Below are 54,298 nucleotides of genomic sequence, written 5' to 3'. Positions count from 1 at the left end.
CGTTGATCAGCGGCAGCGACTCGTTCGGGTCGTACTCGATGCCTACCGGCTGGTCCGGCGACACGTTGCCCGCGCTCTGTGCGAGGTTCACGAAGCGGATCAGCTCGCCCCAGGTGAGCTGGTTGTCAAGGTCCAGGGTGACCTTGAGGTTCCGGTCAGTCTTCTCGAAGTCATCAGCCACCCGTCGATCCTCGCAGCAGTAGGTCATCAGACCAAGCCAACGGAGCGGCGACCGCTCGTAACTCACCGGCTAGCTTTCAGCGGGGTGTGGTGACCTCGATTGACGTTAGGGGACCGGCACTGCCTTCCACTCCGGGTGGCCCTCCCAGCGCACCCAAAGCTCATTCGGCTTCGGCCCTCCATACATGGGGATGAGGAAGATCTCGGTCGAGGCGTTCGGTGCAATCTCCTCGACCTTCGCTGCACATCTGACGACGCATTTGATGCGCGACTGGTCGATCTCCACTTCGCGGGCAGTGTCCGTGCCGATGTTACGGAGAACGTAGGTATTCTTCGACCGTTGCTCGACCCACCAGGCCACGTACGGGGGGGCAGCGCCTTCCATGTTGCCGCCCTCGGTCCACGAGTCTGGCCGCTTGTCTGGAGGTGAAACGCCTGCATCGGCGGCGGCCTCGGCAAGCTCAACCTGGCGTTCAGCGGCGGCGGCCTGCCGAACCGCTGCCTTCGCTGAAATCTCGGATGCCTGCGCGGAGGTCTTCGCGTACTTGAGGGCGAATAGGGCAATGGCCCCGGATCCTAAGGAGACGAGGAACGCCGCCCAGGCCGGGGCATCCCCCCAGTCGACGCCGGACTGTGCGCTGAGGGTCCACACCAAGGAGATCAGGGTTAGAACCCCGCTGGCTGCGAGCCAAAGGGTTAGTCGGCGGGCGATCCAGTCCATGAGCGCGGTCACCTTGCTATCTTGACGGGCCGTGTCCAGGGCGAGCCGCCCCACCCGGCCTCGGGCAGCCATCTCCAAGGGCGCTGAGGCGACCACCACGAAGCGTGACCGGTGGTGTGGACAGCCAACGTGCGTCGGGTGTAGCGCGGCCCTACTTCTTCCGCTTGGCGAGTTCCTCCAGCGCTTCCGCTCGCCGGTGCTGCCACTCCATGAAGCGCTGTTGGGCCCTCTGCTCGGTCATGACCGGTTCTAGGATGTGACCACCGAAGAGAGCGCGACCGGTGATCTTCGCGTTCACTTCTTCCAAGGCGTCTGCAATCTTGACGCGAAGTTCGATCAACTCGACCTCAAGCTCGAAGAGGTGAAGCATCCGGTCTTCGAAGAGAAGAATACCTCCGGCCGGATAGAACACTCGGATGCCTACCGCCTTCGATGGCGTTCCCTGGTCCGGCGGAGTTTTCAGAACGTTGCGATCCGTGATGTACCAGTCGGAAAAGCACTCGGCTCCACCCGCAAGATGGCGATCGAAGTACTCGTCATAGTGTTCGTAAGCGTCGCGCACTGCCTTTACGTCGAGGATGTGGCAGTCGTCCTCCACGTTGAGCATGTCTCGCAGCTTCTTGCCTCGGTCGTCGGCGAACTGTTGGCTCTGCTGCTTGGTCATGCTGCTGTGGTACGGCTTCTTCACAATGCTCGGCTTCAACAGGCGAGCGATGCAGATGGCGGCGAAGAGAGTGTTCTGAAGTGCTCCCCATACCTTCGGGTCTCGCGGGTCCTTGGTGTCCCGGCCACGCATCACCGCGAGGTAGATGCTATTGATTGCCAACTCGGCCTGTCGGTCGAGTTCCTCCAGGTAGTAGCTGTCGGTCGCCGCCTGGCGGGCTTCGTCGCTGGTGAACCCGACGCTTGCCAAGGGTATGCGCTTCTCCTCAGTCACCCTGGCAGTATGTCCACGCTGGACTTTCGCGGCAACCCGTTACTGACGCTCTTTGTATGAAAATAGCTGGCTGCCGTCAGAGGTGGGACGCGGACCGCTGCGCTAGAAGGTGTTGAGCATGGTTGACCAGGAGGATTGCAGCACGTACCCCCGAATGCAGCAGTTCTGTGGGGGCCGTTACCCGGTACGTGCCGACGCCTGGCTCGTGCGACCCGACCATCTCCAAGTCAAAGAAGGGGAGCATCCAACTGTCGCCATGCGCTACGGCGCTGCACATCTTCCACATGATGTAGACGAGGTTGGTCTCGCCGTCGACAAGCTCGGTGACCCGGCCTGCTTCGTTCAGGTAGTCCTCGTAGAACGGCTTCCCCTTCAGTCTCGCCCGATTGATGCCGGCTGCGTCGACAAGACCGAAGACCCGATCCCTCCGGCGCTGGATCGTTCCGCCGTCTGGGCGATGGGCTTCCTTGATTAGGGATTCGGCCTGCTTGATGCTTGCCAGTTCATACCAGAGGCGGCGTCGAATGCGCTCTTGGCGGTTGCCCGGAGCCAGCATCCAGATGGCCGCAGAGGCGTTCTCCAGCGCGCCGCGCGTCAGGGTGAACGGGGCGTAGGTGTGGAGGCCGATCTTCCCGTCGTCCGTTCCGGTGAGCGCCATCCTCATCGAGTGCAGGTGGTCTACGGCCACCCCAATGGAGTAGATGACGGCGTGGCTGATCTGGTGGGGGTCCGTCCGCGCGTTATCCGTTGCCAGCGAGCTACCCGGCTCAGCCGGGGGCGAGTCCTGTTCCGCCCACCGCTCGGCGACCCGCAGTTGCTCCAAGAGATCGTGGATCAACTCCCGCTCTTCGTTCGTCACAGCCGGCCACCGTACGCCGCGTCTGCCGGTGTGTGCCAGTCGATTACAGGGCCTACTCCTCTGCGTCTTTCCGTAAAATGAGGGATTGCCGTCGGTCGCGGCCAAACCTTCGCGGAGGCGGGATGAAGTCCGGGATCTCTTCTACTTCCTCGCGGATCAAGAGTCCGTCGTACTTGGCGCGCTCCTCTTCGCTCGCGTTCCCCCATGCCCTCATGCAGCCGTCTACCAAGACTTCTTCGCCGCTGCCAAGGGTCAAAACGATGTAGAACACCGAGGCGATCACGCCATGCTCGCTGAGAACCTGGTCCAGGAAGTAGCTCATCCCTACCCGCTCGTGGACGAGGATCGCTTCTTCCCCGGGATCAAGCCGTTTCGGTAGATGGTCGCCCCATGCGGATGCACCGGGCTGCGGCTCAAACGTGAAGCCGTTGTCGGGTGCAAGCTGGCCGCTGTAGTGACAACGGGAGACCGTTACTGCCGTGCGGCCCGTGTTTCTGACGAAGACGGCATTCACCGGTAGCTTCTTCAGCTTCTCCGGCTCGGGTCGCTTACGTCGCTTCCCCTTGCTGGGCTTCTGCCCGGGAGCCTGGTTGAGCCGCGTGAGGGTTGACTCTCCGCCGACGAACTTAGCCCTCAGGATGCCAAGATCGTCCACCTCACCGATGGCAAGCTTCGCAGAGATCTTCGAACCAGTTCGTCGCCAAGAGATCACCTGCCAGGTCAGCGCTGCTATGGCAACGAGGACGCCAAGCGCTGCGACCGCCACAGTGATCTTCTGGGCATCAGTCATGCCCGCATGGTAGGGCGGAAGGTCAATGGGGGTTAGGTGTTCATCCTGACGGAAACCTGACTGAACAGCCGTGCCCTTCGTTTAGGTGAATGGCTCTTGAATCAAACTTCCAGAATGTGCGGCAAAATGATCCCCGGAACGTTTTTACGGACCGGAAGGGGCGCTATGGGCGCTCGGGGAAAGCTGCCGGAGTTCCCGGTGTCGCTCGACGTTTCGATGTCGGAGGCGCAGCGGTTCCGATTGAAGAGCCTTGCCGCTCGGCGTTCGGATTCCTTGGCGGGAACCGTGCGCTGGCTGGTGGACAAGGAATGGGAAAGCCGAACGACTAGCGAAGGGGTGGACAATGCCGCACGAGAGGGCTGACGAAGAGGGCCGCGTGAAAGCGCTGGCCCTGTTCCATCGAACGATCAGCGAGGTGGAGGACGCCATCTTGCAGGCGAAGGCCCGGCAGGCGTACCGGATGAAGGAAGACCCCGCCGAGGAACAGATCGTCGACACGGAGGAACTGGCGAAGCGAATCCCGGCGATGCGTCAGGTGACCGGTCAGTGAATCCCTACCAGTCGGCCACCGACCACCTGAGTTCTCTCGTCGATCGGACGGGCGAAAGCGAGTTCGGTGGTGTGGGCACCGACCCGCAGCCGTACCCGCACCAGCCGACCGCCTCGGAGAGGCTCCGGGCGATCTACCAGACCGACCCGACCGACCACCTGGCGCACGTCGACACGGACCAGCAGGCGCCTTCACCACACGGGAGCTACTGATGAACCTCAACGTCACACGGCTCGCTGACATGCGGGCGGAGATCGACCAGGCGGAACTCAACGCGGTCGACCGCGACGTGCTGGAGCGGGCCTACGCCGCCGCTCGGAAGGAGTGGCGGGTCCGGAGGAAGAAGCAGTACCGGGCCGGGATCGAGGCCCGTGACGAGGCTGACGAGGAGCTCGTCTACCGGGCGAAGAAGGTGGGACCGAAGGAGCTTCGGCAGCTCAAGACGGACCTGGAGGAGGGACGGCTCACCCCGCAGGAAGCCGAGGGCAGGATGCGGAACTTCGTCGCGGAACACGAACGCCTGTCCAACCTGCACCGGTCGCTGATCGAGGACGACAACCAGCTCGCTGACCTCCACGCCAAGCCGCTGCACAAGTTTCAGGAAGAGGCCGAGGCGGACCTGACGGGAAGGTTCCCCGTCATGGCGAACTCCGGACGCACGCTGGGCGACTACGTGCGCCAGGTGCAGGAGCAGGGGAACTGACGACCGGGGGAGGGTCGGGCTACTGCGCCTGGCCCTCCCTTCGCGTACGGGAGGTGTGGTGTGGGCAAGCGGGAACTTTCGCGGAAGCCGTCCCAGATCCGTAATCGGCTGAGGCGAGGCACGGACCGGGCGCGGGACCTCACGATGCTCGTAGAGATCGGGTACAAGCCTGTCTCTGAGTGGGATAACGAGGAACTGGCGAGAGGCCGACCGCGAAACAGTCAAGGTTCGTTTTCTGGCCCGTCGCCCTCGTGGGTATCCGAGGCCGTCCAAGCTGAGGCGTTGAAGAGGCTCAAGGAGACGACGTTCTCCGCGCTCATGGCGCACTCGGAAGCCCTGATGAAGGTTCTCGTCGAGCTGGCGACGGACCCCGAGACTCCGGCCAGCGTCCGGGCTGACGTCGGCAAGTTCGTCTATGACCAGTTGCTCGGCAAGGCCAAGCAGCGTATGAAGTTCGACGCCGAGCTGTCCCCCCGCGAAAAGCAAGCAACGGCTATCGCTGCGGCCATCGTCCTAGACGACGGGCTGCCGCAGGACAAGCCGATCGTTCTGGAGGGCCAGTTCACCGAGGAGGAGCCGTGAGGAACCTCCAGGCGGTAACGGACACGTACAACGGGCTCAACGCGCTCTGCTTCGGGGGTCGGTTGCGGCCGTGTCTGATCCGCCTCGCGCCCTCGATCGTCAATGAGCACGGGCAACGGCTCGCGGGTGCATGGAACCAGGAGGACTGGTCGATCGGCATCGACTCGGCGCTCCTGGACTACCCGCGTCTGCTGGTCGGAACGCTCCTGCACGAGATGACGCATCAGGAGTGTTGGCAGCAGGACCGGATTGCCGGTCACGGTCCCTTCTTCGTCGCAGCAGCCTCACGGGTCGCTGCCCTGCTCGACATCCCTGCGCCCACGTCGAACACGGCCAGCACCTGGCCTTACCCCGTACCCCGGCAACTGTTGAAGGAGTTCTGAGATGACTGCCGAACCTGGCAAGGTGATCGAGTTGGGTCACCATCTGGACGGCACCGGCCAGCCGCCCCGCGTGGGCTTGCAGTTCTACTACCCCAATGGCCAGATCATGGCCCGCTTCGGGCAACTGCCGGACGGTACCGGCCGTGTGGGCATGGAGATCTGCGACGAGACGGGCGCAGTGAAGGTAATCGCGGGAGAGATGGCCGATGGCCAGTACGGCCTGGCTGCCGTTAACCCGCAGACCGGCGAGACTGTAGACCTGGCTCAGTTGGCCTTCGGCATGAAAGGTGCGGAGCAGGGCAGCTCCATCCAGGTAGTTGGGCGGTCGGACAACAACTACGACTACGTCACCGATCCCACCTACCCCGGCCCCACGGTCAGCAACGTCCTCATTGGGCCAGCCAAGCGGGCGCTGGTCCACCTCTCAGGGAACATCGGGTACTGGTCTCCCGGCACGGACAGCCGGACGGGCAAGATGTCCTTCCGCGTGATCGATGACGTGACGGGTCAGGAAACCTACCCGCCAATGGACGGCACGGCGTTGATCTATGACTCCAACGGCAGTAGCGGGACCATCTTTCAGGCCGGGACCTCGATCCTCGTCCCCTCCTGGGCCTTCCCCGTGGCGAACCGGACCTACACCTTCGAGGCTCGGTACCAGGTCCGATCCTTCAACAGCACGAAGATGTACTTCCAGAACCGAGCGATGGTCGTCCAGCCGTTCTGACCCACGCGGGTGTGGCCGGTACTTCCGACACGCCACCCCAACGCCTCTGCGGACAACTGAATGCCCTTAGCCAGCGCCTCCCGCCGTCACGGTCGGGGGGTGTTGGTCAGTGAACGGACGTCGGCTGTACCGGTCGACGCCCATCAGACGTCCACCGGGGTCCGGACGGTGGCGACATGAATACTCTTCGCATCGATTTGCACCACCAGGACGCGCGTACCGTTTAGGGGTACACCGACCCACCCCTCAGTCCAGTTCGACCGTCTGCGTGGACCTGAGGGCCGTTGGTGGGCACTGTTGCGGGTGGTGTGTCTGGGGTGTGAGGTAGGCTCGTGGCATCGACCTCTCTGGGGAGGGCCGGCCTCGCGGCCGGGGGCATCGCGCCATGCGTTGTCGAGGTCGGGGGGTGGAAGGGTTCTGGCTTTCAGGAGGACCTTCGAAGATCAAGTTCCGGGGGGAGCTTCGTTCAGCACGCGGACGCGAGGTGTGGATCTGGCGGTCCGGCGACCGCTGCTGCTCACTAGGCGATCTTGAGGCATCGTCGCCGGCGGGTGACTACAGAGCGTTGCGAAGAGCGCGAGGGTGATGATCACCCGTGCGCGGGTGAGCTTCTTCCTCCTACTAGATGTAGCGGCCTACAAACTAAATAGACTCAACATCTAGTAAGTACGCGGATGTAGTTCGACTTGACGGCATCGAGATCTACCCCTACTGTGAGCAACGAGAACGAGAAGAGCCCCGGCCAGATGCCGAGGTTCGACATCCGTCCGGGGCTCGTGCAACTTGCTAGGGCTGCACTTGAACCATACAACTGGAGTGGCGAGGCCGGGGCTCTGCCCCCGGTCACGTTCCTGTTAACGGATGACTCGGCCTCGCGCGCATCCGCTGCTGAGACGGCGGGCGCAGGAGGGCAAGTCGATGCAGTTCCAGATCTTGCGGGCGCAGGGCGCCCAGCCTTACTTCTGGCGGGTCATCGCCGACAACAACCGCGAGCTGGCGAAGTCGGAGACGCTGCACAACAAGGCCGACGCAATCAGCGCGGCGCAGAAGCTCAAGACCTCGGCGTTGAGCCTGCGGTTCGAGGTGTTCCTCTCCAACTCCGGCAGCCAGCCGTGGTCGTGGCGCGTGTGGAGCACCAACAACCGGATCTTGGTCGCGGCGTCGGAGACCTACACCAACTACACCGGCGCTCAGCATGCGGCGGATGTCGTGAAGTGGGGTGCGGGTTCGGCCCAGATCGTCGACCTGACGACGGCTGGCTCCCACATCTGACAGTGGCGGAGTTGCCCCTGGCGTGAGATTTCCTCGCGCTAGGGGCTCTCTGCTTTCTGGCACTCGTGCCTCTAGTCCTGAGTGTCCTCATCAGTCGGGCGGGGCTGCCGGTGCTCCTTAATCCACAGCTCGACGTCCTCGGCCAACCACACCTTCATGCCGCGAAGCTCCTGGTACGGCTTCGGGAAGGTGGGGTACCGGGCAAGCTGCTGGAAGCGCTGCCGCGAGACACCGAGGCGCTGAGCGATCTCGTAGGGCCCCATGAGCTGCCCCGGCCCTCGGTCCATACGTCGAACGTATGCAGACCAGCCCTATCCTTTTGGCTATAGCCGGTTGACTAGACCATCGGTTACGCGCGACGGTGGACACATGACGCGACACGTCCCATACGGGGAGTATTTAACCGCCGTAGCTCTGACCCTGGCGCGCAGGCATCGGCCGACCTGGAACCACCTGCTCAAGCGGGTGACCTGTCGGTGCGGACGGGACCTCCCCTGCTACGCGAAGTACCGCGTCCCGATCAATCGGGGGCACTGGCCGGAGGGATCATGATGGTTCCCGTGCACCGCGAGGCGCCCTTCCCGGTGTTGCTCGCCTGGGCTTGTCTGGACCGCCACCACCACAAGCGCTGCTCTCGATGCGCCGAGGCCGACCTCTGCCCGGCGGTGGGGGAGGCCCGCGCCCGGATCAAGGAGTGGCGTAAGGCCCGCGCTCTGCTGGGGTGGACCCGATGACCACACCCCGAGCCGGTGACCTGGTGCAGGTGACCCGCGCGGCTAGCGTGCAGTTCATCAACCCGATCATGTTTCGAGTCATCCGCGTGCTCGACTGGATCACCTACGACGGGTGGATCTGGCTCGACGGCTACCAGCTCGACGCCAAAGGCGAGGCAGTGGCCCGGCGGTCGATCTTCGTGCAGCCGGCGGGGTTGGTGGTCCAACGACGAACCGCCCCCGTGCCGGTCGGGCAACAGAGGCGGTCCAGGTCGCCGCAGAGGCGTTAACCCACCGGTGCGGGTGTCGTCGGGTGTGGGTCGCCACCGGACCGCCTCAGAACGCCTCGGATCGTGGAGCTGTGCCACCGGTCGCCACCGTGCGCGGTCGGTACCCGATCGGCGTTGAGCTGCTCAGCGATGGCCCGGAGGGTGTGGCCGCTGGACCTCAATCGACGGATGCGCCGGATGACGGGCTTCGGGACGAGGATCGGCCGACCGAGCTTCACGCCGGACTCCTTGGCCTCCGCGAGGGCTTCCACCGTGCGCTGGCTGATGATCTCGCGCTCCCACTCGGCAACGCTCATGACGATGTTGGCGACCAGGCGGCCGTTCACGGTAGACGTGTCGATGCCGAGATCCAGCGCGACGACCGACCATCGCTGCTTCTTCGCCACCCGTAGAACCTGGGCGAAGTCGGCCACCGACCGCGATAGCCGGTTGAGCTTGGCGACGACCAGGCCATCAGCCTTCCCGGCCGCGAGCTGATCCAGAGCCCACGTCAGGCCAGCCCGGCGGGTGTGGGCACCCGTAGCGCCATCGTCGGCAGGCGCCCACACCAACCGCCAGTCGTTCGCATCGGCTGCACGCTCGATGATCGTGCGCTGTGCCTCGATCCCGTACGCCGGATCGTCCGGGCGCTTGCGGTTCTTCTTGGAGCGCCGGACGTAAGCGAGCATCGTGCGGGTCACCGCATGTCACCCCCGACCGGTGGGTCACAGTCCGGGCCACACGTGCACACCTCGCCGGTGTCCCGGTTGCACGGCTCGCAGTCGAGGTCGCAGGGGGAGGGGAGCCGGGGGAAGTCCCCGGCTCCGTCCACGCAGGTCACTTCTTGGCGGCTTCCTGAGCGGCCTTGTGGTTGGCCCGGCAGGCCGACCGACCGGCGAGGGTGCGGTCGTGACCGCAGTCGGAGTGATCCAGGCGGCCCTTGTCGTTGACCTTCGGGGCGAACTCCGGCTTAGCCGCGGTGGCCTTCGCCTTACCGATGGTCATGGGCTTCGCGGGGGTGGTCGGCTCCGTCACGGTGTCCTCCTCGGTTGGTGCGCCCCGGTGGCGCAGCAGCAACGTAAGAGGGGCCGCTGACCAGTCCTAACCCCTTCCCATCTGGTCTGAGACTTGGCCTTCAACTGGCGGGAATGACGGACCGCGAGGTCAGCGTTACAGTCGATCGGTAGATGATCACGAGGGGAGTACTGAGTGGAGCTTCACAAGCTGTTCGACGCGGTGCTGGCAGCGGAGAGTCGGGACCAGTGGTCGAAAATTCCGATCTGGGGCTCGGACGGGGGACCGGTGGGCTTGGTGGGCTGGCGGGAGCAGGTCGCCGCCGAGCGCGGCCGGTGGCACCCTCGCTTCCACACGTACCACTTCGTGAACAAGGACCAGGTCGAGCTTGCCCTGGCGTGGGGGTACGAGCTCAACGATGACGACGACCGCGAGAGCACCCCGGAATGGGCTGAAAGGTTCCCGCTCAACAAGCAGGTCCACCCCTTCTACGCGGACATCTTGTGGAACGGTGCGCCGGTCTATCGCACGCTGCTCTGGGGTGTGGATCAGCGGCGGGGGTACGTGCCGAACCCTGACCCGATCTTCCGTGACCGTGAGCCGGGCGAGGACGCGGAGCTTGAGCGTTACGAGGTGTCCTCGACGCTGGCTCAGTTCGCGGAGCTCTTAAAGAACCTGGCCGGTCCCGCATCCTTCGACACCGACTACTACTGCCGTCAGGCGGGCTTCACCTTCGTCGACCGGGGTTGGTTCTAGCGTTAACGGTGCCGGGCCGGGGTGGATCGATGGTCGTACCCTGGCCCGGTGCTCGCTGAGGAAGCCCCAAAGGTCACGGACTGGATGCAGGCATGGGGCAGCCTCGCCGGCCTGGTGATGTCAACGGCTGCCGTGATCTTCACGGGTCTGCTGTTCCGTCACGAGATCCGCGTCCGGCGTGAGGAGAAGCAGGACGCCGAGGCATCGCAGGCTCGGCTTGTCGTGGCAACGCTGACCGGGATGGCTAAGTCGTTCGGTTCACGCGGCGGTCACGACATGATGGGTTACCGGATCATGAATTTGAGCAGCGCACCCATCCTCGACGTGACGATCCGACACGTCTGGGAGAACAACCCGATGGGGCCGCCGCACCGGATACCTGTTCTCGTGGGCGAAGAGGAGGGGCAGCTACCCGTGTGGCGGGAGCTGGGGAAACCCTTCAAGAAGATCGTTGAAGAGGGCTCGTACGTCGAGATCCTGTTCACCGACGCCAACGGGCACAAGTGGAAGAGGGTGGATCTCAATTCTCCGGTGCGTGTTGTACCTCGGCAGTACACCGAGCCGTCCTTGGCGCGAGTGATGGCGACACTGGCTGTAGGCGTAGGGGTAGCAGCGGCCCTCGCAGCCGCAATCACTGATCTCGTCCGGTAGTCAGACCAGCCGCGTTACGGTCATAGCGCCGGAACCACCTTCTCGCCCTTGAGCGTCCGAACCACGAACGCCTTCCGCATGTAGCCCCACCCCTCGGTGAAGCCGGTCACGTCGTACCGCGTCCCGTCAGCGTCGGTCCAGTGGTCTCCAATCTCAATCGCCATGTCGTGTGGCCCGATGAGGTGATAGTCGGCCTTGCGGACCACACCTCCGGCGAGCGTCACGTCGGGTCGCTGGTCGTAGTTGAGCAGGGACAGCTTGAACCGCTGAGAGGCCCGTGGCGTGCCGTCGGTATACGATGCCGCCCCGGACGCCGTTACGGTCTTCACACGCGGAATGAGAGCCGCTTCCGTGGGGTCGTACGCAACCAGCGCGGCGGTCATCCGCCGTTGGGCCTCCAGCTCGCTCATGCCCGCTCGACCTCCACCGTGAACGACCGTCCGCGCGTGTCGTCGGTCGGGTCCGGGATGAAGGAGTTACCGACCCTCAGCGCCTGGTCGTACAGCTGGCTCAACCGCCGAGACGATCCACTCTCGGTCACGTCCACCAGCCCGGCGTACTTGGCTGCCTTCTCCTTCCAGACTGTTGCGGCAGCCATCTCGATGCCCAGGTCATCGATCATCAGTCCGAGTAGATCACTTGTGTAAGTCTCGTCATCCTCGGACAGATCAGTCATCCGACGAAGGCGAGCCACCTCGTCAATGCTTGCCATACTTGCATTATCACACAGTTGTATAATGCGCCATCTCTTGGGGATCTGCGTTAGTCAATTAAATGAAAGCAGAACTCGGGTCATGGAATCCGTGACGTCTTCACACCAGCCACGTCACGGTTACGCGCTGGGAGAACACCTTCGCGCGGTGGAGTTCGAACCGCCGACGCCAGGCGTCCTCGTCCTCGCCCCGTCGCCTCGGGGGTGCGCTGGTGAACAACCTTCCCGTCTCGGGGTTGATCGGGTGTGGGCCGATGTCGATGCGTTCGATGACCGAGGCGAGGATGGTCCGTCTCCACACGTCGTCACGCTCGGCCCACACCTTCCGCAGTTCGGTACCGGACGGCAGGCGGGTGTGGACCCGAGCAGCGGTCGCCTTGTCCAGTGCGGCCCGGTTGACCTCTAGGCGGTCGGCAAGTCGTGCCCGGCGTCGGCGGTACTCGGCTTCATCGATCAGGTTGTCGTCGCGCTCATCTCCGAGGCGCGTCAAGGCGTCCTCGTCGCGGCGGATGGCCTTCCGCAAGTCACGCTCGGTGTCGTCAACACCTTCCCGGTCGCGGGCCATCGCTGCCCGTAGGTCGGGGGAGTCGAGCCGGGTGAAGACCTGCTCCGCGATGTACTGCTCTAACGGCCTCATGACGATCCGAGCGCGTCCGCAGTTTTTGGTTCCGATCCGACCGGGGTTGCATTCGTAGGTTGGTCCCTCGGTGCGCTTGGCGCTGGTCGACAGCATCCGCCCGCCACAGTGGCAGTAGACCAGTCCCGACAGCATGTACTTGCGCTGATTGGTCTCGCTCTTCTTGCGCGATGGATCGGCCAGGATCTCGCGCACCCGCTCCCAGTCCTCGCGATTCACGATCGGCTTCCAAGGTGTGGGGTAGAACTGGCCGTTGTACTCGCGCAGGCCAGCGATGGCGGGGTTCGTCAGGGCACGCAGGAGCGTCCGGCGCTGCATCGCGTAGTCCTTGCCAATTCCATAGACCGTCTCACCGGCCAGCAACCGGCGAACAGCATCCCTGACCCGTGGCGCGTCGCTGGTGTGGTGCCGGAACCTGACGTACCGAAGCTTGCCCTTGACGATCTCTCGGTCACCGTCGATGCCGAACGGCAGGTTTCCCCCGTGGAACTCGCCGGCCTCGGCCCTCCGTCGTACGTCCCGCTCGGTGCGCTCAGCAATGTCCTCGGCTTCACCAGCGTCCTGAGCGGCCAGGGTGCGCGCGATGCGTCGGCCTTGAGCGGTGGTCAGGTCGAAGCTTGGCGATCGGATGTACTTGAACTCGATGCCGTGGCCCACAGCCAGATCAATCAAGTCCTCGTGCTCGCGGGGTCGACGGGTAAGGCGACCGGTGGTGTAGGCCGCGATGACCTCAAACTGACCGGCCTTGGCGTCAGCCATCATCCGCTCGTAGTCAGGGCGGCGCTTCTTCGATCGGGTCGACGCGCTGATGTCGTTGTCTACGTACTCAGCGACGTACACCAGATTCTCTCGCTCGGCTAACGCATCAAGATCTTCGTCTTGTCGAGTGATGCCTAGCTCTCGGCCCTCTCGGTCATCGCTGATCCGGCGGTACTTCGCCGCACGTCGGGGCGTCATGGAGCCGATCGTACAATGGGTGCATGTTTTCCGGCAGTTCGAGGTGGCCCGCGCGCTCGGGCTCCCGCTGGCCGGCACCCTGCGTCCCGAGCCCGCACTCTGTCGGGGTCTGGAACGCGGCGAGGCCCCGGCCGCCGCCGGGCGCGGCCCGCTCGCCGGGCTCTGCCGTCGGCTCGTCACCGAACTCACCGGCCTGCCGATGCCGGGTGCGGCATGACCGGGCCCGACGAGCTGGCCGCCCGGGTCCGGCAGCGGATCGCCGACGAGGCCACCCCGGTCACCCCGGCGGCGATCGTCTCCGCCGTACGTGCCGAGCCGACCGCGGCCGTCCTCGGCGACACCGCCGTGCTGCGGATCGCCGACCGGGTCCATGACGACCTGGTGGGCGCCGGTCCGCTCGCCCCGCTGCTCGCCGATCCGGAGGTCACCGACGTGCTGGTCAACGGCGTCCGGGTCTGGGTGGACCGGGGATCGGGTCTGCGTCAGGTGGCGCTGCCGCTGGGCTCGGTCGACGACGTACGCCGGTTGGCGCAGCGGCTCACCGCCAGCGCGGGTCGTCGCCTCGACGACGGCTCCCCGTACGCCGACGCGCGACTGGCCGACGGCACCCGGCTGCACGCCGTACTGCCCCCGGTGGCGACCGACGGTCCCTATCTCTCCCTGCGCACCTTCCGGCAGCGCCCGTTCACCCTCGACGAACTGGTCCAGCAGGGCACCGTGCCACGTCCGGTGGCCCCGGTGCTCGCCGCAGTGGTCGCCGCCCGGCTGGCGTACCTGGTCACCGGGGGTACCGGCTCGGGCAAGACGACCCTGCTCAACACGCTGCTGGGGCTGGTTCCCGCGACGGAGCGGATCGTGCTGGTGGAGGACGCCGCCGAGCTGCACCCGGTGCACCCGCACGTGGTCGGCCTCCAGGCCCGGACCGCCAACGTGGAGGGTTCCGGCGCGGTCGGGCTGAGCGAGCTGGTCCGGCAGGCGCTGCGGATGCGCCCCGACCGGCTGGTGGTGGGCGAGTGCCGGGGCGCGGAGGTGGTCGACCTGCTGGCCGCGCTCAACACCGGGCACGACGGCGGGGCGGGCACGTTGCACGCCAACACGCCGGCCGACGTGCCGGCCCGGTTGGAGGCGCTCGGGCTGCTGGGCGGGCTGCCCCGGGCGGCCCTGCACGCCCAGGTCACGGCGGCGCTCCAGGTGCTGGTCCAGGTCCGTCGGGGCCCGACCGGCCGGATACTGGAGTCGATCTGCCTGCTCCTGCCGGAAGGGCCTGAGCGGCTGGTCACCGTCGTACCGGCCTGGGTCCGGGGCCATGGTCTCGGGCTGGCCGGCCGACCGCTCGCCACCCTGCTGCGGGATCGGGGGGTGGCGGTGCCGCCGATCCTCTGCGAGCCCTGGCCCGGCTCGGCGGGGCCGGCATGAGCCCCACGCTCTGGGTGGCGACCGTCCTGCTGGCCGGGGCGGCCGTGGTGGTCGCCTGGCCGGTGCGCAGCAGCCGGCGTCGCCGCCGCGCCCTGCTCGGGCCGGCACCGAGATCCGCCGGGCCGGCGGACACCACCCCACCCGGCTCCCGCCTGCCGTGGCCCGGCCCACTCGCAGTGGACGGGCCCGCCGTGGCCGGGTCGGGCCGGTCCACCGCCTCGACGCTGGCCCGGCTCACCGCCTCGACGCTGGGCCGGTCCGGTGCCGGTCCGGCCCTGCCCGGATCAGCCGAGGCACCGGGCGACGCGCCGGCCGCGCCGGCCGCTCCGATCCTGGGCCTGTTCCTGCCAGGGCACGTCCGGCGTGGGCCGCATCCCGTGCGGCTCGGGCGGCCGGGCAGGTCGACGGTAGGTCGTCCGGGGGCGATCCGGTTCGGCGGGGCGCTGCGCCGGCTCCGGCCGGTGTGGTCCGGGGCCGGACGGCCGCGTCGGGTCATGTTCCTGGTCGGGTTGGTCGGCGCCGGTACGGGCGTGCTCACCGCGGGTCCGGTCGCCGCCGTCCTCCTGGCCGGTTACGGGGTGCTCGGCGCGCGCGGACTGCTCCGGCGGCGGGCGCAGGCGCGGGCCGGCCGTGAGCGTCGCCTCCGGCTGGATCGGCTCGCCGCGCTCGCGGCCGACCTGCGGGCCGGCCTGCCCGTTCCGGCGTTGGCCGGCACCGGCGGGTCGGACCGGCTGGACGAGCTTGCCCGGGCCGCCGTCCGGCTGGCCGACCGGACCGGCGCGCCACTGGCCGAACTCCTCGACCGCGTGGAGGCCGACGCCCGGGCGCACGACCGGGGGCTGGCCAGTGCCGCCGCCCAGGCGGCCGGTGCCCGCGCCACCGCCCTGCTGCTGGCCGCGCTTCCGCTCGGCGGGATCGGCCTGGGCTACGGCATCGGCGCCGACCCGTTGGCGGTGCTCCTGCACACCCCCGTGGGCGGCGCGTGCGCCGTCGCCGCGATGGGCCTACAGGCAGGTGGGCTGCTCTGGGCCGAGCGGCTCGGCCGCACACCGGACGGAAGCGCCTGATGTCCCGGGCGGAGCTTTCCGCCGGCTGCCTGGCCGCCGCAGCGCTGCTCCTCGCGGTGCGCGGTGTCCGGCCGGGCCGGCGGCTGTCCGTCCTCACCGAGCGCCGGCCGGCCCCGGCCCGTCGCCGGCCGGCCTGGTGGCCCGATCCGGTGCGACTCGGTGCCGCCCTGGCCGGCCTGGCGGTCCTGCTGCTCGTCGGCGGCTGGTCGGGTGGCCTGGTCGGCGTGCTCACCGCCCTGGTGGCGGACCGGCTGCTGCGCCGGATCGAACCCCGGGCCGCCCGGGACCGCCGGCTACGGGAGGCCGCCGACCTTCCGCTCGCCGCCGACCTGCTGGCGGCGGCCCTGCGGGCCGGCGCGCCGGTCGACCGTTCCGTGCTCGCGGTGGCCGACGCGTTGGGCGGCCCGCTGGCCGACCGGCTCGCCCGGATCGGACGCACGCTGCTGCTCGGCGGTGAGCCGGAGGAGGCGTGGGCGTACCTCGGCCCGGTACCCGGGGCGGACCGGATGGTCACCGCCGCACTGCGCTCCTCCCGCAGTGGCGCCGCGCTCGCCGGGGCGCTCACCCGGGTCGCCGACGACCTGCGGGCGGACCGGTCCACCGCCGCGGAGGCCGCCGCCCGGCGGGCCGGTGTGCTGATCGTGCTGCCGCTGGGCCTGTGCTTCCTGCCGGCCTTCATTCTCGCCGGCCTGGTGCCGGTGATCGTCGCCGTCCTCGGTGACGTGCTGTGACAACCGTCGAGAAGGGAACGACAGATGCGCAAACTCCTCACCCGGCTGCGCGGGGACGCGGGGATGAACACCGCCGAGTACGCCGTGGGCACCCTCGCCGCCGTGGCCTTCGCCGGCATCCTGCTCAAGGTGCTCACCTCGGGCAACGTGCAGTCCGCGTTGACGGCCGTGATCGACCGGGCGTTGAAGTGAGACCGCGCCGGCCGGCCGGCCGGGATCGGGGCTCGTTCACCGCCGAACTGGCGGCCGGCCTGCCGGCGCTGCTCCTGCTCCTGCTCGCCGGCCTCACCGCGGTCGACGCGGTCACCACGAAGGCGGCCTGTCTGGACGCGGCCCGGGAGGCGGCGCTCACCGCCTCCCGGGGCGGGGACGGCGTCACCGCCGGTGCCCGGATCGCGCCGGAGTCGGCGGTCGTCTCGATCTCGGTCACCGAGGACCGGGTCACCGCGACGGTGCGGGCACCGGTCCGCACCCTCGGCGCGAGGCTGCCCCGGATCACGGTCGAGGCCACCACGGTCGCCGCCGTCGAACCCGGCGCACCGGAGCCCCCGCCATGAGTCGTGCCGGTGTCCCGGCCGGTCGCCACCCCCCGACCGGGTCGGCGGTCGAACCGTCGCCCGACCGGGGCGGCGCCACCGTGCTGCTGCTCGCCGTCGGGATGGTCTTCGTGCTGGTCGGGGTGTTCGGGGCGGCGATCGGTGCCGCCCGGGTCGCCCGGCACCAGGCCAGGGTCGGCGCCGACTTCGGTGCCCTGGCCGCAGCGGGTCAGGTGCTGCGCGGTACCGAGGTGGCCTGCGCGACGGCCGGCGAGTTCGCCCAGGCCAACGGCGGCCGACTCACCGGGTGCCGGGTCGACGGTCTCGACGTGGTGGTGACGGTCGAGGTGGCCGTCACCCCGTTGCCGGGGCTACGGCGGGCCGCCACCGTCACTGCCCGCGCCGGGCCGGTTCGTGGTGCACCGGTACGTGGTGAAGCCCGGTGACCGCCCCGGGGCGTACGACGGTGAACCGTGCGCCCCGGGGCCGGCCGGCCGGTCAGCGGCCCTGGAGGGCGTCCAGGCCGATCGCCATGGCGATCACCAGTCGCCGGTCGATCTGCGGGTTCTGCACCTCGACGACGTACCGGTCGCGCAGGCCCCACTTCTTGATCACCGAGAAGACCGGCTGGCCCCCGGCGACGAAGTCGAAGTGGTACGGCAGCCAGGAGAGCGAGTCGACGAACCGGCGCAGCAGCGCCACCGGCATGCTCCGCTCCTGGCCGGTGATCTGCGGCAGGCCGGCCTGCTCGACGTGCCACGTCGAGCGGAGCAGCGACTGGGCGAAGTCCTTGCGGAACAGCCCGATCGGGGTGCCGGCGTGGTCGGTCACGTCGTACGTGGCACCGAGGTCGAGCCGCTGGCGGGCCTTGAAACCGAGCAGCGGGTGCTGCTTGGAGTCGTCGGCGTAGATGGTGACCTGCTCCTTGAAGGCGAGCCGCTTCTGCTGCGCGAACGCCAGCAGTTCGCCCTCGGTGCCGTCCGGCGCCACGGCCCGGACCTCGTACTGGTTGACCATCATCCGGATCCGCTGCCGGACGTGGAACTGGTGCTGCGTCTGCAAACTGTCTAGCTGCATGAGAACTCCTCCGAAGGGTGCGCCGGAGTCTCGCACAACCCGACGCTCAGCGTCCGCCCTCGACGGCCGCCTTCAGCGCCCAGGCGTTGAGCACCTGGTGGATGCCGCGCAGTCGTTCGTTGATCTGCTCCAGGCGTTCCGCCTGAGCCAGTCCGGCCAGCGCGGCACCCAGCGCGATCTGCTGGTCGGGGGTGAGCTTGTCCTGGTCGATGGTGTAGAGCAGGTCGACTGTCTCGGCGATCGTGTCGGCCACGGCTTCTCCTCCGGGTCGGGAAGAACGGCAGCGTCGGCGGTGAGGCGGGCACTCCCGAACATCAATGGAAGCGCTCCCATGCATCATGCCCAGATGTCGCCCGGCTCATGCACGGATCCCGGATCCCGGACCACCCGAGAATGCCACCGGGGCCCGCCACGATCGGAAGTGGCCGGGAGTGGCCCCGGGCGCTCTCCCCGGGAGAGCGCCCGGCGCCCGACCCTTGGCGGGCGCGGAGCCTTTGCCGAGGACGCGCCGCGGCACCGGCACCCCCGGCGCCCCCCAGGACGCCGATGCCCCGGCATCCCTGCTCGACCTGCGCCACCCGCCAACCGGCCGCCGCCAACCGTCGGCCCCGGCCGCGAATGCTCCGGCCCGGACTCGCGTCACGGGAACTTCCGGCCGGTGATTCTCTTGGGCCCTGGTCCGGTTCAGCCCCAGGGATCCAGCGGGACGCCGGCCGGCCTGGCCTTGGCGAGTTCGTTCTCGAAGGTGCCGTCCTTGATGCCGAAGGTGGCACTGCCGAAGTTGTGGTTCACCAGTCGGTCCCGGAAGCCGGGCGGGTAGTTGTCCCAGCCGATCAACGGCGGGTACTGCCACGTGCCCTTGTGGTTCTCCGGCACCTCACCGAAGGCGGCGTGCCGGAAGGCGTGCGTGCTGCCGCCGTCCTTGTGGTAGATCACCTTGGGGTGCTTCCCGGTGTCGTCCCACGGCACGTCGTTGCGGTGCTTGATCTTGTAACTGCCGTGGACGGAGGTGGCGACCCACATCCCCCACTCGCCCTGCACCCACACCACGACGTGCTCCCAGTCGTGCCGGTGGCCGGCGCTGCCGGGCCCCAGCGAGGCCTGGTCCTTCTCGAAGTACAGGGTGTACATGTAGGCGCACCAGCCGTTGTTGCACTTGACCCGCGAGTAGGCGTTGGTGTTGTCGAGATCCCACGAGTCGCGGCAGTGGCCGTTCTCGGCACCACCGAGGGCCAGGCCCGGGGCGATCGTGCCGTCCCGCCCGATGGCGGGGGTGGGGTAGCAGCCGTCGCCGTCGTAGTCGAAGGCCGGCTCGTACGTGCGGTCCGACCACGGTGCGTTCCAGTCGAGGGCCTGGGGTGGATCGGCGTAGGCCACCCCCGGCGCGGTGAAGACCAGCGCGAGGGCGGCCAACGACGCGCTCGCCAGGTAGGACAGCCGGCCGAACCGGCGGTGGCTCCGGCGGCCACCCGGGCGCGCTCCGCCGGGTGGTGCACTGAGAGGTGTCGCCCGCATCGGTGTTTCTCCTGTCGATGTCATGGGAATCGATGGGACATGCTCCCCATAGCATCGATCATTGGCGATCCCAAAGCGACCACCGGTGGTGCGGGTCAGCCGTGGTCGCCGGTGGACCCGGTCGGCGTCCGGTCCTGGCGGGGCAGCGCCGGCACCGACCCGGTCCGCCCGTCGGTGCCAGTAGAAGCAGGAGCAGAAGCAGAAGCAGGAGCGGAAGCGTCGGTGGCCGGCCCACCGTCGCCCGGACGCGCCCGGGCGGGAGCGGAGGCAGCCGCGGGAAGGTTGGCCAGGACCACGTCGAGGACCCGGACCGCGCCCGGCTTCGACAGCGGGTTGTTGCCGTTGCCGCACTTCGGGGACTGGACGCAGGACGGGCAGCCCGCCTCGCACCCGCACTCGGCGATGGCGTCCCGGGTGGCGGTCAGCCAGCCAGCCGCCGTCCGGTACGCCCGTTCGGCGAAGCCAGCCCCGCCGGGGTGACCGTCGTAGACGAAGACGGTCGGTGCCTCGGTGTCCGGGTGGACGGCGGTGGAGAGCCCCCCGATGTCCCAGCGGTCGCAGGTGGCCATCAGCGGGAGCAGCCCGATCGCGGCGTGCTCGGCCGCGTGCAGGGCCCCCGGCACGTCCGCCGCCTCGACGCCGGCTGCCGCCAGGGACTGCGGGGAGAGGGTGAACCAGACGGCGACGGTCCGCAGCTCCCGGGCCGGCAGGTCCAGCGGCCGGGTGTCGATCACCTCGCCGGAGGCGATCCGGCGTCGCTGGTACGACACCACCTGGCTGGTCACGTCCACCTCGCCGAGGAAGAGGCCGACCGGGCCGGCGTCCAGGTAGGACCGGACCGACACCACCGACAGCGAGGTGACGTCCCGGGCGTGGGTGGACCAGTCCGGCTCCTCGGCGTGCACCAGCGCGCACCCGTCGTCGAGGTCGAGCGCGTCGACCACGTACGAGACGCCCTGGTGCAGGTAGACCGCCCCGGGGTGGACGAGGAAGTGCGACGAGCCGCCGTCGACGGTGCCGAGCAGCCGCCCGGTGGCCGCCTCCACCACGCAGACCGGGGCCGCGCCCTCGCCGCGCAGGTCGACCTCGGGCCGTTCCCGGTGCCGCCAGTACCAGCCGGTCGGCCGCTGCCGCAGCGCCCCGGCCTCGACCAGCCCCTCGACGGCCTCCTTCGCCCCGTCGCCGAAGAGGTCCAGGTCGGCGGCGGTGAGCGGAGCCTCGGCGGCGGCGCAGGCGAGCTGTGGGGCGAGCACGTACGGGTTGGCCGGGTCGAGCACCGTCGCCTCGACCGGCCGGCCGAAGAGCGCCTCCGGATGGTGCACCAGATAGGTGTCGAGCGGGTCGTCCCGGGCCACCAGCACTGCCAGCGCCTCGTCGCCGGAGCGGCCGGCCCGGCCGGCCTGCTGCCACAGCGACGCCCGGGTGCCCGGCCAGCCGCAGATCAGCACCGCGTCCAGCCCGACCAGGTCGACGCCGAGTTCCAGCGCGTTGGTGGAGGCCAGCCCGAGCAGGTCGCCGTGGAGCAGCGCCCGTTCCAGTTCCCGCCGCTCCTCGCGCAGGTAGCCGGCCCGGTAGGCGGCCACCCGCTCGCCCAGTCCGGGCACCGCCTCGTCGAGCGCGCGTCGGGCGTTCGCGGCGACCACCTCGGCGCCGCGCCGGGAGCGGACGAAGGCGAGGGTGCGTACCCCCTCGGCGACGCTGTCGGCGAGCAGGTCGGCGGTCTCCCGCAGCGCCGACCGGCGGACCTGGGTCAGGTCGTCGGTGACCACGGCGTCGGCGGCGGGCGGCAGCAGCGGCGGCTCCCAGAGCGCGAAGGTGACCCCGCCGCGCGGCGAGGTGTCCTCGGTGACGGCGGTGACGGGCAGGCCGGTGAGCCGCCCGGCCGTCGCCGCCGGGTCGCCCGACGTCGCCGAGGCCAGCAGGAACACCGGGGTACGACCGAAGCGCGCGCACTGCCGCCGCAGCCGGCGCAGCACGTGCGCCACGTGCGAGCCGAAGACGCCCCGGTAGGTGTGGCACTCGTCGACGACCACGTACGCCAGCCGGCGCAGGAACCCCGACCAGTGCGCGTGCCCGGGGAGGATGCCGTGGTGCAGCATGTCCGGGTTGGTGAGCACGAACCGGGAGTGCCGGCGGATCCACTCCCGTTCGGTGCGCGGGGTGTCCCCGTCGTAGCAGGCGGGGCGTACCCCGTCGAGTTCCAGGCCGGTGACGGCGCGGAGCTGGTCGGCGGCGAGCGCCTTGGTGGGGGCCAGGTAGAGCACCGTGGCGCGGGGGTCGGCGAGCAGGGTGGCCAGCGCCGGGAGCTGGTAGGCCAGGGACTTGCCGGACGCGGTGCCGGTGGCCACCACCACGTGCTGCCCGGCGTACGCCAGCTCGGCGGCCTCGCTCTGGTGCCGCCACGGCGCGACCACGCCGCGTCGGGCGAACGCCGTGCGCAGCTCCTCGGGGGCCCACTGCGGCCAGGGCGCTGGTTCCCCGGCGCGGGGCGGCACCCGCTCGACGTGGGTGACCGGGTCGGTGGCGTGGTGCCGGGCCCGCAGCCGACGCAGCAGCTCGGCCGGCGGTCGGCCGGGGCCTGCGGTCACGGTGGCTGCGGGATTCACGTCCTGCACTCTCGCACTGGTGTTCGGTGGTGAACAACCGGGCCGGTGGGTAAGGAGGAGCCGCCGCCGGTGACCTCACCGGGTGGTTCGACGGGGATGGTTAGATGCCCAGGAGAGTTTACGGCTCTCGGAGGAGGGACTGATGGAGCTGTCGCTGGCGACCCGCACCGTGGGGGAGCACACGGTGCTCGAGGTCGGCGGTGAGGTGGATGTCTACACCGCACCCCGGCTGCGCGAACGGCTCCTGGAGCTGATCGACGGCGGCGCCCGGCGGGTGGTCGTCGACCTCGGTCGGGTGGACTTCCTCGACTCCACCGGCCTGGGCGTGCTGGTCGGCGCCCTCAAGCGGCTCCGCTCGGCCGGTGGTTCCTTCGCCCTGGTCTGCGACAAGGAGCCGCTGCTCAAGATCTTCCGGATCACCGCCCTGGACCAGGTCTTCCCCCTGCACCCGACGGTGGACACGGCGGTCGCCGCCGACTCCGCCGGCCCCGGCGCGTGATGGCGACGGTCCGGCTCTCCTTCTCGCCGGCCCCGGTGCACGTCCGCACCGCCCGCCTGGTCGGTGTCGCGGTGGCCCGCCGGGCCGGGGTGCGTGAGGATCTGCTCGACGAGGTGCGGCTGGCCATCGGTGAGGCGTGCACCCGGGCGGTCGCCCTGCACCACCAGTACGGCCTGCCCGACCCGGTGCTGGTGGAGATGTCCGACTCCGGGGCGTACACGGTGCGGGTGGTGGACCGGGCGCCGATCGAGGCGGGCCTCGGCCTGGCCGCGTTGAACGCCGACGACCTGGCCAACGAGTCGCTGACCGACGAGGCGTTGACCACCGGGGTGGGCTTCGCGTTGCTCGCCGGTTTCGTGGAGGACCTCCAGGTCCGCCCGGTGGACGACGGCGTCGGGACCGAGGTCCGGATGGTGTGGCCGGTCGGCCGCTGATCGGTGACGTTCCGTGTGCGAGGCCGTGACCCCGGGTGGGTCACGGCCTCGCCGTGCTGATGGGCTCCTATATCAGATTTTTCCTCATAACACAGTTACGAAGATCATCCGAACACGGCGTCCCCCGCGTGTGACCTCCAACACTCGGCAGGGCTACAGTCTGTGGGTTGTCAGCACGTGATCCTTCCCTCGGCCAGCGGATATGGACGTTGATCATGGTCCGTCGGAGCGGGTCGGAGCGCGTGCGCCACCGCATCCAGGCGTCGGTCATACGTCCACTGGCCGCCGCGACAGTGTTCGGTACAGGAGGACATAGATGTCCGGACCCTTGGCCGCCGAAGGCGGCGCGCTGACCCTCACCGGAGAAAACCTGACATACGTCGTCATCGCCGCGGTCATCGCGCTGGTGGCACTCGTCTTCGCCGCCGCCTTGACCAAGGCCGTGTTGGCAGCCGGTAAGGGCACCACCAACATGCAGGAGATCTCCGGCGCGGTGCAGGAGGGCGCCTCGGCGTACCTGCTCCGGCAGTTCAGGACGCTGGCGATCTTCGTGGTCATCGCCGTGGTACTGCTCTTCCTGCTGCCGGTGCACGACACCGACGGCAGCGAACTGGCGGTGAAGATCGGCCGTTCGGCGTTCTTCGTGGTGGGTGCCCTGTTCAGCGCGTTCATCGGCGGGGCCGGCATGTGGCTGGCCACCCGCGCCAACCTCCGGGTCGCCGCCGCCGCCCGGGAGGCGGCGGGCGGCCGGGAAGCCGCCATGAAGATCGCCTTCCGCACCGGCGGTGTGGTCGGCTTCCTCACCGTCGGGCTCGGCCTTCTCGGCGCCGCGCTGGTCGTCATCCTCTTCAAGGGCGACGCCCCGACCGTGCTGGAGGGCTTCGGCTTCGGTGCCGCCCTGCTCGCCATGTTCATGCGGGTCGGCGGCGGCATCTTCACCAAGGCCGCCGACGTCGGCGCCGACCTGGTCGGCAAGGTCGAGCAGGGCATCCCGGAGGACGACCCGCGCAACGCCGCCACCATCGCCGACAACGTGGGCGACAACGTCGGCGACTGCGCCGGGATGGCCGCCGACCTGTTCGAGTCGTACGCGGTGACCCTGGTCGCGGCGCTGATCCTCGGCCGGGCCGCCTTCGGCGAGGCCGGCCTGGTCTTCCCGCTGATCATCTCCACCATCGGGGTGCTCATCGCCATCGTCGGCGTCTTCATCACCCGGCTGCGCGTCTCGGACCGCAACGGCCTGACCGCGATCAACCGGGCCTTCTACCTCTCCGCGGTGCTCTCCGCGGTGCTGGTGGCGGTCGCCGCCTTCCTCTACCTCCCGGCCACCTTCGGGGAGCTGGAGGGCGGCCTCGCCGACATCGACCAGAACCCCCGGCTGGTGGCCATCGGCGCGGTCGTCATCGGCATCGTGCTGGCCGCCGCCATCCAGGCGCTGACCGGCTACTTCACCGAGACCAACCGGCGCCCGGTGCAGGACATCGGCAAGAGTTCGCAGACCGGCGCGGCCACCGTCATCCTCGCCGGCATCAGCGTCGGCCTGGAGTCGGCGGTCTACTCGGCGCTGCTGATCGGCGCCGGCGTCTTCGGCGCCTTCCTGCTCGGCGGCAGCTCCATCACGCTCTCGCTGTTCGCGGTGGCGCTGGCCGGCACCGGCCTGCTCACCACCGTCGGCGTGATCGTCGCGATGGACACCTTCGGCCCGATCTCCGACAACGCCCAGGGCGTGGCCGAGATGTCCGGCGACATCGACGAGGACGGCGCCCGGATCCTCACCGAGCTGGACGCGGTCGGCAACACCACCAAGGCGATCACCAAGGGCATCGCGATCGCCACCGCGGTGCTCGCCGCCACCGCGCTCTTCGGGTCGTACACCGACACCCTGCGCAGCTCGTACTCCGACGCCGGGGTGGCCGACGTCGGCACCGAGATCCTCAACGCGCTGAACGTGGCCAACCCGCGCAACCTGGTCGGCCTGATCATCGGCGCGGCGGTGGTCTTCCTCTTCTCCGGGCTGGCCATCAACGCGGTGTCCCGCTCGGCCGGCGCGGTGGTGATGGAGGTCCGCCGGCAGTTCCGCGAGCTGCCCGGGATCATGGACCGCACCCAGCGCCCCGAGTACGGCAAGGTCGTCGACATCTGCACCCGGGACGCGCAGCGCGAGCTGATGACCCCCGGCCTGCTGGCCATCCTCGCCCCGATCGCGGTCGGCTTCGGCCTCGGCCCGGGCGCGCTGGCGTCCTACCTGGCCGGGGCGATCGGCGCGGGCACCCTGATGGCGGTCTTCCTGGCCAACTCCGGTGGCGCGTGGGACAACGCCAAGAAGCTGGTCGAGGACGGCGCGTACGGCGGCAAGGGCTCCGAGTCGCACGCGGCGACGGTCATCGGCGACACCGTCGGTGACCCGTTCAAGGACACCGCCGGCCCAGCGATCAACCCGCTGCTCAAGGTGATGAACCTGGTCTCGCTGCTGATCGCCCCGGCCGTGGTGGCCTGGAGCGTGGGCGACGAGCGGAACACCCCGCTGCGGGTGGGCATCGCACTGGTCGCGGCCCTGATCGTGGTCGCCGCGGTGGTCTTCAGCAAGCGCAAGGGCGTCGCGATGGACTCCTCCTCGGACGGCGACGACACCGACTCGGGCAACAGCCCGGAACGGGCGGAATCGGTCAACGCCTGAGCGACGGCACAGCGGGTCCCCGGCCGGTGGTAGGCCGGTCGGGGGCCCGTTGACCGGGCCGGAGGCGGCAAACCTGAGCGGTGGCACATTCACCCCGACGCCGTACGCTGCATCGCATGCGTACGTGCCGGGCGAGTGCCGCCGGAAGGTTCACGGTGGTCCTGGCCACGCTCGTGCTCGCCGTCGCCGGCTGCGGCGGCGGACCCAGCCCACGGGCCTGGGCGGCCTCGGTCTGTGAGGCGCTCACCCCGTGGCGGGCCGAGATCAGCAAGCTCACCAGCAGCACCCACCAGCAGATGACCGCGCAGACCACCCCGGCACAGGCGAAGGAGAACCTGGTGCGGCTCTTCGCCGGTGCCGAGGAGGCGAGCGAGACGGCCCGGCGCCGGATCGCCGACGCCGGCATCCCGGAAACCGACCACGGCGACGAGATCTCCCGGGGCTTCCGCACCTCGCTGGAGAAGATCAGGGACGCCTACGGCCGCGCCCGGGACACCATCGACGGGTTGGACACCGGGCAGGCCACCGGCTTCTACGACGGCGTCCAGACCACCGTGGACGCCCTCAACCGGGAGTACGACGCGAGCGCGCTGGACACCGGTCGGCTCAACTCGGAAGAACTCAAACGGGCCTTCGACGAGGTCCCGGAGTGTCGCTGACCCGGCCCGACCCACCCCCCGATCCGGTACGCCAGCTCTCGCTGTTCGGGACCGAGGCGGCGGATCCGTCCGTCGCCGACCTGGCCGGCCTGCTCGCCGGTCCCGGGGAGGTGCACCGGATGGGACGTACCGCCCGGCTGTCCATCGCGGTCGACGCGGCCTGGCGGGTGCACGTGCTCGTCGGCGAGCTGGCCCAGCGGGGGTTCGCCGCGAGCTGGGAGCCGACCGGGGACCAGCGGTACGCCGTACGCACGTCGTACGTCACCACGCTGGCCCCGCTGGCGACGGCCTGGCTGGCCGGTGGGGTGAAACACCCGCCGACCCACTTCCACCTCAACGGTCGACGGCTGCGCCTCTGGCTGGCCGCCGCCGGGTCGGCCGACGAGTCCGGCCTCCTGCTCCGGCTGGGTGGCGACGACCAGCCGTGGTGGCCGGTGGTACGGGCCGCCCTCGCCGTGGTGGGGCTGCCGGCGGCGCTGCTGGAGGCGGAGGCGGGCGGTCCGGCGTACCGGATCAGTGGCCGGCGGCGGCTGGCCCGGCTGGCGGAGCTGGTGGGCGACCGGCCGCCGACCGCGCCCCCCGCGCTCTGGCCACCCCCACCCGCCTGACCCCCGGCCAGACCGGGGGATGGTCGGGTCCGTTTCGGCGGCATGGCGGTATTCGGATCGCTCTGACACCGCCACTCCGGCGAGCTGGAGTCGATCATCAGCCCGCGCCGCCCGTGCTGTCCGATCGCGGACAGTCGGCGCGCGGCGCCGGTGCGTGAGCGAGCCGGTGTGCCCAGGTCGGAGTCCGCCATCGTCACAGTGACCCGCTCCGGACCCTACCCACGGTGTACGGTGGCGCCGTCCAGCCGCCGAGGCCGCGTGGTGCCGGTGGTGCCGCCGCGCGGAAGCTGTTTGCCGCCCCCGGAACCCGAAGCCCGGGCGGCGCGTTACGTTGGACATCCGGACCGGCGGTGGTCTGGCGGTGCAAAGCGGTCCAAATCGGGCCGGATGTAGGAGCGAGGTCGGGGAGAGACGTGCCGAGCAGAGCTGGAACCACCCGTTTGGTCATCGTCGAGTCACCGGCGAAGGCCAAGACGATCTCGGGGTACCTGGGCCCGGGGTACGTCGTGGAGGCCAGCTTCGGCCACGTCCGGGACCTCCCGCGCAACGCCGCCGACGTGCCGGCCAAGTACAAGGGTGAGCCGTGGGCCCGGCTCGGGGTGGACGTCGACAACGGCTTCCACGCCCTCTACGTCGTCTCCGCCGACCGCAAGCAGCAGATCAGCAAGCTGGTGAAGCTGGCCAAGGAGGTCGACGAGATCTTCCTGGCGACGGACGAGGACCGCGAGGGCGAGGCGATCGCCTGGCACCTGGTAGAGACGCTCAAGCCCAAGGTGCCGGTCAAGCGGATGGTCTTCCACGAGATCACCAAGCCGGCGATCCAGGCCGCGGTGGCGAACCCGCGCGAGATCGACCGGGACCTCGTCGACGCCCAGGAGGCCCGGCGCATCCTCGACCGGCTCTACGGCTACGAGGTCTCCCCGGTGCTGTGGAAGAAGGTCATGCCGAAGCTCTCGGCGGGCCGGGTGCAGTCCGTGGCGACCCGGATCGTGGTCGAGCGGGAACGGCAGCGGATGGCCTTCCGCACCGCCGAGTACTGGGACATCCTGGCCACCCTGGCGGTGGCGAACCCGGGCGAGGGGCCGCGGAACTTCAACGCCACCCTGGTCGCCTTGAACGGCGACCGGATCGCCACCGGCAAGGACTTCGAGCCGACCACCGGCCGGGTCCGGCCCGGCGCCGGCGTGGTGCACCTCGACGAGAGCGGGGCGCGCGGGCTGGCCGCCCGGCTGGCGGGGCGACCGTTCACCGTCACCCGGGTCGAGGAGAAGCCCTACCGCCGCCGCCCGTACGCGCCGTTCATCACCTCCACCCTCCAGCAGGAGGCGGCCCGCAAGATGCGGTTCTCGTCCCAGCAGACGATGCGCACCGCGCAGCGGCTCTACGAGAACGGCTACATCACCTACATGCGTACCGACTCGGTGAACCTGTCGGAGACCGCCATCGCGGCGGCCCGCCGGCAGATCGTCGAGCTGTACGGCGAGCGCAGCGTGCCGCCGGAGCCGCGCCGCTACACCGGCAAGGTGAAGAACGCGCAGGAGGCGCACGAGGCGATCCGCCCGGCGGGGGACAACTTCCGTACCCCGGGCGACGTGGCCAAGGAGTTGTCGGCCGAGGAGTTCAAGCTCTACGAGCTGATCTGGCGGCGCACCATCGCCTCGCAGATGACCGACGCGGTCGGCTCCAGCGTCTCGGTGCGCATCCGCGCGGTCTCCGCCGCCCAGGAGGAGGCCGACTTCGGCGCGACCGGCAAGACCATCACCGACCCGGGTTTCCTGCGGGCCTACGTCGAGTCCTCCGACGACGAGAACGCCGAGGCCGAGGACGCCGAGCGTCGGCTGCCCACCCTGGTCAAGGACCAGCCGCTGACCGCCGACGAGCTGGCCGCGCAGGGCCACCACACCCAGCCGCCGTCGCGCTACACGGAGGCGTCGCTGGTGAAGGCCCTGGAGGAGTTGGGCATCGGCCGCCCGTCGACGTACGCGTCGATCATGCAGACCATCCAGGACCGTGGCTACGTGACCAAGCGCGGCCAGGCGATGATCCCGACGTTCCTGGCGTTCGCGGTGATCGGGTTGATGGAGCGGCACTACCCGCGCCTGATCGACTACGACTTCACCGCCAGCATGGAGAACGAGCTGGACGAGATCGCCGGCGGTGACCACGCCGCCGTCGACTTCCTCACCGCGTTCTACTTCGGCAGCAGCAACGGCACCGGTGACCAGGCGATCGCCCACGCCGGCGGGCTGAAGAAGCTGGTCACGGAGAACCTCAGCGACATCGACGCGCGCAGCGTCAACTCGATCCCGCTGCACACCGACGACGAGGGGCGCGAGGTCGTCGTCCGGGTCGGCCGGTTCGGGCCGTACCTCCAGCGGGGGCTGCCCGGCGAGCAGCCGGCGCCGAGGGCCGACGGCGAGGAGGGCGGCGGCCAGGGCGACCGGGCGCCGATCCCGGAGGGGCTGGCCCCCGACGAGCTGACCCCGGAGAAGGTGCACGAGCTGTTCCTCGGCGGCGGGGGCGAGCGCAAGCTCGGCGACGACCCGGCCACCGGGGAGCCGATCCTGCTCAAGTCCGGCCGGTTCGGCCCGTACGTGGCCAGCGGCGAGCGGAAGTCCTCGCTGCTGCGTTCCCAGACGCCGGACTCGCTCACCCTCGACGAGGCGCTGAGGCTGCTCAGCCTGCCCCGGCTGATCGGCGTCGCCCCGGACGGCGGCGAGGTGGTCGCCAACAACGGCCGCTACGGCCCGTACGTCAAGCGCGGTGACGAGTTCCGCTCGCTGGACTCGGAAGACAAGATGTTCACCGTCACGCTGGACGAGGCGCTGGCCCTGCTGGCCGCCCCGAAGGCCCGCCAGCGCCGGGCCGCCGCGCCGCCGCTGCGGGAGATGGGCGTCGACCCGCTGACCGAGAAGCCGCTGGTGATCAAGGACGGCCGGTTCGGACCGTACGTCACCGACGGGGAGTTCAACGCGTCGCTGCGACGCGGGCAGACCCCGGAGGAGCTGACCATCGAGCAGGCCTCCGAGATGCTCGCCGAGAAGCGGGCGAAGGGTCCCGCGCCGAAGAAGAAGGCGGCGGCGAAGAAGGCACCGGCCAAGAAGGCCACGGCCACCAAGGCAGCGACGGCGGCGAAGAAGACCGCTGCCGCCAAGTCCACCACCGCCAAGAAGACCACCACCGCCAAGGCCACTGTGGCGAAGAAGGCCACTGCGGCGAAGAAGGCCCCGGCCAAGAAGGCCGCTCCTCGCAAGGCCGCCTCCGCCGCCGAGTAGCCCTCCCCGTCCTGCCCCCGGGCCTGCTGTCGGGCGGCCCCGCCCCGGCGCTCGTCGACATGGTCGTCGGGGCGGCGGACGACGTCGACCCCGCCGGGGCAGCGGGTGGGCGCGGGGTCAGGGGCCGAGGATGTGGTCGAGGTGGGGGTTGGTGAGGACGCGGCCGGGGTCGAGGCGGGCGCGGAGGTCCTGGAAGTCGGCGAACCTCGGGTACGCGGTGGCCAGGGAGGCCGCGTCGCGGTAGTGCATCTTGCCCCAGTGGGGACGGCCGCCCAGCCCGGTGGCGACCTCCTCGAAGGCCCGGAAGTACGGCTCGTACGGCATCCCCACGTACTGGTGTACGGCGAGGTACGCCGAGTCGCGTCCGTAGCCGTGGGAGAGCCAGATGTCGTCGGCGGCGGTGAACCGCACCTCGACCGGGAACAGCACCTTGAACGGCAGCCGGTCGACGACGCGCCGCAACCGGGCCAGCGCCTCCGGTAGGGCGGCGCGCGGGATGCCGTACTCCATCTCCACGAACCGGACCCGGCGCGGGGTGCAGAAGACGGCGTCGGAGCGGCCGGTGTAGGTGCGTTCGGTGAGCGCCCGGGCGGAGACCGCGCTGATGGTGGGGGCCAGCGCGGGCACGGCGCGGCCCAGCCGGCAGGCCCCGGCGAAGACGGTGTTGGCGAGGAAGTCGTCGTCCAGCCAGCCGCGCCAGCGGGGCAGCGGCCGGTCGTCGGCGGGTACCCGGTCGTTGGTCTTGACCTGCACCCGGTCGGTGTACGGGAACCAGTAGAACTCGACGTGGTCGTGCCGGTCGACCAGCTCCGGCAGGTCGCCCAGCACCTCGTCCAGCGGGGCGGGCCGTTCGTGCGCCCGGAGGGTGAAGGCGTCCACGCAGCGGAGGGTGACCTCGGCCAGGATGCCGAGCGCCCCCAGCCCGACCCGGGCGGCGGCGAAGATCTCCGGGTGTTCGTCGGCGGAGCAGTGCAGCACCTCGCCGGTGCCGGTGACCAGGGTGAGTGCCTCGACGAAGGTGGACAGGCAGCCGTAGGCGGCGCCGGTGCCGTGGGTGCCGGTGGAGATCGCGCCGGCGACGGTCTGCGCGTCGATGTCGCCCAGGTTGGGCATTGCCAGGCCGTGCCCGGCGAGCAGCGCGTTGAGCGCCCGCAGGGTGGTGCCGGCGGGGACGGTGACCAGCCGGGTGTCCGGGTCGATCCGGACACCGGTCGCCAGATCGGTCAGCTCCATCCGCCGGCCGTCGGCCAGGGCGATGGGGGTGAACGAGTGGCCGCTGCCGACCACCCGGATCCGATCGCCCGACGCCGCCGCGTCCAGGACGGCCTCGGCTACGTCCTGGACGCTGGTAGGGCGCAGGATGGCGGTGGCGACGCTGTGCTGGTTGCCGGCCCAGTTGGACCAAGCGGTGGCGGTACCGGCCATCGGCGCTCCTCGACATGAATGTGAACTGACTTCATATCAGGAACGTTGTGCCTGGTAAATACCGCAATCGAGGTCCGCTCGTTGTACCGGTAGTCACGGGCACGTGACATATGGATATGTTCTTCCGTCGAAGGGAGGTGGCGCCGAGTGTCCACACCAGCCGCCACGACCGGACCGCTGCGCCGCGTTCCGGTGCAGGGTCGAAGTGTCGCGCGCGTCCAGCGGATGTTGGACGCCTGTGCCGAACTCGTCGACGAGGTGGGGTACGAGGGGCTGACCACCACGCTGCTCGCCGAGCGGGCCGAGGTGGCGATCGGGTCGGTCTACCAGTTCTTCCCGGACAAGCGGGCGATCGTGCAGGCGCTGACCCTGCGCACGATGGAGTCCTACCTGCAACGGCTCGACGAGCGGTTCGCCTCGGACGACCTGACCCACTGGTGGGACGGCGTCGACGCGGGGATCGACGAGTACATCACGATGCACCGGACCGTCCCGGGGTTCCGCACCCTGCACTTCGGCGACGTGGTCGACCTGCACCTGCTCGACGAGCAGCGGGACAACAACGGCGTGATCGCCGACCAACTGGCCCGGGTGCTCACCGAGCGGTTCGGGATGACCGACGAGCCGCGCCTGCGGTTCTGCCTGGAGATCGCGGTCGAGGCCGCGGACGCCCTGATCAAGCTGGCGTTCCACCGCAAGCCGGAAGGGGACGAGCGGGTCCTCGCCGAGGCCAAGGCGCTCATCCGCGAGTACCTGCACCGGCACGTCGACGCCCCGGCCGACCCCGTTGCGCAGTCCTGAGCCCGACTCCGGCGCCGGTGGCGGCTAGAGGAAGGCCCGGCCCTCGCCCCGGTAGGTGGGCACCGTGTCGACCACCGTCTCGCCGTCGACCAGGTGCAACTCGTCGACCCGTTCGCAGAGTTCGCCCGCCTTCGCGTGCCGGAACCAGACCCGGTCGCCGACCCTCAGGTCGGCCGCCGCCGGGCCGGTGAGCGGGGTCTGCACCTCACCCGCGCCCTCGGCGTCGATCAGCTCCAGCCCGGCCGGCAGCCAGGGCCGGGGCAGCCGGCTCGGCGCGGCCTGGCCGGAGGCGACCCAGCCGCCGCCGAGCACGGTGGCGATCTCCGGCGTCGGCCGCCGGACCACCGCGCAGGCGAAGAACGCCGCCGGGGTCGGCCGCCAGGCCCGGTACGCGTCGAAGAGCGTCGGCCCGTACAGCCCCGATCCCGCGGTGACCTCGGTGACCGCGGGATCGGCGCTGGTGGCGGCCACGCTGCCGGTGCCGCCGCCGTTGACGAACTCCAGGTCGGCGTGTTCGCGGACGGCGGCGACCGCCGCGCCCCGACGGGCCACCAGTTCCCGGTACGACCCGCGCTGGGCGAACCGGATCGCCGCGCCGAGGGCGGCCTGTCCGGGCGGGGCGTCCCCGAGGCCGGCGATCTGCGCCTCGTACGACATCAGCCCGACCAGCCGGAAGCCCGGCCGGGCGGCGACGGCGGCGGCCAGCGCGCCGGCGGCCCGGGCGCTGTGCACCGGTGAACGGCGCACCCCGACGTGCACCCGCCCGCGCAGCGGTCGCCAGGAGGCGTCCAGGTCGAGGCAGACCCGCAGGTCGGGCCGGCGGCCCGGCGGGCACACCGCATCGATCAGGTCGAGCTGGTCGGTGCTGTCGACCATGAGGGTGACCGCGGCGGCGAGCACCGGGTCGGCGGCCAGCTCGGCGAGCGCCCCCCGGTCGGCGGTCGGGTACGCCACCAGCGCGTCGCCGGTCCCGCCGGTGCGGACCAGCCAGTTCGCCTCGGGCAGGGTGAAGGCCAGCACACCGGCCCAGCCGGGCTGCCCGAGCGCCCGGCCGAGCAGGTCGCGGGCCCGGATCGACTTGCTGGCGGCCCGGATCGGCTTGCCCCCGGTACGGCCGGCCAGCGCGACGGCATTGGCGTCGAAGGCGGTGACGTCCACCACGGCGTAGGGCGGGTCGAGGTGGGCGGTTGCCGTGTCGAGGCGTTTGCGCAGGGTTTCGCTGTCGATGACCACGAATGAACGCTAACTGTCCGGAGGGCAATGCGAAACACCCTCACGTACTACCGGGCTGCGGTCGCTGGCCTCCGCGGCCTAGGCTCGGCGAGCAGGAGAATGTCGCCGGTGGGAAGGCCCCCACCGGGTCTAGAGTGTTCCACCGGGACTGCCCAGCGTTGGGCCGGCACGTGGAGGTACGGCCATCGAAAGCCAGCAGAACGGCGAGTCGTCCGGCGTGTCGCCGTCCGGGACAGAGCCCGGCGGCACCGCCGCCCAACCCGGCTCCCAGACCGACCGCTCCGGGGCGGCGGCGATCCGGTCGGTGCTGCGCATCCGGCCGTTCCGCCGGCTCTGGATCGTGCTCGGCGCGGCCTCCTTCGGCGACTGGCTCGGCCTCCTCGCCACCTCGGTCTTCGCCGCGTCGCAGGTGTCCGGCAGCACCGCCCAGGGTGCCGCGTTCGGCGGGGTGATCGCCATCCGCCTGCTGCCGGCACTCGTGCTGGGGCCGGTGGCCGGCGTCTTCGCCGACCGGTTCGACCGCCGCTGGACGATGGTCATCTGCGACCTGCTGCGGTTCCTGCTCTTCGCCTCGATCCCGCTGGTCGCGCTGCTCGGCGTCCGCGGCGGGGTGGTGGTCGGCTGGGCGGCGGTGGCCACCTTCCTGATCGAGTCGATCACCCTGCTCTGGATCCCGGCCAAGGAGGCCGCGGTCCCCAACCTGATCCCGCGGGCCCGGCTGGAGACGGCCAACCAGCTCACCCTGATCACCACGTACGGCCTGACCCCGGTCGCCGCCGCGATCGGCCTGGCGGTGCTGGACCGCAGCGTGCGGGGAGTCACCGGCGGCGCGATGCCGGCCTGGGCCGAGCCGGCCCAGCTCGCCCTCTGGTTCAACTCCCTGTCCCGGCTGGCCACCGCGCTGGTGGTGGCCTTCGGCATCAAGGAGATCAGCCACGCCCAGGCCAGGGAGCGCGAGGGCACCGAGCAGGGCATGATGAGCCAGTTCACCGAGGGCTGGAAGTTCATCGGCCAGACCCCGCTGGTCCGTGGCCTGGTACTCGGCATCTTCGGCGCGTTCGCCGGCGGCGGCATCGTGATCGGCACGGCCAAGTTCTTCGCCGCCTCGCTCGGTGCCGGTGACGCCGCCTTCTACATGCTGTTCGGCGCGATCTTCATCGGCCTGGCGATCGGCATCGGGGGCGGCCCGATCATCGTCCGGGACATGTCCCGCCGCCGCTGGTTCGGCATGAGCATCGTGCTGGCCAGCGCCTCCGTCCTGGTGCTGGCCTTCGCCATCCACCTGTCGATGGCGATCCTCGGTGCGATCCTGGTCGGCGCGGGCGCCGGGATGGCCTTCCTGGCCGGCACCACGCTGCTCGGCGGCGAGGTCGCCGACGAGGTGCGTGGCCGGGTCTTCGCCGTGGTGCAGATCGGCACCCGGCTGGTGCTGATCCTGGCCATCGCGCTGAGCAGTCTCCTGGTCGGCGTCGGCGGCTCCCGTCAACTGACCATCGCCGACCTCGGCATCTCCGTCTCCTCGACCCGGCTGCTGCTGCTCGCCGCCGGCGTGGCCGGCATCTTCGCCGGGATCAGCGCGTTCGGCCAGATGGACGACAAGAAGGGCGTGCCGGTCCTGGCCGACCTCTGGGGGTCGATGCGGGGCCGCCCGCTGATGCCGGCCGAGCCGTTCGTCTCCAACGGGCTGTTCGTGGTCTTCGAGGGCGGCGAGGGCGGCGGCAAGTCCACCCAGCTTGAGGCGCTCGCCACCCGGCTGCGCGAGCAGGGCCGGGACGTGGTGGTGACCCGGGAACCGGGTGCCACCTCGGTGGGGAAGCGGATCCGTTCCCTGGTGCTGGAGAACTCCGGCGCGGAATCCCCGTCCCCGCGCGCCGAGGCGCTGCTCTACGCCGCCGACCGGGCCCACCACGTCGCCACCGTGGTCCGGCCCGCCCTGGTCCGGGGTGCGGTGGTGATCAGCGACCGGTACGTCGACTCGTCCCTGGCCTACCAGGGCGCCGGCCGTACCCTCCCGGTCGAGGAGGTCTCCTGGCTCTCCTCGTGGGCCACCGGCGGGCTCAAGCCCGACCTGGTGGTGCTGCTCGACGTCGACCCGCGCACCGGGCTGTCCCGGGTGGCCGCCCGCAACCAGGGCACGGACCGGCTGGAGGCCGAGTCGGTCGCGTTCCACGAGCGGGTCCGCTACGCCTTCCTCGACCTCGCGGCCAACGACCCGAAGCGCTACCTGGTGCTCGACGCCGCCCGACCGGTCGGGGAGCTGTCCAAACTGGTCGCCCGCCGGGTCGAGGAGTTCCTGGTGGACCCGGCCGGCATCGTGCACCCGCGCCCCGCGCAGGGGCCGGACACCTCGGTCCAGCCCGAGTTATCCGACACGGAGCTGGTGGCGATGGAGCATCGGACCTGATGCCGGACGTCTTCGCCGACCTGGTCGGCCAGGACGAGGCGGTCGACACGCTGCGCCGGGCCGCCGCGGCAGCCGCCGCCGTGCTGCACGCCGCACACCACCCGCCCGCCGCCGGGACGTCCCCCGGGACCGGACCGGCCCCCGGTGCGGGGATGACCCACGCCTGGATCTTCACCGGCCCGCCCGGCTCCGGCCGTTCGGTGGCCGCCCGGGCCCTCGCCGCCGCCCTCCAGTGCGTGCACGGCACCGGCTGTGGCACCTGCCCCGGCTGCCACACCACGCTGGCCGGCACCCACGCCGACGTGCGGCTGGTGGTGCCCGAGGGGCTCTCCATCGGCGTCGGCGAGATGCGCGCCCTGGTGCTCCGGGCGGCCAGCACCCCGTCCGGCGGGCGCTGGCAGGTGGTGATCATCGAGGACGCCGACCGGCTCACCGAGGCGGCCGGCAACGCCCTGCTCAAGGCCGTCGAGGAGCCGCCGCCCCGGACGGTCTTCCTGCTCTGCGCCCCGTCCACCCACCCGGACGACGTGTCGGTGACCATCCGGTCGCGCTGCCGGGTCGTACCGCTGCGGCAGCCGTCGGCGGCGGCGGTCGCCGAGGTGCTGGTCCGGCGGGACGGCGTCGCGCCCGACGTGGCGCAGTGGGCGGCGACCGCCGCGCAGGGGCACGTCGGCCGGGCCCGGCGGCTGGCCCGCGACCCGGAGGCGCGCAAGCGCCGGGACGCGGTGCTGGCGGTGCCGCGCCGGCTGACCGGGGTGGGCACCGCGCTGGACGCGGCGTCGGCGCTGATCGAGGCGGCCGAGGCGGAGGCGGAGGCGTCGGTGGCGGAGACCGACGCGGCCGAGCGGGCGGCGTTGCAGACCGCGCTCGGCGCGGGGGGCACCGGCCGGGGTGCGGCGGGTGCGGCGCGTGGCTCCGCCGGCCAGCTCAAGGACCTGGAGAAGCGGCAGAAGTCGCGGGCCACCCGGGCCCAGCGGGACGCCCTCGACCGGGCGCTGGTGGACCTGGCCGGGTTCTACCGGGACGCGCTCACCTCGGCGCTGCGCGCGCCGGTCGCCCCGGTGCACACCGACACCGCCGCGCTGGCCGAGGCGGGCGGGCAGAAGTGGGCCGCCGAGGGCGCGCTGCGCCGGCTGGAGGCCGTGCTGAGCTGCCGGGCGGCCATCGAGGCGAACGTCAAGCCGCGGATCGCGGTGGAGGCGATGATGCTCTCGCTCTGGAAGGGCTGACCCTTCGTCCACAGGCCATCGACACGTGTTGTTGACGTGCGGTACGGTCCGGTGATGCCGCAGTGAGCGTGGCGGCACGCAGGGTGAAGTCGGTCTGGGGGGAGAGCGGATGCCGCGCGGCGAGATCGACGAGGCATGGATCGAGGAGGCGGTGCGGCGGTACCGCCGGATCGAGTCCCTCCAGGCCGAGTTCGACCAGGCGGTGGCCACCGTCGAGGTGACCGTCCGTTCGCCCGACGGGCTGGTCGAGGTGGTGGTGACCGCCGGCGGCCGGATCACCGACGTGCGGTTCCTCGGGCCGCTGCACGCCCGCCACCCCCGGGACGTGGCCGGCTCGGTGCAGGCCGCGGTCACGGCCGCCGCCGACGCGGCCCAGTGGGCCCGGGAGAAGCTGCACAACGAGACCTTCGCCGCATACCGTCCACTCGCGGGGGCCTGACGTGGACACCCTGCGCGCCCTCGCCGCCCGCCTCGACGAGGCGAGCGCGACCCTGGCCACGCTCGCCCGGACGGTCACCGCCAGCGACCCGCCGCACCCGGCGTTCGGTGCCCACGCCCCCGGCCGTCCCGGCGAGCTGGGCCGGGCCCTGCACCGGCAGTGGACCACCGCCACCGGCGACCGGGCCCGCGAGGCCGGCGCGGCCGCCGCCCGGCTGGCCGCCGCTGCGGCAGCCGTACGCAGCGCCGCCGACCGCTACGCCACCACCGACGACGCCGCCCAGCGCCGGCTGGTCGGTGAGCTGTGATGGACGCGCTGGACCGGCTCGCCGAGCCCGGCCTGGACCTGCTCGCCCGGGTCGACGCGCTGCTCGCCGCCGGCGCACCCGAGGCGCATCCGGTCTGGCCGCTGCTGCGCCGGATGCAGGTGCTGCCGGGGGAGGCCCTGCGCGCCTTCCTCGACCTGCACCCCGCGCCGCTGGCGGCTGCCGGGCACGCCGTGCGCCGGCTCGTCCCCGGGTACGACGACGCCTGTGCCGCCCTCACCGATCCGGGCGTCTGGTCCGGCCCCGCCGCGACGGCCTACGACGAGGCCCGTACGGCCCTGCTGCGCCACCTCGACGAGGGGCCGGAGAGCCTGGTCGGGCGGTTGGAGTCGACCGCCGGCTACGCCGACGCGCTGGCCCACTGGGTGGAGGGGAGCCGGCTGGCGGTGGCCCGGGTGCTCGCCGAGGTGCTCGGCTCCACCGAGGCGGTCCGGGTCCGCGCGGCGACCGCCTCCGGCACCGCACCGGGCACCGGGCCCGCCTCCGGTGTCGAGGCCGCCTCCGGTGCCGAGCCCGCCCTCGGTGTCGGGCCCAACCCGGGTGCCGAGCCTGGGCGGGGTGCGGCGGCCGAGATCGCCACCCGGGTGCTCTCGGTGCTCGGGGTGGCCTACGACGGGGCGGAGACGCTGCTGCGTCAGTGGTCGCCCAGCCTCGCCGAGTCGACCTGGCGGTCGACGGGCGGCGCGTCGTACCACGGCGCCTCGCTGCGGATCGGCTGACCGTGCCCCGGCCGGTCCCCGGCGGTGACGTCCGGACGCCGCAGCCGACCCGATCCGCGCCATCCGTCGTAGGGTGAGGACATGGGCATGCTCTGCGCGGTCAGCTTCAACCGGTACGGGCGCCTCTACTACCTCGACCCCGGCGAGTTCCGCCCCCAGGTCGGTGACCGGGTGCTTGTCCCCACCGACGACGGGCCCGAGGTGGCGGAGTGCGTCTGGGCCGCGCAGTGGGTCACCGAGGACACCGATGGTTTCCCGAAACTGGCCGGCCTGGCCGGCGACGACGACCTGCGCCGCGACGAGCTGCTGCGCCGGCGCAAGGCCGAGGCGAAGGTGGCCGCGAAGCGGCTGATCCGGGAGCACGGTCTGCCGATGAAGGTGGTCGCCGTGGACCACGTCCTCGCCGCCCCCGAAGGCAGCGGTGACCGGACGACGATCTACTTCACCGCCCCGCACCGGGTCGACTTCCGCTCGCTGGTCCGCGACCTGGGCGCGACCCTGCACTGCCGGGTGGAGCTACGCCAGCTCTCCGCCCGGGACTCGGCCCGGGTGCAGGGCGGCATCGGCTCCTGTGGCCGGGACCTGTGCTGCGCCACCTTCCTCAACGACTTCGAGCCGGTGACCATCCGGATGGCCAAGGACCAGGACCTGCCGCTCAACCCGCTGCGGATCTCCGGCGCCTGCGGCCGACTGATGTGCTGCCTCAAATACGAGCACCCGCTCTACCAGCGTTTCCAGGAGTCCGCGCCGGCAATCGGCAGCCGGGTCAGCACCCCGGACGGCGACGGCAAGGTGGTCGGCCACAGCGTCCCGAGGGACGCGGTGACGGTCCGCCTGGACGCCGACGGCTCCCGCTGCTCCTGCTCCCGCGCCGCAGTCTGCGCCCCCCGCCAAGCCCACGACCAGCACTACACCCCCTGACCCCCCACCCCCTCCCCCCACCCCTCCCTCCCCCACCCCCCGCTCCGCGGGTTGATCAAGAGGTTTGCGTCAACGTGGACCGGATCCCTGACCGAAACCTCTTGGTCAACTCGGGATCCCTCCGGGCGGGTGGGCGAGGGGTGTGTCGGTCGGCTGGTTAGGGGAGGGTGATGGGGGGTTCGGCCAGGCGGGGGGTCAGTGGGGTGCGGGGGGTCAGCCAGGAGGCGGTGGAGGACTGGTCGGGGTTGAGCCGCCAGGCGTGGGCGACCCGGTCGACCGCGATCGGGTAGATGGTCAGCGAGCCGTCCGGGTCGATGCGCATCCGCAGGAACGACTTCGCGTCCTCGATGCCCTGGCCGGCGAAGAGTTCGTTGACGTTCACCCCGAACGCCCCGGCCAGCAGCAGGTACGCGGCCACCAGTTGGCTGGCCACCAGCCCGCTCACCGGGCCGTAGAGCACGGCGGCGGCCACCACCGGCAGCGGCCACGGCCAGTCGTAGAACGGCAGGTGCAGCCAGGCCCAGGTGCCGGCGGCGGCCAGTGCCACGTGCGCCAGCCCGTGGCCGACGCCGAGGATCCAGTGCCGGGCGTGCCGTTTCCCGCCCGCGCTGGGCGGCTTGGCGAAGAACGCGGCGCCGAGCAGCGTCACCCCCAGCATGATCACCAGCGGGACGCTGAAGAGTCGCTGCTCGGTGCCAGTCCGGTTCGCCGCGACGCCGGCCATGGCCAGCATCAACAGCGTGTGCAGGGTGCCCAGCAGGGTGCCGAAGCCCGGGTTGCGCCGGGGCAGCCGGTGGAAGATCCCCCAGGCGTAGCCACGGGAGCGGGCCGCGTCCGGGAACCGGGCCATCAGGTCGTACGCGCGGGTGCGGCTGGCCCGCCGGGACAGGGTGTCCTTCGGCGGCACCTCGATCCGCTCCGGCAGCTTGTGCGTCGGGTAGAGGTACGCGCCGCCCCCGCCGCAGGTGACCAACTGCCGCCCCGGGCCGGCGTACCGGGCGTAGTGGTGCAGGTCGCCGGAGACCAGCAGGCGCACGTGCGCGCCGGTCGGCGCGATGATCGTCCGGACGAAGTAGTCGATCGAGTCGTACGCGGTGGGATGGTCGACGGATTTCACCCAGGTCGGGGCCGGCACCGCCAGGATCACCCGGCAGTCGGGGCCGAGCCGGCGGGCCACCTCGTCGAAGTAGGCGAGCTGCGGATCGTCCAGGTACGACCCGGACTGGTCGTCCAGGCCGAGTAGCCACCACCCCGCCGGCAGTTCCACCGCGAAGTACGACCGGGACTGGCCGGTGCCCCAGCCACCGAAGTTCCGGTCCCGGGAGCGGACGAAGAGCCGCAGGAACGCGGTCAGCCCGTCGTACCAGTCGTGGTTGCCGGGGACGGCGAAGAGCGTCGGCCGCTCCGGCGGGGCCACCGGCAGCGCGGCCTGGTACGGCCCCTTGCAGCGGTCCTCGTACGCCTCGTAGGCCGCCGACGGGTAGACCTGGTCGCCGCCCATCACCAGGGTCTGCGCCCGGGGCAGCCGGTGCCCGTCCACCGTCAGCTCCGGCTGGGCGAGCAGGTACGCCACCGAGTACGTAGCGTCGAAGCCGTCGCCCAGGTCGGCCACGTAGTCCAGCCAGAGCCCGCCGTCCGGCCCGACCTGCCGGCCGATCTTCGAGTCCAGCGCGTTCTGCAGTTCCCGCTTGTCCAGGTACGCCCCGAACAGCATCGCCAGCAGCGTACGGATGCCGGTGCTGATGAGGAGGAACGGCGCGAGCCAGGGCACCGGCTTGCGGGGCGTGAAGCCCAGCTCGACCGGGTCGGTGCCGCGCGGCCGGCGGGCGGCCCGGTCGCCCAGGGCGTGCTCCGCGGCCTGGTCGGCGGTGGGCTGGCCGGCGGTGGGCTGGCCGGCGGTGGGCTGGTCGGCTGCGGCCTGGTCGGCGGTGGGGTGGTCGCCCGTGGCGTGGTCGTCGCTCACTCGGGCAGCCTAGACCGGCACGCTGTGCGACCGTGTGCCCTGATGTCCGGATCGGGCGGCGGGGAACCCCCTCGGCCGGGGGTGGGGTCGTGCCGTACACTTGACGATCGTTGCCGCCTTAGCTCAGTCGGCTAGAGCGACGCACTCGTAATGCGTAGGTCGACGGTTCGATTCCGTCAGGCGGCTCCAAGGTGTGAGGCCCTGGCCAGCAGGAATGCTGACCAGGGCCTCACGTTTCTCTATGCGCTCTCGAATCGCCCCGCGGCGACCCCCGATAGCGCCCGTGAGTGATCAGGTTCGACAGCCCGCGACACGTCGGGCGTCGCCCGCTGCGTGTCCGCGTCTGCGTGTCCGCGTCTGCGTGGCTCGCGTCTGCGTGGCTCGGGTCGGTCCCGTCTCCTGGGGCGCGTGGTCCACGGACGTTCCTCGCCCATCGACATCACGACCTGGGCGGTATGCCCCTCCGGCATAAATATGACGGAGGGGCATACCCCGCCAACCCGATAGTCGCCCCGCGTCAGGTTGACCCAGCGTGACGCCTGCGGCGACTGTCGGGCTTCCGGTCGGACCGGGTGTCGACCCGCCGCCGATATCCTTGGCGGGTGCTGCCCCTGCCGCCCGGTGACTTCCGGGCCTACCTCTTCGACTGCGACGGCACCATCGTCGACTCCATGCCGGTGCACCACCTCGCCTGGCAGGCCGCGCTCGGCGAGTGGGGCTGCGACCTGCCCGAGGACCTCTTCTACGCGTGGGGCGGCCGGCCGGTGGCCGACATCATCGTCGACCTCAACGAGCAGCACGGCCTGGCCATGCCGGTCGACGTGGTGGCCCGCCGCCGGGAGGACGCGTACCTGCGGTTCCTGCCGCAACTCACCGCCGTACCCGGGGTGCTGGCGCACATCGAGGAGGCGCACCGGCGGGTGCCGTTCGCCGTGGTCTCCGGCAGCACCCGGGAGTCGGTGACCGCCTCGCTCACCGCGCTCGGCCTGCTCGACCGGTTCGACGTGTTGGTCTGCGCCGAGGACTGCGCCCGGGCCAAGCCGGACCCGGAGGGCTACCTGCGCGCCGCCCGGCTGCTCGACGTGGCCCCGGAGCACTGCCTGGTCTTCGAGGACACCGACCTGGGCGTCGCGGCGGCCACGGCGGCGGGGATGCCCTCGGTACGGGTCCCGCCGCCCTGGCAGCGGCGACCGGTTCAGCGGTAGAGGTTGTCCGCGTACGTCGGGCCGTAGTGGCGTTCCAGGTCGGCCAGGCTCTCCGCCGGCGTCTCCACCTCCTTGATCAGGCGGGCCCGGGACGGCAGCACGTCCGGCTGCCAGGTCTCCGGCCGCCACAGCTCGGAGCGGAGGAACGCCTTCGCGCAGTGGTAGAAGATCTGCTCGACGGCCACCTCGACGGCGAGGACCGGCCGGTGCCCCTGGACCAGCATGTCGTCGAAGTACGGCGCGTCGCGGACCAGCTTCGCCCGGCCGTTGATCCGCAGGGTGTCGGTCCGGCCGGGGATCAGGAAGATCAGCCCAACGTGCGGATTGTCCAGGATGTTGCGGTACCCGTCGGCCCGCCGGTTGCCCGGTCGCTCCGGTACGGCGATCGTCCGGTCGTCCAGCACCCGGGCGAAGCCGGCCGGATCGCCCTTCGGGGAGACGTCGCAGGTGCCGTCCGCGCCGGCCGTCGCCACCAGGCAGAACGGCGCGGCGGCCAGCCACTGCCGGTCCCGTTCGTGCAGCACGGCCCGTTCCTTGGCTGCCGCCCGTGCCCCCGGCACCCCCAGTAGTTCGCGCAGTTCCTCGTGTGAGGTGATCTCCACCGTCACGTCCGCCTCCCCCGACCGTTGATCTCGGTGGCGGTCCGGCGCGACGCCGGCCGCCGTCCGTCAGCCTATGCGGGCGTGGCGAGTTGGAGGTTTGCCCACCACGACGGCGGGTACCGGCTCACCCAGCGCCCCGGACGCGAGCAGTGGAGGCCCCGCCATGGAGAGCCGACTGAAGGTGCTGGGGCACCCGGTCCATCCGATGCTGGTGATGTTCCCGGTGGCGCTCCTGGTCACCGGCACGCTCTTCGACATCGTCGACACGGTCGGCGGTCCCGGTTTCCTCGCCGACGTGGCGTACTGGAACATCACCGTCGGCCTGGTCGGCGGCCTGCTGGCCGCAGTGGCCGGCACGTTCGACCTGCTCGCCATTCCGGCCGGCACCCGGGCCAAGCGGGTGGCGCTCACCCACGCGGCGGCGAACGTCGCGGTGATCCTGCTCTTCGCCGCCGTCTGGGCGGTCCGGCTGAACGCCGACTCCCGGGCGGCCGGCGGTGCGTTGATCGCCATCGAGGTGGTCGGCGTGGCCATCCTCGGCGTCAGCGCCTGGCTGGGTGGGGAACTGGTCGACCGGCTCGGCGTCGGGGTCGACCGGGACGCCAACCTGGACGCCCCCAGCTCGCTGCGGTCCCCGACGGCCGCCGGACGGATCGGAGACGTGCGATGACCGAGCAGCAGGGCCGGGGCTGGCGGGGCCGGCAGCAGGGCTGGGACCCGATGGGGGAACTCCAGATGCTGCGCGCCGAGCTGAGTCGGCTGGTCGGTGGCCGGGGCAGTTCGCCGGACGTCGAGCTGACCGAGACCGCCGACGGCTGGGAGGTGGTGGTGCGGCTGCCCGGGGTGGCGCCGGAGGAGGTCGCCGTCGAGCTGGACGACCGGCAACTCTGCGTCCGGGCCCGGTCGGAGGCCGAGGTCAACGCCGACCAGGGCATCCCGGGCGGCTTCGAGACCCGGGGCTTCGAGTACCGGGTGGACCTGCCGTCCCGGGTGGACCCGGACACCATCGACGCGGTGATGGACCACGGCCTGCTCCGGGTCCACCTGCCCCGGGCCCGGCGGCCCACGCCGCGCACCATCACCGTCGGCCGTGCCGGCTACCGGGGCGGTCCGGCCGCCGGCGGTACGACCACCGTGCCGGACCCGGCGGCGGACCGGGAACTGCACCACCCGGACACCACCGTCGCTCCCGTCGACCGGCCGTAGGGGTCGCGTGGCCACCCCGCTTCCGCTCGGCCCGGTGGGCGAGCGCGTGCCCGACGTGTCCCGGATCGCCGTGCTGCGGGCCAATGCGCTCGGCGACTTCGTCTTCCTGCTGCCGGCGCTGGAGTCGCTGCGGGCCGCGTACCCGGGGGCGGAGATCGTGCTGCTCGGCGCGCCGTGGCACGCGACGCTGTGGCGCGACCGGCCCGGCCCGGTCGACCGGGTGCTGGTGGTCCCGCCGGCCCCCGGCATCCGCGAACCCGGCCCCGGTGAGGAGCCGGCGGCGCTGGACGACTTCCTGGCCGGCGTCGCGCGGGAGGGCGTCGACCTGGCGGTGCAGGTGCACGGCGGCGGCGCGAACTCCAACCCGGTGATGAGCCGGCTGGGTGCCCGGGTCACCGCCGGACTGCGCGCCGAGGACGCCCCGCCGCTGGACCGGTGGATCCGGTACGTCTACTACCAGCCCGAGGTGATCCGCTACCTGGAGGTGGTCGCCCTGGTCGGGGCGCCCGCCGTCACGGTGGTCCCGGCGTTGGCCGTCACCGACGCCGACCGGGCCGAGGCGCGGGCCGTGCTCGGCGAGCCGGCGCGTCCCCGGGTGGCGCTGCACCCGGGCGCGACCGACACCCGGCGGCGCTGGCCGGCGGAGCGGTTCGCCGAGGTGGCCCGCGCGCTGCACGGCGACGGGTACGAGGTGCTGGTCACCGGCACCCCCGCCGAGCAGTCGGTGGTGGACGCGGTGGTCGGGGCGGCCGGCGTGCCGGTCCGCCCGCAGGTCGGCACGCTCAGCCTCGGCGGGCTGGCCGCCGCGTACGCCGGCTGTGCGCTGGTGGTCTCCAACGACACCGGGCCGCTGCACCTGGCCGGCGCGGTGGGCACCGCGACGGTCGGCGTCTACTGGGTCGGCAACCTGATCAACGGGGCGACGCCGCTCCGGGCCCGGCACCGGCCGATCGCCTCCTGGACGACGCACTGCCCGGTCTGCGGCGTCGACTGCACGCCCGGGATCTACCCGCACCGGCCGGGCGACGGTGACTGCCCGCACCGCGACTCGTTCGTCACCGACGTGCCGGTGGTGGAGGTGCTGGAGGCCGCCGCCGACCTGCTGCGCCCGGCACCGGGCACCTCCGGGCGCTGATCAGGCCGGCTGCGGGGCGTCGGTGTCGGCGAGGACGACCTCCCACGCCTCCACGTCCCGCTCGGTGACCGTGGTCGGCGACTCTAGGTGGTACGCCCCGCTGGGCAGGACGCCGGCCCCGCCGTGCCGGGCCAGCACCGCGAGCTGGGCGGCGACGTCCTCACCCTGGTGTTTCGCCGGCAACCGCCGCCAGAAGTCGAAGCCGCCCGAGTCGACCAGCGCGGCCCGGTCGTAGAGTACGCAGCCGCCGATCCAGGAGACCTTGTACGCCCGCCAGGCCCCCGGCGGCAGGTCCACCTTCTGCTGTACGTGCAGCAGGTTCGCCGCCGGGTGGATGGCCGCCCGGTGCCACTGCGGGGTGTCCGGTCGGATCCGTTCGGGGACGACCGGCCCGTCCCACTCCTCGTAGTGCCGGTGCGTCTCGGGGCGTACGTCGTCGGCGTACGACAGGCCGTGCACCGCGTTGCCGACGAACCCGCAGCCCAGTTCCTCGATCGCGGCGACCAGCCGGGGCAGGGTGCCCGGCTCCAGCCAGACGTCGTCGTCGAGGCAGAGCACGTACCGGGCCACCGACCGGTCCAGCAGGTACGCCCGGTGTTCGGCCAGCCCGCGCCGGGGCAGCCGTCGGGTGAGCAGCACCGGGTGACCCCGGTGTCGCAGCGCCCGGACCATGGTGGCCGCCGCCGGGTGCGCGTACGCCGGGTCGCCGTCGGACTGGTCGCTGACCACCACGCCGAAGCCGGGCACCCCCTCCTGGGCGGCCAGCCCGGAGAGGGCGACCGCCAGTTCGGCCGGCCGGTTGCGGGTGGGGATCAGCACGTCGAGCCGGCGGGGTCGGCGGAACTCCTCGGCCGTGCCGGGGTCGAGCGGTCGGTTCACGCGGTCCTGCCCATGCTCTGCGGGGTCGGGGTGGTGCTGTCCGGCGGGGCGTCCGCGCCGGGCGGGGGGCCGGCGGCCTGGGCGGGCCGCTCGGGGCTGCCGGCCTGGGCGGGCTGCGGGGAGCCGACGCCCTGGGCACGGATCCGGTCGATGATCGCCGAGGTGGACCGGTCCGGCACGTACCCGAGGGTGCGCACCTGCCCGCCGAGCCGGCGGACCAGTGGTGCCTCGGGGACCATCTCCGGCGGGTAGTCGCCGCCCTTGACGTACACGTCGGGCCGGACGGCCTCGATCAGCCCGGCCGGCGAGTCCTCCTCGAAGACCACCACGTGGTCCACGCAGGACAGCGCGGCGAGCAGGGCGATCCGGTCCTCGACCGGGTTGACCGGCCGGTCCGGTCCCTTCAGCCGGCGGACGCTGCGGTCGGAGTTGACCGCGACCACCAGCAGGTCACCGAGGGCCCGGGCCTGTTCCAGGTAGCGCACGTGGCCGGGGTGCAGCACGTCGAAGCAGCCGTTGGTGAAGACGACGGACCGGCCGGCCCGCCGGTGGTCGGCGACGATGGCGTCCAGCTCGCCGGCGCCGACCAGCGTCGGGTGGGCGGTGCCGTCGGGCGCGCCGAGCGCGTCGAGCAGGTCCTCCCGGCGGCAGACGCAGGTGCCGGTGTCGGAGACGGTGATGGTGGCGGCGAGCTGGGCGAGCTGCGCGGCGGTGGGCAGCGGCGCCTCGGCGGCCAGGGCGAGGGTCATCGCCGCCAGGTACGCGTCCCCCGCGCCGACGGCGTGGCTGGCCGGCACCGGGGTGCTGTGGCTGCGCCGGGGTGCACCGTCCGAGCCGCCGACGACGGCACCCTCGGTGTCCAGGGTCACCGCGACCACGTCCGCGCCGGTGTGCGCGCGTAGCTCGGCCAGTCGGGCCTCGGCCAGGACGGCCCGGTCGACGCCCTCGCCGACGGTGGCGTTGACCGTCACGCCGGCCCCGGTGACGCTCAGCCCGTCGCCGGTCATCGCGACCCGACCCTCGCCGGCGGTCGGCTCGCCGGTCGGCCCGGTGGGTGCCCGGCCGACGCCGCCCGGGGCGGTGCCGACGACGAGTTCCGACGGCCCGTCCGCCGGGTCGTCCGTCGGGTGGTCGAGGTGCAGGTCGGTGCCGCCGGTACGGGCCGGGGCGGGCGGTGCGCCGAAGCCGGCGGCGGCGCGGGCCAGCAGTCGGGTCGCCTCGGCGAAGCTCGGCGTGACCACGGTCGGGTTCAACCCCCGCCAGTCGGCCAGGTCGTGGGCGTCCAGGGCGACGGTCGCGTACCGGTGCCGGTTGGCGACCAGCCAGGCGCGTACCGGGGCGGGCAGCGCGCCGAGGCCGTAGTCGCAGACCACCAGGGTGGGTACGGCTCCGCCGGCCACCGCCTTCAGCTCCTCGGTGGCGCGGTCCAGCGCGGTGAGCAGCCGGGCCACCCCGCCGTCGTCGAGCAGTTCGTCGGGGTCGCCGGAGTCCTCCCGGAGCAGGATCTGGTTGCCGGCGAGCATCCGCCGCTTGACCGGGGTCGGCCGGTGCGGCTCGCTGACCGTCCGGTCCCAGACGCCGGCCCGGTCCAGGCAGTCGTGCAGTTCGTCGCCGGCCACGTCCGCGCCGACCGGGGCGACCAGCAGCGCCCGGCCGCCGAGGGTGGCGACGTTGACCGCGGTGTTCGCGGCGCCGCCGGCGGCGGTGATCCGCCGGCGCAGGGTGAGGATCGGCGCGGGCGCCTCCCGGCAGAGCCGGTCCGACTCGGCGAAGCGCCACTCGTCGAGCATGGCGTCGCCGACGACGACGACCCCACGCCCCAGCCAGCTCTCCACGACGGTGGCGAGCCGGCGCTGTTCCGCTGCTGCTCCTGCCATGCCCACCGGGGTCCCCCGGCCCGGCCTGGCCAAACCTGACCCGGCCGGCGCCGGGGCGGCGGGTGTCGTCAGGTTTCGGCCCCACCCGCACCGACCCCACCCCCGCTGGCGAGGTGATCATGGGTTGGTGGCGCTGGGGGAGCGAGAACCGCCGCCCACCGGGACGTTTTTCCGGGTGCGGAGGCATGTTCGGGGGGATCGGGGAAAGAAGGCGGGATGACCGCCCAGACCAACGACCACCCGGTGCTCCAGGCCCGCCAGCTCCGCCTGCTGATGTTCGGCCTGATGACCGGCATGCTGCTGGCCGCGCTGGACCAGACCATCGTCGGCACGGCCCTGCCCACCATCGTCGGCGAGCTGGGCGGGATCAACCACTACTCGTGGGTGGTCACCGCCTACCTGCTCGCCTCGACCGCCTCCACCCCGCTGTACGGCAAGATGGCCGACCTGTACGGGAGGCGGCCGGTCTTCCTCTTCTCGATCGGCACGTTCCTGCTCGGCTCGCTGCTGGCCGGACTGTCCCAGAACATGACCCAGCTCATCGTCACCCGGGGTGTGCAGGGTATCGGCGCCGGCGGCCTGATGACGCTGGCGTTCACCATCATCTCGGACGTGGTCTCACCCCGGGAGCGCGGTCGCTACCAGGGGCTCTTCGGGGCGGTCTTCGGCCTGTCGTCGGTGGCCGGGCCGCTGGTCGGCGGCTACTTCGCCGAGACCAACTGGCGGTGGATCTTCTACATCAACGTGCCGCTGGCGATCCTGGCGATCGTGGTCTGCTACCACGTGATGCGGTTGATCCCGTTCACCCGCCGGGACCACGCGATCGACTGGATCGGCGCGGGCCTGCTGGTCGGCGGGGTGAGCTGCCTGCTGCTGGCGCTGAGTTGGGGCGGCAACGAGTACGCCTGGGGTTCCGGGGTGATCATCGGGCTCTTCGGCGCCGGCGTGGTGCTCGGGGTGCTCTTCGTGCTCCAGGAGGCCCGGGTGGCCGAGCCGATCCTGCCGCTGCGGCTGTTCCGCAGCGCCACCTTCGCGTTGGCCAACGCGGCCGGTTTCGTGCTCGGTCTGGTGATGTTCGGGTCGATCATCTTCATCCCGCTCTACCTGCAGATCGTCAAGGGCGCCTCACCGACCCGGAGCGGCCTGCTGATGCTGCCGATGATGGCCGGCATCATCGTCACCTCGATCCTCACCGGCCGGGCGATGAGCCGGATCGGCCGGTACAAGTGGTTCCCGGTCGCCGGCTCGGCGGTGCTGGTCGCCGGCATGCTGCTGTTCACCCGGCTGGCGGTGGACACCTCGCTCTGGGCGGCCTTCGGCTACATGGTGGTGATCGGGGTCGGGCTGGGCCTGTGCATGCAGTCGCTGATCCTCGCCGTGCAGAACGCGGTGGACGTCCGCGACCTGGGGGCCGGCACCTCCTCGGCGACGTTCTTCCGGTCGCTGGGTGGCTCGTTCGGCGTGGCCATCCTCGGTGCGGCGCTCTCCTCCCGGCTCACCGCCCAGCTCGCCGACCGGCTGCCGGGGGCGATCGCCCAGCTTCCGCCGGAGCAGCGGGCGGCGGTCGCGGCCCGGGGCGGGACGAACGTCTCGATCAACGATCCGGCGACCATCCTGGCCCTGCCCGGCCCGGTCCGGGCGGCCATCCAGGCGGCCTTCGTCGAGTCACTGCACCTGGTCTTCCTGACCACCGGCCTGATCGCCGTGCTGGCGGTGCTGGTCACCCTGGCGCTCCCCGACCTCCAGCTACGCGGTGCGGGCCCGCAGGGCGCGACCGGCGGCGCCGACCCGCTCGGCGGCGAGGCCCCCGCCCCCGGCGGCAAGCCGATCACCAAGGAGACGAAGGAGGAGGCGGCCACCGACATGAACGCCAAGTCGCAGACCATGCTGTGACGACCGCGCCGCCGTCACTTGAGGATCAGGCGGTTGGTCTGTTCGAAGACGTCCAGGTCGGCGAGGGTCTCCGGGACCGAGGCCGACAGTGGCGCGGGGAACTCGTGCCGGTGGAAGAAGCCGGCGTCGGTGGTCTCGTCGGTGATCGGGGTCAGCTCGCCGTCCCAGTCTTCCACCCGGAACGCGGTGGTGAAGATCTGGTACGTGTGCCCGTACATGTTGGTGTGGGTGCGGTCCGGGCCGGTGTAGAGGGCGAAGGCGCTGACCCGCAGGGCCCGCAGCCCGGTCTCCTCGCGTACCTCGCGGACGGCGCAGTCGGCGATCGACTCGCCCAGCTCCATCGCGCCCGCCGGCAGCGCCCACTGGCCGTTGTCCGAGCGCTGGATCAGCAGCACCCGTCCCGCGTTGTCGCGGACCACGGCCCGGGCTCCGACGAACATCAGCGTCCGGTCACCGGCCAGGGCACGCAACTGCCCCACGTACGAGTCGGCCCAGGAGATGCTCACCCGGACAATCTACGCAGGATCGCCGAGGGGGTCCGGCTTTCCGGGGTTCCCAACGTGTGACCGGCGACACTAGTTTGTTACCCATGCGTAGCACGATGATGGACGCCCCGCTCCAGGTGTCCCGGATCCTCGCACACGGCTCCACCGTGCACGGCGCGGCCGAGGTCGTCACCTGGACCGGGGCCGAGCCCCGCCGGATGTCGTACGCCGAGGTGGGTCGCGTCGCGGCCCGGCTCGCCCACGCGCTGCGCGACGAGTGCGGGGTCACCGGCGACGAGCGGGTCGGCACCTTCATGTGGAACAACAACGAGCACCTGGTGGCGTACTTCGCGGTGCCGAGCATGGGTGCGGTGCTGCACACCCTGAACATCCGGCTCTTCCCCGACCAGGTGGCCTACATCGCCAACCACGCCGAGGACCGGGTGGTGCTGGTCGACTCGACGCTGATCCCGCTGCTGGCCCGGGTGCTCGGCGAGCTGACGACCGTCCGGCACGTGGTGGTGGTCGGCGGCGGCGACCCGGAGCCGCTGCGGGCCGTGGCCGGCGACCGGGTCACCTTCCACCGGTGGGACGACCTGCTGGCGGGGCGTCCGGACAGCTACGACTGGCCGGAGGTGGACGAGCGGGACGCCGCCGCGCTCTGCTACACCTCCGGGACCACCGGCAACCCCAAGGGCGTCGCCTACTCGCACCGCTCGCTCTACCTGCACTCCCTCCAGGTCTGCATGCCGGAGGGCTTCGGGCTCGGGCCGGGCGACCGGGAGTTGGCCATCGTGCCGATGTTCCACGCGATGTCGTGGGGTCTGCCGTACGCGGCCTTCCTCTCCGGCGCGTCGCTGATCATGCCGGACCGCTTCCTCCAGGCCGCGCCGATCGCCGAGATGATCGCCGCCGAGCGGCCCACCCTGGCCGGCGCGGTGCCGACCATCTGGAACGACCTGCTGGCCCACCTGGACGCCCACCAGGTGGACATCTCCTCGCTGAAGGAGGTGATCGTGGGCGGCTCGGCCTGCCCGCCGGCGCTGATGCACGCGTTCGCCGACCGGCACGGCATCGACGTGATCCACGCCTGGGGGATGACCGAGATGTCCCCGCTCGGCTCGGTGTCCCGGGTGCCGGCCGGGGCCACCGGCGAGGCGGCCTGGCGCTACCGGTACACCCAGGGCCGGATCCCGGCCGGGGTGGCCGCCCGGATCGTCGGCCCGCTGGGCGAGCCGCTGCCCGCCGACGGGACGTCGGTGGGCGAGCTGGAGGTCCGGGGGCCGTGGGTGACCGCCAGGTACGTCGGTGACGACGCCCCCGACGCCGAGAAGTTCCGGGACGGCTGGCTGCGTACCGGTGACGTCGGGATGCTCTCCCCGGACGGCTACCTCACGCTCACCGATCGGGCTAAGGATGTGATCAAGTCCGGCGGGGAATGGATCTCCTCGGTGGAGCTGGAGAACGCCCTGATGGCCCATCCTGATGTGCAGGAGGCGTGTGTGGTCGGGGTGCCGGACCAGCGTTGGGGGGAGCGTCCGCTGGCCACCGTGGTGATCCGGGAGGGCGCGTCGACCAGTGTGGAGCAGCTCCGTGAGTTCCTCGCCGGCTCGGTCGCGCACTGGCAGCTACCGGAGCGCTGGGCGGTGATCGACGCGGTGCCGAAGACCAGCGTCGGCAAGTTCGACAAGAAGGTGGTGCGTTCGCGGTACGCCGACGGCGACCTGGAGGTACGGGAGCTGGCGGGGCCGTAACAGTTTTCGGCGCTTCGTCGCCGTTGGGGGTAGGGACGTAACTCCTGAAGCATCCCTCCCCAGGGGCGGCCCCGGCGTTCGCACCGCGCCGGGGCCGCCCGTTCCACGCGGGGCGACCCGCAACGTCATTGTTGCGAAACTTGCTCAGCTCTGTCCGGGCGATCGCGAAATGACCTCACGAACTACTCCTCGGCGGTGCCGATCAGCACCTTCCCCACCACCGAGTCCTCCACCGCCTGGTGGGCCGCGGCGGCCTGGGCCAGCGGGTACCGGTGCAGCGGCAGGCCGGCCTCCTCGCCCACCCGTACCGCCCCCTGCGCCACCGCCGCCGCCACGTCGGTGACCGCCTGCGCCTTGGCCACCTTCGGCTCGGTGTAGACCAGGACGAACTGCCAGCGGGCGTTCGGCACCATCAGCGGCCGGATCGGCAGGGTCAGCTCGTCGCCGCCGTCGTCGGCGTACACGCAGACCGCCCCGCCGGCGCGCAGCAGCCGTACGTCGGCCGCCGCGTTGCGGGCCGCGGAGACCTCGACGATCGTGTGCACCCCGTCGGGGGCGATCTTGTGAACCTCCTCGACCACGTCCTGCTCCCGGTAGTTGATCACGAAGGAGGCGCCGGCCGCCGCCGCGAGCTGCGCCTTCTCCGGACTGCTCACCGTCGTGATGACGCAGGCGTCGGCCCAGCGGGCGAGCTGGATCGCCGCGTTGCCGACGGCACCCGCCCCACCCTGCACCAGCACCACGTGGTCGCTGAGCGCCCCGGCGTGCAGCTTGTCCGGCATGTACTCGCCGACGGTCAGGCAGCGGTGCGCGGTGAGGAACGGGATGCCCAGGCAGGCGCCCAGGTCGAACGAGGCGGCACCGAGGGGCACCACCTGGCGGACCGGGACGACGGTGTACTCGGCGGCGGTACCCCACGGACGCTGCCAGGCGGCCTCCCAGATCCACACCCGCTCGCCGGTCAGCTCCCGGTCGACGCCCTCGCCGACCGCCTCGACCACCCCCGCGCCGTCCTGCCCCGGCGTCTGCCAGCCGGCCGGCAGCGGCCACTGGCGTCGGCTCTTCCAGTCGGTCGGGTTCACCCCGGAGACGGCCAACCGGACCAGCACCTCGCCCGGACCGGGCTCGGGCACCGGCCGGTCGACAAGCTGGAGCACCGAGGGGTCACCGGTGCGCTCGTACACGATCGCCTTCATCGCCGTCTCCTCAAGGTCGCCGCGCGTCCTGCCGTACCCGGGCCGGTCGTGATCATTCCGATCCGGGCCGTCCCCGAACGGTATAACCGGGTGG

Annotated in this window: 59 protein-coding genes, 1 tRNA gene and 1 pseudogene (1 of these 61 cut by a window edge); 38 read left to right on the top strand and 23 right to left on the bottom strand. The window is 71.3% G+C overall.

Annotated features, from left to right (window positions below):
* The 5 genes from ACIQG9_RS22575 to ACIQG9_RS22555 all read right to left on the bottom strand — a co-directional run.
* Nucleotides 1–181 carry the 5' portion of a hypothetical protein gene (locus tag ACIQG9_RS22575; protein WP_358114591.1) on the bottom strand. 47 nt of this gene lie to the left of the window's left edge, so the window shows 181 of its 228 coding nt (coding positions 1–181); its start codon is at nucleotides 179–181; its stop codon lies beyond the left edge, outside the window.
* A 105-nt stretch (nucleotides 182–286) separates the two neighbouring features.
* On the bottom strand, nucleotides 287–913 hold the full coding sequence (locus tag ACIQG9_RS22570; RefSeq protein ID WP_400405594.1) for a hypothetical protein: 627 nt from the start codon (nucleotides 911–913) through the stop codon (nucleotides 287–289).
* Between the two features lie 139 nt (nucleotides 914–1,052).
* Nucleotides 1,053–1,838, bottom strand: coding sequence for a hypothetical protein (locus ACIQG9_RS22565; protein WP_400405591.1), 786 nt, complete (start codon nucleotides 1,836–1,838; stop codon nucleotides 1,053–1,055).
* 76 nt (nucleotides 1,839–1,914) lie between these two features.
* Entirely contained in the window at nucleotides 1,915–2,697 is a 783-nt protein-coding gene (locus ACIQG9_RS22560; protein WP_400405588.1) for a hypothetical protein, read from the bottom strand.
* A 52-nt stretch (nucleotides 2,698–2,749) separates the two neighbouring features.
* Nucleotides 2,750–3,487, bottom strand: coding sequence for a hypothetical protein (locus tag ACIQG9_RS22555; RefSeq protein ID WP_400405585.1), 738 nt, complete (start codon nucleotides 3,485–3,487; stop codon nucleotides 2,750–2,752).
* Nucleotides 3,488–3,830: 343 nt separating this feature from the next.
* Here ACIQG9_RS22555 and ACIQG9_RS22550 point away from each other — a divergent pair, with 343 nt between their 5' ends.
* The 7 genes from ACIQG9_RS22550 to ACIQG9_RS22520 all read left to right on the top strand — a co-directional run bounded on the left by ACIQG9_RS22550 (nucleotide 3,831) and on the right by ACIQG9_RS22520 (nucleotide 7,704).
* Nucleotides 3,831–4,037, top strand: a complete 207-nt coding sequence (locus ACIQG9_RS22550; RefSeq protein WP_400405583.1) for a hypothetical protein — start codon at nucleotides 3,831–3,833, stop codon at nucleotides 4,035–4,037.
* Complete coding sequence (locus ACIQG9_RS22545) at nucleotides 4,034–4,249, top strand: hypothetical protein (protein WP_400405581.1); 216 nt, start codon at nucleotides 4,034–4,036, stop codon at nucleotides 4,247–4,249. The genes ACIQG9_RS22550 and ACIQG9_RS22545 overlap by 4 nt, the downstream gene beginning before the upstream one ends.
* Entirely contained in the window at nucleotides 4,249–4,740 is a 492-nt protein-coding gene (locus ACIQG9_RS22540; RefSeq protein ID WP_400405579.1) for a hypothetical protein, read from the top strand. The genes ACIQG9_RS22545 and ACIQG9_RS22540 overlap by 1 nt, the downstream gene beginning before the upstream one ends.
* A 282-nt stretch (nucleotides 4,741–5,022) precedes the next feature.
* Nucleotides 5,023–5,322, top strand: a complete 300-nt coding sequence (locus ACIQG9_RS22535) for a hypothetical protein (RefSeq protein ID WP_400405576.1) — start codon at nucleotides 5,023–5,025, stop codon at nucleotides 5,320–5,322.
* Nucleotides 5,319–5,705: a SprT-like domain-containing protein gene (locus ACIQG9_RS22530; protein ID WP_400405574.1), complete on the top strand. Its 387-nt coding sequence runs from the start codon at nucleotides 5,319–5,321 to the stop codon at nucleotides 5,703–5,705. Before ACIQG9_RS22535 ends, ACIQG9_RS22530 begins: the two co-directional genes overlap by 4 nt.
* 1 nt (nucleotide 5,706) lies before the next feature.
* Entirely contained in the window at nucleotides 5,707–6,432 is a 726-nt protein-coding gene (locus ACIQG9_RS22525) for a hypothetical protein (RefSeq protein WP_400405571.1), read from the top strand.
* A gap of 918 nt (nucleotides 6,433–7,350) precedes the next feature.
* Nucleotides 7,351–7,704, top strand: coding sequence for a hypothetical protein (locus ACIQG9_RS22520; RefSeq protein ID WP_400405568.1), 354 nt, complete (start codon nucleotides 7,351–7,353; stop codon nucleotides 7,702–7,704).
* 71 nt (nucleotides 7,705–7,775) lie between these two features.
* Here the strand turns inward: ACIQG9_RS22520 and ACIQG9_RS22515 are convergent, their stop codons facing one another.
* Nucleotides 7,776–7,991 (bottom strand): helix-turn-helix transcriptional regulator, encoded by a 216-nt coding sequence (locus ACIQG9_RS22515; protein ID WP_400405565.1) that lies wholly within the window; start codon nucleotides 7,989–7,991, stop codon nucleotides 7,776–7,778.
* 261 nt (nucleotides 7,992–8,252) lie between these two features.
* On the opposite strand from ACIQG9_RS22515, the gene ACIQG9_RS22510 reads away from it, so the two are divergent.
* Together ACIQG9_RS22510 and ACIQG9_RS22505 are read left to right on the top strand one after the other, a co-directional pair.
* The gene (locus tag ACIQG9_RS22510; RefSeq protein WP_400405562.1) at nucleotides 8,253–8,438 is read left to right on the top strand and encodes a hypothetical protein; all 186 of its coding nucleotides are present in this window, start codon (nucleotides 8,253–8,255) and stop codon (nucleotides 8,436–8,438) included.
* The gene (locus ACIQG9_RS22505; protein WP_400405560.1) at nucleotides 8,435–8,707 is read left to right on the top strand and encodes a hypothetical protein; all 273 of its coding nucleotides are present in this window, start codon (nucleotides 8,435–8,437) and stop codon (nucleotides 8,705–8,707) included. Before ACIQG9_RS22510 ends, ACIQG9_RS22505 begins: the two co-directional genes overlap by 4 nt.
* On the opposite strand, the gene ACIQG9_RS22500 is transcribed toward ACIQG9_RS22505, so the two are convergent.
* Both ACIQG9_RS22500 and ACIQG9_RS22495 read right to left on the bottom strand, forming a co-directional pair.
* A complete protein-coding gene (locus ACIQG9_RS22500) occupies nucleotides 8,704–9,387 on the bottom strand; it encodes a recombinase family protein (protein ID WP_400405557.1) in 684 nt (227 codons plus the stop codon). The genes ACIQG9_RS22505 and ACIQG9_RS22500 overlap by 4 nt on opposite strands.
* A 136-nt stretch (nucleotides 9,388–9,523) precedes the next feature.
* Nucleotides 9,524–9,721: a hypothetical protein gene (locus tag ACIQG9_RS22495; RefSeq protein ID WP_400405555.1), complete on the bottom strand. Its 198-nt coding sequence runs from the start codon at nucleotides 9,719–9,721 to the stop codon at nucleotides 9,524–9,526.
* 174 nt (nucleotides 9,722–9,895) lie between these two features.
* Between ACIQG9_RS22495 and ACIQG9_RS22490 the strand changes: the two genes are divergently transcribed.
* The gene (locus ACIQG9_RS22490; RefSeq protein WP_400405553.1) at nucleotides 9,896–10,456 is read left to right on the top strand and encodes a hypothetical protein; all 561 of its coding nucleotides are present in this window, start codon (nucleotides 9,896–9,898) and stop codon (nucleotides 10,454–10,456) included.
* Nucleotides 10,457–10,504: 48 nt separating this feature from the next.
* Nucleotides 10,505–11,107, top strand: coding sequence for a hypothetical protein (locus tag ACIQG9_RS22485; RefSeq protein WP_400405551.1), 603 nt, complete (start codon nucleotides 10,505–10,507; stop codon nucleotides 11,105–11,107).
* Nucleotides 11,108–11,127: 20 nt separating this feature from the next.
* Here ACIQG9_RS22485 and ACIQG9_RS22480 read toward each other — a convergent pair whose 3' ends face one another.
* The 3 genes from ACIQG9_RS22480 to ACIQG9_RS22470 form a co-directional block, all read right to left on the bottom strand.
* Nucleotides 11,128–11,517 carry a hypothetical protein gene (locus ACIQG9_RS22480; RefSeq protein WP_400405549.1) on the bottom strand — a complete coding sequence of 130 codons (390 nt, stop codon included), beginning with the start codon at nucleotides 11,515–11,517 and terminating at the stop codon, nucleotides 11,128–11,130.
* Nucleotides 11,514–11,783: a hypothetical protein gene (locus ACIQG9_RS22475; RefSeq protein WP_400405546.1), complete on the bottom strand. Its 270-nt coding sequence runs from the start codon at nucleotides 11,781–11,783 to the stop codon at nucleotides 11,514–11,516. Before ACIQG9_RS22475 ends, ACIQG9_RS22480 begins: the two co-directional genes overlap by 4 nt.
* A 136-nt stretch (nucleotides 11,784–11,919) precedes the next feature.
* Nucleotides 11,920–13,413, bottom strand: a complete 1,494-nt coding sequence (locus tag ACIQG9_RS22470) for a recombinase family protein (RefSeq protein WP_400405544.1) — start codon at nucleotides 13,411–13,413, stop codon at nucleotides 11,920–11,922.
* Nucleotides 13,414–13,453: 40 nt separating this feature from the next.
* Here ACIQG9_RS22470 and ACIQG9_RS22465 point away from each other — a divergent pair.
* The 7 genes and pseudogenes from ACIQG9_RS22465 to ACIQG9_RS22435 form a co-directional block, all read left to right on the top strand.
* Nucleotides 13,454–13,630, top strand: a pseudogene (locus tag ACIQG9_RS22465) (septum site-determining protein minD); the annotation flags it as partial.
* Nucleotides 13,627–14,829: a TadA family conjugal transfer-associated ATPase gene (locus tag ACIQG9_RS22460; RefSeq protein WP_400405541.1), complete on the top strand. Its 1,203-nt coding sequence runs from the start codon at nucleotides 13,627–13,629 to the stop codon at nucleotides 14,827–14,829. The pseudogene ACIQG9_RS22465 and the gene ACIQG9_RS22460, both read left to right, overlap by 4 nt.
* On the top strand, nucleotides 14,826–15,896 hold the full coding sequence (locus ACIQG9_RS22455) for a hypothetical protein (protein ID WP_400405538.1): 1,071 nt from the start codon (nucleotides 14,826–14,828) through the stop codon (nucleotides 15,894–15,896). Before ACIQG9_RS22460 ends, ACIQG9_RS22455 begins: the two co-directional genes overlap by 4 nt.
* Nucleotides 15,896–16,627, top strand: a complete 732-nt coding sequence (locus tag ACIQG9_RS22450; RefSeq protein ID WP_400405535.1) for a type II secretion system F family protein — start codon at nucleotides 15,896–15,898, stop codon at nucleotides 16,625–16,627. The genes ACIQG9_RS22455 and ACIQG9_RS22450 overlap by 1 nt, the downstream gene beginning before the upstream one ends.
* Before the next feature lie 24 nt (nucleotides 16,628–16,651).
* Nucleotides 16,652–16,819, top strand: a complete 168-nt coding sequence (locus tag ACIQG9_RS22445) for a DUF4244 domain-containing protein (RefSeq protein WP_013283643.1) — start codon at nucleotides 16,652–16,654, stop codon at nucleotides 16,817–16,819.
* Entirely contained in the window at nucleotides 16,816–17,184 is a 369-nt protein-coding gene (locus tag ACIQG9_RS22440) for a TadE family type IV pilus minor pilin (RefSeq protein WP_400405534.1), read from the top strand. Before ACIQG9_RS22445 ends, ACIQG9_RS22440 begins: the two co-directional genes overlap by 4 nt.
* The gene (locus tag ACIQG9_RS22435) at nucleotides 17,181–17,609 is read left to right on the top strand and encodes an Rv3654c family TadE-like protein (protein WP_400405531.1); all 429 of its coding nucleotides are present in this window, start codon (nucleotides 17,181–17,183) and stop codon (nucleotides 17,607–17,609) included. Before ACIQG9_RS22440 ends, ACIQG9_RS22435 begins: the two co-directional genes overlap by 4 nt.
* A 52-nt stretch (nucleotides 17,610–17,661) precedes the next feature.
* Here the strand turns inward: ACIQG9_RS22435 and ACIQG9_RS22430 are convergent, their stop codons facing one another.
* The 4 genes from ACIQG9_RS22430 to ACIQG9_RS22415 form a co-directional block, all read right to left on the bottom strand.
* Nucleotides 17,662–18,240, bottom strand: coding sequence for a hypothetical protein (locus ACIQG9_RS22430; RefSeq protein ID WP_400405529.1), 579 nt, complete (start codon nucleotides 18,238–18,240; stop codon nucleotides 17,662–17,664).
* A gap of 46 nt (nucleotides 18,241–18,286) precedes the next feature.
* Nucleotides 18,287–18,493, bottom strand: a complete 207-nt coding sequence (locus ACIQG9_RS22425) for a hypothetical protein (protein ID WP_400405526.1) — start codon at nucleotides 18,491–18,493, stop codon at nucleotides 18,287–18,289.
* A gap of 431 nt (nucleotides 18,494–18,924) precedes the next feature.
* Nucleotides 18,925–19,755: an NPP1 family protein gene (locus ACIQG9_RS22420; protein WP_400405523.1), complete on the bottom strand. Its 831-nt coding sequence runs from the start codon at nucleotides 19,753–19,755 to the stop codon at nucleotides 18,925–18,927.
* Nucleotides 19,756–19,850: 95 nt separating this feature from the next.
* On the bottom strand, nucleotides 19,851–22,361 hold the full coding sequence (locus ACIQG9_RS22415; RefSeq protein WP_400405520.1) for a DEAD/DEAH box helicase: 2,511 nt from the start codon (nucleotides 22,359–22,361) through the stop codon (nucleotides 19,851–19,853).
* A gap of 142 nt (nucleotides 22,362–22,503) precedes the next feature.
* Between ACIQG9_RS22415 and ACIQG9_RS22410 the strand changes: the two genes are divergently transcribed.
* The 6 genes from ACIQG9_RS22410 to topA all read left to right on the top strand — a co-directional run bounded on the left by ACIQG9_RS22410 (nucleotide 22,504) and on the right by topA (nucleotide 30,513).
* Nucleotides 22,504–22,860, top strand: a complete 357-nt coding sequence (locus tag ACIQG9_RS22410) for an STAS domain-containing protein (protein WP_400405518.1) — start codon at nucleotides 22,504–22,506, stop codon at nucleotides 22,858–22,860.
* The gene (locus tag ACIQG9_RS22405; RefSeq protein WP_400405515.1) at nucleotides 22,857–23,294 is read left to right on the top strand and encodes an ATP-binding protein; all 438 of its coding nucleotides are present in this window, start codon (nucleotides 22,857–22,859) and stop codon (nucleotides 23,292–23,294) included. The genes ACIQG9_RS22410 and ACIQG9_RS22405 overlap by 4 nt, the downstream gene beginning before the upstream one ends.
* Before the next feature lie 316 nt (nucleotides 23,295–23,610).
* Nucleotides 23,611–25,971 carry a sodium-translocating pyrophosphatase gene (locus tag ACIQG9_RS22400; RefSeq protein ID WP_400405513.1) on the top strand — a complete coding sequence of 787 codons (2,361 nt, stop codon included), beginning with the start codon at nucleotides 23,611–23,613 and terminating at the stop codon, nucleotides 25,969–25,971.
* Nucleotides 25,972–26,087: 116 nt separating this feature from the next.
* A complete protein-coding gene (locus ACIQG9_RS22395; protein WP_400405511.1) occupies nucleotides 26,088–26,630 on the top strand; it encodes a hypothetical protein in 543 nt (180 codons plus the stop codon).
* Nucleotides 26,621–27,238 carry a hypothetical protein gene (locus tag ACIQG9_RS22390; RefSeq protein WP_400405508.1) on the top strand — a complete coding sequence of 206 codons (618 nt, stop codon included), beginning with the start codon at nucleotides 26,621–26,623 and terminating at the stop codon, nucleotides 27,236–27,238. The genes ACIQG9_RS22395 and ACIQG9_RS22390 overlap by 10 nt, the downstream gene beginning before the upstream one ends.
* A gap of 413 nt (nucleotides 27,239–27,651) precedes the next feature.
* On the top strand, nucleotides 27,652–30,513 hold the full coding sequence (gene topA, locus ACIQG9_RS22385) for a type I DNA topoisomerase (protein ID WP_400405506.1): 2,862 nt from the start codon (nucleotides 27,652–27,654) through the stop codon (nucleotides 30,511–30,513).
* Between the two features lie 117 nt (nucleotides 30,514–30,630).
* Here topA and ACIQG9_RS22380 read toward each other — a convergent pair whose 3' ends face one another.
* Nucleotides 30,631–31,938 carry a D-arabinono-1,4-lactone oxidase gene (locus tag ACIQG9_RS22380; protein WP_400405503.1) on the bottom strand — a complete coding sequence of 436 codons (1,308 nt, stop codon included), beginning with the start codon at nucleotides 31,936–31,938 and terminating at the stop codon, nucleotides 30,631–30,633.
* A 225-nt stretch (nucleotides 31,939–32,163) separates the two neighbouring features.
* Here ACIQG9_RS22380 and ACIQG9_RS22375 point away from each other — a divergent pair, with 225 nt between their 5' ends.
* On the top strand, nucleotides 32,164–32,739 hold the full coding sequence (locus ACIQG9_RS22375) for a TetR family transcriptional regulator (protein ID WP_400405500.1): 576 nt from the start codon (nucleotides 32,164–32,166) through the stop codon (nucleotides 32,737–32,739).
* Nucleotides 32,740–32,763: 24 nt separating this feature from the next.
* Here ACIQG9_RS22375 and ACIQG9_RS22370 read toward each other — a convergent pair whose 3' ends face one another.
* Nucleotides 32,764–33,972 carry an amino acid deaminase/aldolase gene (locus ACIQG9_RS22370; protein WP_400405498.1) on the bottom strand — a complete coding sequence of 403 codons (1,209 nt, stop codon included), beginning with the start codon at nucleotides 33,970–33,972 and terminating at the stop codon, nucleotides 32,764–32,766.
* 304 nt (nucleotides 33,973–34,276) lie between these two features.
* Here ACIQG9_RS22370 and tmk point away from each other — a divergent pair, with 304 nt between their 5' ends.
* The 6 genes from tmk (at nucleotide 34,277) to ACIQG9_RS22340 (ending at nucleotide 40,009) form a co-directional block, all read left to right on the top strand.
* The gene (gene tmk / locus ACIQG9_RS22365) at nucleotides 34,277–36,376 is read left to right on the top strand and encodes a dTMP kinase (RefSeq protein WP_400405649.1); all 2,100 of its coding nucleotides are present in this window, start codon (nucleotides 34,277–34,279) and stop codon (nucleotides 36,374–36,376) included.
* Nucleotides 36,376–37,605 carry a DNA polymerase III subunit delta' gene (locus ACIQG9_RS22360; protein WP_400405495.1) on the top strand — a complete coding sequence of 410 codons (1,230 nt, stop codon included), beginning with the start codon at nucleotides 36,376–36,378 and terminating at the stop codon, nucleotides 37,603–37,605. Before tmk ends, ACIQG9_RS22360 begins: the two co-directional genes overlap by 1 nt.
* 109 nt (nucleotides 37,606–37,714) lie before the next feature.
* On the top strand, nucleotides 37,715–38,044 hold the full coding sequence (locus tag ACIQG9_RS22355; protein WP_400405493.1) for a YbaB/EbfC family nucleoid-associated protein: 330 nt from the start codon (nucleotides 37,715–37,717) through the stop codon (nucleotides 38,042–38,044).
* Nucleotide 38,045: 1 nt separating this feature from the next.
* Nucleotides 38,046–38,351, top strand: a complete 306-nt coding sequence (locus ACIQG9_RS22350; protein ID WP_400405490.1) for a hypothetical protein — start codon at nucleotides 38,046–38,048, stop codon at nucleotides 38,349–38,351.
* The gene (locus ACIQG9_RS22345) at nucleotides 38,351–39,088 is read left to right on the top strand and encodes a hypothetical protein (RefSeq protein WP_400405487.1); all 738 of its coding nucleotides are present in this window, start codon (nucleotides 38,351–38,353) and stop codon (nucleotides 39,086–39,088) included. The genes ACIQG9_RS22350 and ACIQG9_RS22345 overlap by 1 nt, the downstream gene beginning before the upstream one ends.
* Before the next feature lie 81 nt (nucleotides 39,089–39,169).
* Complete coding sequence (locus tag ACIQG9_RS22340) at nucleotides 39,170–40,009, top strand: stage 0 sporulation family protein (RefSeq protein ID WP_400405485.1); 840 nt, start codon at nucleotides 39,170–39,172, stop codon at nucleotides 40,007–40,009.
* A gap of 157 nt (nucleotides 40,010–40,166) precedes the next feature.
* On the opposite strand, the gene ACIQG9_RS22335 is transcribed toward ACIQG9_RS22340, so the two are convergent.
* Nucleotides 40,167–41,972, bottom strand: coding sequence for a metallophosphoesterase family protein (locus ACIQG9_RS22335; RefSeq protein ID WP_400405482.1), 1,806 nt, complete (start codon nucleotides 41,970–41,972; stop codon nucleotides 40,167–40,169).
* A gap of 112 nt (nucleotides 41,973–42,084) precedes the next feature.
* Between ACIQG9_RS22335 and ACIQG9_RS22330 the strand changes: the two genes are divergently transcribed.
* Together ACIQG9_RS22330 and ACIQG9_RS22325 are read left to right on the top strand one after the other, a co-directional pair.
* A tRNA-Thr gene (locus ACIQG9_RS22330) sits at nucleotides 42,085–42,161 on the top strand.
* A gap of 413 nt (nucleotides 42,162–42,574) precedes the next feature.
* The gene (locus ACIQG9_RS22325; protein WP_400405480.1) at nucleotides 42,575–43,177 is read left to right on the top strand and encodes an HAD family hydrolase; all 603 of its coding nucleotides are present in this window, start codon (nucleotides 42,575–42,577) and stop codon (nucleotides 43,175–43,177) included.
* Here the strand turns inward: ACIQG9_RS22325 and ACIQG9_RS22320 are convergent.
* A complete protein-coding gene (locus ACIQG9_RS22320) occupies nucleotides 43,168–43,785 on the bottom strand; it encodes a pyridoxamine 5'-phosphate oxidase family protein (protein ID WP_400405477.1) in 618 nt (205 codons plus the stop codon). The two genes, ACIQG9_RS22325 and ACIQG9_RS22320, sit on opposite strands and share 10 nt — an antisense overlap.
* Before the next feature lie 157 nt (nucleotides 43,786–43,942).
* On the opposite strand from ACIQG9_RS22320, the gene ACIQG9_RS22315 reads away from it, so the two are divergent.
* From ACIQG9_RS22315 to ACIQG9_RS22305, 3 genes are read left to right on the top strand one after another with little or no spacing between them, the layout of a single operon-like run.
* On the top strand, nucleotides 43,943–44,449 hold the full coding sequence (locus ACIQG9_RS22315; protein ID WP_400405475.1) for a DUF2231 domain-containing protein: 507 nt from the start codon (nucleotides 43,943–43,945) through the stop codon (nucleotides 44,447–44,449).
* Nucleotides 44,446–44,985, top strand: a complete 540-nt coding sequence (locus tag ACIQG9_RS22310; RefSeq protein WP_400405473.1) for an Hsp20/alpha crystallin family protein — start codon at nucleotides 44,446–44,448, stop codon at nucleotides 44,983–44,985. Before ACIQG9_RS22315 ends, ACIQG9_RS22310 begins: the two co-directional genes overlap by 4 nt.
* Nucleotides 44,986–44,992: 7 nt before the next feature.
* Complete coding sequence (locus ACIQG9_RS22305) at nucleotides 44,993–46,120, top strand: glycosyltransferase family 9 protein (protein ID WP_400405471.1); 1,128 nt, start codon at nucleotides 44,993–44,995, stop codon at nucleotides 46,118–46,120.
* Here the strand turns inward: ACIQG9_RS22305 and ACIQG9_RS22300 are convergent, their stop codons facing one another.
* Nucleotides 46,121–46,999 carry a glycosyltransferase family 2 protein gene (locus tag ACIQG9_RS22300; RefSeq protein WP_400405468.1) on the bottom strand — a complete coding sequence of 293 codons (879 nt, stop codon included), beginning with the start codon at nucleotides 46,997–46,999 and terminating at the stop codon, nucleotides 46,121–46,123.
* Nucleotides 46,996–48,876: a D-glycero-beta-D-manno-heptose 1-phosphate adenylyltransferase gene (gene rfaE2, locus ACIQG9_RS22295; protein ID WP_400405467.1), complete on the bottom strand. Its 1,881-nt coding sequence runs from the start codon at nucleotides 48,874–48,876 to the stop codon at nucleotides 46,996–46,998. Before rfaE2 ends, ACIQG9_RS22300 begins: the two co-directional genes overlap by 4 nt.
* 216 nt (nucleotides 48,877–49,092) lie before the next feature.
* On the opposite strand from rfaE2, the gene ACIQG9_RS22290 reads away from it, so the two are divergent.
* Nucleotides 49,093–50,769 carry an MDR family MFS transporter gene (locus ACIQG9_RS22290; RefSeq protein WP_400405464.1) on the top strand — a complete coding sequence of 559 codons (1,677 nt, stop codon included), beginning with the start codon at nucleotides 49,093–49,095 and terminating at the stop codon, nucleotides 50,767–50,769.
* A gap of 14 nt (nucleotides 50,770–50,783) precedes the next feature.
* On the opposite strand, the gene ACIQG9_RS22285 is transcribed toward ACIQG9_RS22290, so the two are convergent.
* Nucleotides 50,784–51,275 (bottom strand): NUDIX domain-containing protein, encoded by a 492-nt coding sequence (locus ACIQG9_RS22285; protein ID WP_400405461.1) that lies wholly within the window; start codon nucleotides 51,273–51,275, stop codon nucleotides 50,784–50,786.
* 98 nt (nucleotides 51,276–51,373) lie between these two features.
* Here ACIQG9_RS22285 and ACIQG9_RS22280 point away from each other — a divergent pair, with 98 nt between their 5' ends.
* Complete coding sequence (locus ACIQG9_RS22280) at nucleotides 51,374–53,008, top strand: fatty acid--CoA ligase (protein ID WP_400405647.1); 1,635 nt, start codon at nucleotides 51,374–51,376, stop codon at nucleotides 53,006–53,008.
* Nucleotides 53,009–53,190: 182 nt separating this feature from the next.
* On the opposite strand, the gene ACIQG9_RS22275 is transcribed toward ACIQG9_RS22280, so the two are convergent.
* Nucleotides 53,191–54,204 (bottom strand): NADPH:quinone reductase, encoded by a 1,014-nt coding sequence (locus ACIQG9_RS22275; protein WP_400405458.1) that lies wholly within the window; start codon nucleotides 54,202–54,204, stop codon nucleotides 53,191–53,193.
* Nucleotides 54,205–54,298: the final 94 nt, after the last annotated feature.

The sequence above is a fragment of the Micromonospora sp. NPDC092111 genome, from assembly GCF_044755745.1.
Taxonomy (GTDB): domain Bacteria; phylum Actinomycetota; class Actinomycetes; order Mycobacteriales; family Micromonosporaceae; genus Micromonospora.
The sequence above is the reverse complement of the archived record's forward strand: the minus strand, read 5'-3'. Positions and strand labels throughout refer to the sequence as shown.

Bases quoted from the DNA above. Each gene is read 5' to 3' on its own strand.
- ACIQG9_RS22360 (WP_400405495.1), top strand. From the start codon at position 36,376: ATGCCGGACGTCTTCGCCGACCTGGTCGGCCAGGACGAGGCGGTCGAC.
- ACIQG9_RS22280 (WP_400405647.1), top strand. From the start codon at position 51,374: ATGGACGCCCCGCTCCAGGTGTCCCGGATCCTCGCACACGGCTCCACC.
- ACIQG9_RS22345 (WP_400405487.1), top strand. From the start codon at position 38,351: ATGGACGCGCTGGACCGGCTCGCCGAGCCCGGCCTGGACCTGCTCGCC.
- rfaE2 (WP_400405467.1), bottom strand. From the start codon at position 48,876: ATGGCAGGAGCAGCAGCGGAACAGCGCCGGCTCGCCACCGTCGTGGAG.
- ACIQG9_RS22550 (WP_400405583.1), top strand. From the start codon at position 3,831: ATGCCGCACGAGAGGGCTGACGAAGAGGGCCGCGTGAAAGCGCTGGCC.
- ACIQG9_RS22450 (WP_400405535.1), top strand. From the start codon at position 15,896: ATGTCCCGGGCGGAGCTTTCCGCCGGCTGCCTGGCCGCCGCAGCGCTG.
- ACIQG9_RS22445 (WP_013283643.1), top strand. From the start codon at position 16,652: ATGCGCAAACTCCTCACCCGGCTGCGCGGGGACGCGGGGATGAACACC.
- ACIQG9_RS22520 (WP_400405568.1), top strand. From the start codon at position 7,351: ATGCAGTTCCAGATCTTGCGGGCGCAGGGCGCCCAGCCTTACTTCTGG.
- ACIQG9_RS22455 (WP_400405538.1), top strand. From the start codon at position 14,826: ATGAGCCCCACGCTCTGGGTGGCGACCGTCCTGCTGGCCGGGGCGGCC.
- ACIQG9_RS22375 (WP_400405500.1), top strand. From the start codon at position 32,164: ATGTTGGACGCCTGTGCCGAACTCGTCGACGAGGTGGGGTACGAGGGG.
- ACIQG9_RS22290 (WP_400405464.1), top strand. From the start codon at position 49,093: ATGACCGCCCAGACCAACGACCACCCGGTGCTCCAGGCCCGCCAGCTC.
- ACIQG9_RS22400 (WP_400405513.1), top strand. From the start codon at position 23,611: ATGTCCGGACCCTTGGCCGCCGAAGGCGGCGCGCTGACCCTCACCGGA.
- ACIQG9_RS22410 (WP_400405518.1), top strand. From the start codon at position 22,504: ATGGAGCTGTCGCTGGCGACCCGCACCGTGGGGGAGCACACGGTGCTC.
- ACIQG9_RS22395 (WP_400405511.1), top strand. From the start codon at position 26,088: ATGCGTACGTGCCGGGCGAGTGCCGCCGGAAGGTTCACGGTGGTCCTG.
- ACIQG9_RS22525 (WP_400405571.1), top strand. From the start codon at position 5,707: ATGACTGCCGAACCTGGCAAGGTGATCGAGTTGGGTCACCATCTGGAC.
- ACIQG9_RS22310 (WP_400405473.1), top strand. From the start codon at position 44,446: ATGACCGAGCAGCAGGGCCGGGGCTGGCGGGGCCGGCAGCAGGGCTGG.
- ACIQG9_RS22515 (WP_400405565.1), bottom strand. From the start codon at position 7,991: ATGGACCGAGGGCCGGGGCAGCTCATGGGGCCCTACGAGATCGCTCAG.
- ACIQG9_RS22470 (WP_400405544.1), bottom strand. From the start codon at position 13,413: ATGACGCCCCGACGTGCGGCGAAGTACCGCCGGATCAGCGATGACCGA.
- ACIQG9_RS22430 (WP_400405529.1), bottom strand. From the start codon at position 18,240: ATGCAGCTAGACAGTTTGCAGACGCAGCACCAGTTCCACGTCCGGCAG.
- ACIQG9_RS22540 (WP_400405579.1), top strand. From the start codon at position 4,249: ATGAACCTCAACGTCACACGGCTCGCTGACATGCGGGCGGAGATCGAC.
- ACIQG9_RS22315 (WP_400405475.1), top strand. From the start codon at position 43,943: ATGGAGAGCCGACTGAAGGTGCTGGGGCACCCGGTCCATCCGATGCTG.
- ACIQG9_RS22480 (WP_400405549.1), bottom strand. From the start codon at position 11,517: ATGAGCGAGCTGGAGGCCCAACGGCGGATGACCGCCGCGCTGGTTGCG.
- ACIQG9_RS22555 (WP_400405585.1), bottom strand. From the start codon at position 3,487: ATGACTGATGCCCAGAAGATCACTGTGGCGGTCGCAGCGCTTGGCGTC.
- ACIQG9_RS22510 (WP_400405562.1), top strand. From the start codon at position 8,253: ATGATGGTTCCCGTGCACCGCGAGGCGCCCTTCCCGGTGTTGCTCGCC.
- ACIQG9_RS22420 (WP_400405523.1), bottom strand. From the start codon at position 19,755: ATGCGGGCGACACCTCTCAGTGCACCACCCGGCGGAGCGCGCCCGGGT.
- ACIQG9_RS22355 (WP_400405493.1), top strand. From the start codon at position 37,715: ATGCCGCGCGGCGAGATCGACGAGGCATGGATCGAGGAGGCGGTGCGG.
- ACIQG9_RS22460 (WP_400405541.1), top strand. From the start codon at position 13,627: ATGACCGGGCCCGACGAGCTGGCCGCCCGGGTCCGGCAGCGGATCGCC.
- ACIQG9_RS22505 (WP_400405560.1), top strand. From the start codon at position 8,435: ATGACCACACCCCGAGCCGGTGACCTGGTGCAGGTGACCCGCGCGGCT.
- ACIQG9_RS22275 (WP_400405458.1), bottom strand. From the start codon at position 54,204: ATGAAGGCGATCGTGTACGAGCGCACCGGTGACCCCTCGGTGCTCCAG.
- ACIQG9_RS22475 (WP_400405546.1), bottom strand. From the start codon at position 11,783: ATGACTGATCTGTCCGAGGATGACGAGACTTACACAAGTGATCTACTC.
- ACIQG9_RS22380 (WP_400405503.1), bottom strand. From the start codon at position 31,938: ATGGCCGGTACCGCCACCGCTTGGTCCAACTGGGCCGGCAACCAGCAC.
- ACIQG9_RS22340 (WP_400405485.1), top strand. From the start codon at position 39,170: ATGGGCATGCTCTGCGCGGTCAGCTTCAACCGGTACGGGCGCCTCTAC.
- ACIQG9_RS22435 (WP_400405531.1), top strand. From the start codon at position 17,181: ATGAGTCGTGCCGGTGTCCCGGCCGGTCGCCACCCCCCGACCGGGTCG.